The following is a 57,671-nucleotide window of genomic DNA, read 5'->3' as shown; positions in this document are numbered from 1 at the left end:
TTGGTTACGCTGTTCACTAAATTCAGTTTCTGCGATCGCGATATTAGATTTTGCCTGAGCAGCTCTGGATTTAGCAGCTCCACCATCGTACAAATTCAAAGTAGCCCTGACTCCCACAGAATAGCCATCAGTCACACTCACACCATCATCGAACTGATCTAGCAGGTTGTAGCTGGCAATCAAGCTAACTTGAGGTCCCAGGGCTGCAAGTGCTTCTCGCCTCTGCTGTTCATTGATGTTACGCTGTGCCAATTGCTGTTGCAGTTCTGGACGATTTTGAAACGCTAAAACAATGCTAGTTTCTAGGTCTTGGTTCCATAAACCAGCTAATTGCACAGGGTCAGCTGCACTAATATTGATCGATTGTGGCACACTTAACCGAGTTGCGAGGCGGCGACGGGCGATTTGCTGTTGAGAGCGAGAATTCGTGAGTTCTTGTTGAGAATTAGCCAAATTCACTTGAGACTGTAACACATCAAATCGCGTACCAACCCCAGCCCTTTCTAAAGCTTGTGCATCTCGTAAACTAGCCTGGGCATTCTCCACAGCCGACTGAGCAATGCGTACTCGCTCATCAGCTTGTTGTAGGTCGTAGTATTCCGTAGACACATCCAGGCGAATTTGTTCAGCTTGGCGCTCTATAGCCAACTCACTAAACCTGACCCGTTCTTCAGCCTGACTGATGTTAGCTAGCCGTCTACCAGACGTATAAAGGTCATAAGTCAGTTGAGCTTCTCCTCTAAAAGCCGTACTAGCTTCTACTCCCGGTACTGGTAGAGGTGACTGTCTAGCTTGTATTTCTGACTGTAGCTGTTCTGCCGCAGAGCGACTGCGAGTAACATCAGCACTCAGACCAACATTAGGCAACAAAGCAGCTTGCGCCTCACGTAGTGCAGCTTGGGCGCGTTCTAGCTCCAAAAAAGACACCTGTAAGTCTCGATTATTCCGCTTTGCCAGTTCTAGAGATTGTGCCAAAGTAATTGGCTGATTGCCGTCAAGTGTCACTTCTTCTGGTTTGGTAGGAAATAGCAGCGGATTGGCACTAGGAATGAGGTTATCAGGAACTTGCACGGCACGACTAGGCGCAAATTCCACAGTTTCTGCTTGCACAGGAATTTGTCCAGTACTAGCAGGTGCGACATATTCAGTTTCTGGTTGAGAAGGAGTTAGATTCCAACCAGTATTTGCCAAAACTGAGGTGTTTTTGCGAGAAGACGAATAATTCTGATCTCTCAAATTCCCAGTCAGATTTTGCGGTTGGCAGTTACTGGTAGCTGATAACGCAGAAATCAATGTACTGTTTGTCTTCTTGGCTTCTGAACAACTTTGCGCCGCCAGGAACTTTGCCACTCCTCTACCCCTGACCGCAGTTGGTGGAACTGTCGATAACTGAGTTTCTGGTTTTTTGGCAGACGCTGCTGGTGGCTTTAAAGCAGACAGGGAAAAACTAGCTGGTGGGGCAGAAGTTGATTGGGAGGTGACAGTAGAAACAACTGTTTTCTCTAACTCCTGCTCAGAAGTAGCGACTTGACTCGCTGTTTGATTGCTTTTTAAATTATCCGGCTGGGATTTTTGGGCAGCATTTAACAAATTTGTGAGATTGGAAAACTTCCCTTTATCTTTTTGATACAGATCATTTTTTATGGGTATACCAGTATTTCCTATCAAAATAACTGGGCTACTCTTAATACTTGAAGACTGCAAATCAAGTCTGGTTAACTCAGATTCGGGTACTATATCTGGAAAAAGCTGTTTCTTAGTATGAGGCAGTTGGGTATTAATATTGTCTGCCACCAAGGTTCGACTATCAGTAGAAGTCAAAACACTGGGAGAAGACGCAATTTGTATGCCACTTACTGTCCCTGCCAAAGCAGGCTGGGTTGTCAATACTGCTGCTGTGACACCAGGTAAGAAACTATAGAATAAGTATTGTCCTTTCACCGCATCCCCTCACACAAAAATCAATACTAGCGGCAGAAAACCCTTCTTTCCCAAAAAATATAGCATGATCCTAAATTTAGATATGAATATACCATGACACTAAATTTAAGCATCGGAACTCGGTTTTTTTTCAAAACGTTGAACTATGCGAGATAGTTCTGCCTTTTCATCAATACTAACGCGGGTAGGCGCACCACTAATAATTCGTTCGTAGTTACGGAAAGAATCTTTAATTTCAGGCCCATCAGCAGTTATGTTGTACTCACGGATACCTTTGTCGTGCCACGAACCTCGCATTTTAAATACATTAATTGCCCGTGACATTTCGCCTCGAATTTCCACGTACTGCAACATTAAAATTGTGTCCGTAATTGTGGAAATATGGGAGTCAGTAATGGAATGTAACCCCAGAAATTGGTCAGTTGTATTGGTAAAAAAACCAGTTATTTCTTCTTGCTTGGCATAACCAGTCACACCGATAACAAACTGACGAAAAGCATTATTACTAACTCCTCTAGCTAGTGCTGAAAGCGAGTCAATGGCAATGCGAGATGGCTTGAAGTGGGCAATTTCTGATTTAATAATTTGCAAGTGGTCTTCTAAACCAGTTGACTCAGGATAGGTACAAATTATTTTGAGTAACCCTTGACGTTCTAATTCTTCAAAATCAATTCCCCAAGAGTAAGCATTGCGAGACAATTGGGCGCGTGATTCTTCATAAGCAAATAATATTGCTTGTTCACCCTTCATGCAGCCCTCTTGCAAAAATTTACTGACCAATAAAGTTTTACCAGTACCAGTAGCTCCTGTTGTCAAAATAATAGAATCTTTAAAGAAACCACCCCCGCACATTTCATCTAGGGTTTTAACTCCTGATGATACCCTCACATTAGAAGAACGTTGGGTTAAGCGCATTGCTCCCAAGGGAAAAATGTTGACTCCTGCATTGGTAATTGTAAAAGGATACTCACCTTTCATGTGAGTCGTACCACGCAATTTGAGAATTTCAATCGTGCGACGGCGACGTTCTCCTTCTAAAACATTACGCACAATTACGACATTATCCGAAACAAATTCTTCTACTCCAAAGGAAGCTACAGAACCGTATTCTTCGCTACGTTCGGTGGTAATGATAGTTGTGACGTGCAGTTGCTTGAGGCGGGCTACAAGGCGAAATATCTCCCGCCGGACGACTCCCATTGCTTCATACTGCTGAAAGACGGCTGTGATTGAGTCGATAGATACTCTTTGGGCTTTATATTTGCGAATTGCATATTGCAAACGCTCAATCAGTGCCGATAGATCAAAGTTACCAACAATATCTTGACCTTCCGGATCAGGTGAAGCATCAAGGATAAATAACTTACCTTCGTCAATTAGGCGTTGTAAATTCCACCCAAAAATTTGGGCATTTTTAATAATATCACTAGGCGATTCTTCAAAGGTAACAAAAACACCCGCTTCATCAAAGCGGGTAATGCCGTTGTAGAGAAATTGCAGTGATAATAAAGTTTTGCCTGTGCCAGATGTCCCACTAACTAAGGTAGTTCTACCAATAGGTAAACCTCCGTGGCTAATATCGTCAAAGCCTTCGATCATCGTGCGAATTTTTTCTACACCAGCAATTTGGGTGTTGTTTGGCGCTGCTTGCTCTTTTTCGCTCATTGCTTAATAAGAAATAGGTATTAAACCCGGTTTTTATATTACTAAATTAGACTTGGTAATTTGTTAGACAATTTGGATGATTAAACTCTTTTTCTACTCTTGCCAATATTCTTCATTCAGTTCTTCATAAAGTAAGTCTAATCCAATCAGCACTCTTTCTCTGTCTGATAGATCACCAATTATTTTGCGAACGGGTGGAGGCAAAATTTTAGATAATGTTGGTGTCGCTAATATTTTGTCTTCTTCAGCTAGTTGCGGGTTTTTTAGCACATCAATTACTTTTAAAGCATAGACTCCTTGAAATTCTTGTTCTAAAATGTTTTTAAGTATTTTTAAGGCTCTAACTGAGTTGGGCGTGTTCCCTGCTACATAAAGTTTGAGAACATAAGTCTTTCTGGCTTTATTCATGGTCAATTATTTCATCTGAGAAATCGAACACCTATAGAGTTCACATAAGTGAGCTAGGATATCTATGAGTGCTAATCGATAATCAAGTAATGCTTCATCGCTCCTGCCTTCTAACCTGAGTTGTATGGAAAAGTCTTCAATTAGTTCCATGTGAAATTCGATAATTTGTGGCACAGGAATATTAGCACAATATACTGCATTGATAAATTCATCAATTTCTTCTTTCAGAGTTTTGTCTGTAGTAAAGTAATTTATAAGAATACGGCGATAATCTGATTTGAGTTGTTGTAACAGTACTTGCCGATCAACTTGAGTCATCTGCTGAAAGAACTGATGTGGTTTTCGCTTCTGGCATTAATACACATAAAATAGTTATTAATGAAATTTTTATTAAGATATTGTGGACACCACTTCAGTAGGGAGTAAATTTTAGCAGTGGTAGTAGCGATGATAGGCAGAAGCACAATTAGTCGGTGGTGGGCTGTCACCAAGTTTTGCCTCTGCCTTAAAAACTGAGTTTGGTGGCTAATTTAGCCGATTTATCTCAATTTTTGGAAGGGGGGAATCAATCAGAGTAATCACATCTGTATAGTTATATATCTTAATTAATCACCTTGACCAATATTGGTGGAGTATCTAGATGAGATGTAGGTAGCACTTCTCAAGTGATGTTTAGTTGTGTATTAAAGTTGCAAGTTCCCTCTAAGAGAACGCTTCATGTCAACATATAGTTTATATCTGGTGATTGAATAAGCAGATGTGGTTTAACCGGTGCTAGTACAGTACGGCGTTCGTCAAAAGTGAGCCAGTGCAGTCTTAGGGGTTCCGCCATCCATCAAAAACTGCCGAATCCCAGGGGGTCAAAAGTTAAAGAGCTTTTCTTTAGGGATTTGGAAATTTTGGAAATGGTATTCCTATTTATGCCGGGCTGTACTAGGACTTAGTAGGTTGTTGATGAAGCGTCTGTTGTCAATGAAGATACCTTACTTAATGGATAATTCACTTATGCATATTTCTCCAGACATAGATTTATTGATTTCAGTGCTTGATAAGATACTTAAACTAATTTGAAGTATCGTCTCATTCTAAATCATTATAATTCCTCAAGGTTCTAAAGCGAATCTTTGACCCCATAATTGTTTTAGTTGTCACTATCGCAGAGAAGTTTCAACACCAGTAGGAGACTGACAAGGATATTTCCCTTAAATTCCCAGTGGCAAAGACAACGAGTAAATCCCATGATTCGTGTCTCTTAAGAATCTAGCCGTGAGTTTAGTCGAACGGCAAACTCATTGTTTTAATGGCGTTGAAACTGTAACAAGAATCGCTTAAATGAGTCTTCTGCAAGAATATTGCTTTGCTGCTTGAACACTATTTGCAAAAAAATGCTGATGGTGAAGCGGCAAGCTTACACAAAGAAGAATGACCCCAAGGTTCCTTATGTCAATGCTACAGTACCCGCTTTATGACTTTCTAGCAACCGTACCCAACTGCGTAGAAACAAGTACTCTAGCTATCGTGCTAGAGATTTTTCAGCAAGAGCAGTGCGATCGCTTGGTAGTAGTAAATCAGCAACAATGCCCCTGCGGATTGGTGCAATCTACCCATTTAACCCAAAAATTATTGGCAAGATCCGGCCAAAATCAGGTTTTGGACTTGCAGCAGCAGTTGTCCCACTGGGATCAAACCATCATTGAGCCACTCCCGACATTACCAGCGAATTATTCTGTAGAGCAATTTCAATTACTTTTGCGTGATCAACTTGAATTGAGCGTAGCCGCAAATCAGACCCCACACAACGCGGAAATCAGACGGGATTGGGCGCTGATTGATGGAGATGGCAAATTTCTAGGGTTGCTGAATAGCGCACGTCTGTTAATGGCATTGGCTCAGGAAAAATTGGCAATCAATACCACAGCAACCCCATACTCACCTGCTGCCAAAAGAACCGCTAACAAGTCCGACAAAACAGCAAAAACTCACTGGCGCAGTGATAAATCAGGGCTGTCGCGATCTGGACAGGCCTCGCGTCCGGCACTGCGAGAAGGGCAATCACGCCGCATCAATCAACGTCCATCAGCACAGAAATCACTGGTGCAGCTATTAGAACTACTGCCTTGGCCTTTAATGCTGCAAACTGGAACAGGTGAAGTTTTAGCCAAAAATCCAGCTTGGTGGCAGCAATTGGGAGCATTGAAAGACCCAGAAGGCATTAGACAACAAGTTGAAGCAATACTAGCCCCAGCCAAGACAAAAACGGCTACAGAATACGCCAGCCAACCAGCCACGAGATTTCAGCCTCATAGTAGAGAGAATGATCATGTCGGTGAGGGACATACCTTTGGATCACCGCAGGTCGTCCCGCCTCTAGCGTCATTTTCCCCACTACCGTTAGATAGTCTGCATGAGCAGTCAACAACTACATCCAATCGCTGCTTTTTAGATAGCCAGATGGGTACTTGTACCTGTGTTGTGGAAGTGCAGAATGGCCCGGAGCGAATTTGGCAGTTTGCCAAAATCCTCTTAGAGAGTCCTAAATCAGAACTTCTGTTTCAGGGAATATTTCCCGGACAATTTACCGATGAGGAAACGGCGGCGACTCTCAATGCTGAACGAGGTCATGACCTATGGTTAATATTAGCTACTGATGTCACCGAACAGCAGCAGCTATGTAAAGAACTAGCAGCCAAAAATGCTGACCTAATTCAGTTAAATCGCTTAAAAGATGAGTTTTTAGCTTGTATTAGTCATGAACTGAAAACCCCCCTGACTGCTGTTTTGGGACTATCACGGTTGCTTGTAGATCAGCAGTTGGGTGAACTAAACGAGCGCCAAGCTCGTTATGCCGGACTGATTCATCAAAGCGGACGGCATTTAATGAGTGTAGTGAATGACATTTTAGATTTGACCCGCATGGAAACGGGACAGATGGATTTAGCCCTCGTACCCGTGCAAATTCGGGCAGTTTGCGATCGCGCCCTCACAGAAGCAAAAGCGATCCACACACAAACTACCAAAGCTACCGCCACCCCAACCGCAAATTCCAGTTCAGAATTTGCCATCTCCATTGAACCAGGCTTAGACCAAATAATTGCCGATGAATTGCGCTTACGTCAGATGTTGGTACACCTACTTTCCAACGCCTTTAAGTTCACAGAAAACTCTGGCGAAATTGGCCTGCGGGTCAATCGTTGGGAAGGCTGGGTTGCTTTTACCGTCTGGGATACAGGCATTGGTATTCCCGAACATCAGCAACATTTAATCTTTCAAAAATTCCAACAACTGGAAAATCCCCTCACCCGCCAATTTGAAGGAACTGGTCTGGGGTTGGTTTTAACTAGGGCTTTAGCTCGTCTCCACGGAGGTGATGTCAGCTTCTTATCTCGTGAAGGCAAAGGTAGCCAATTTACATTATTGCTGCCACCAAATCCGCCGACAACAGGCTTTACAGGGGCAGAAATGGGAGTCCGAGAAGATGGCAAAATCCAGATTCCGGAAATCCGAGAAGTCACAACGCCTCGAATAGGCGATCGCCGCACCTCCTCAGCTCGTCAGCACGCTGCTACAAATACCCCACATCCACCTACTAGCTCACAACGGTTAGTGCTGGTAGTGGAAGCAGTAGCCCGATATATCGAAGATTTGACCGATCAGCTCAAAGCTTTAGGTTATCGTGTCGTCATCGCTCGTTCCGGCACAGAAGCCGTCGAAAAAGCCCGCCGTTTGCAACCGAAAGCTATCTTCTTAAACCCCTTACTGCCCTTACTTTCAGGTTGGGATGTGCTAACTTTATTAAAATCTGATCCGGCGACTAGACACATCCCCGTGATGGTGACAGCGACGGGCGCGGAAAAAGAGCAAGCTTATGCTAATCGTGCTGATGGTTTTCTGAATTTGCCAGTCCAGCATCAAGCATTAGTACCACTGTTAGAAAACTTAGTTGCTCAACCAGCAATTGGGCAGTCAGGGTTAGATGATCGCAAAATCATCTCAACTACAACTCCATTAAGAATTCTGAGGTTAGTAGAACAGAATTTACAATCAATTAACCCCCATCCTTCATTGCGAGAACATCGGGTGATTGAGGTAGATGACCTAGATCAGGCAGAACTCTTGGCACGGGTTTGGGAGTTCGATGTTATTTTACTCGATGCCGAAGCTGCTCTGGCACAAACCTACCTCCACCAGTTAGCTCAACATCCCATATTAGCTGATATTCCACTGGTGACTTGCGATGTTGCAACTACCTTAGCTGCTTCCCAGATCCCTAATTTGTCAGTGTTTCCTTACTTGGCATCATTCTGTAGAGATCACGATCATCGTAGCGATTCCACAGATCCATTATTGTCTGTGCTGCAAATTGCATCTGGTATCTGCTGCCCACCTAGCATTCTGGTGGTAGATTTGACGATGCTGGTGGTCACTGAGCAAAGTCGAAGTGATGATTTACCACAGATCAAACGCCAAGAGATAAATGGTCATCAAACAGTCAAAGAATCTTCACTGAAGAACGAAAGTAATGAACGGGGATCTGAATGGTTCCAAGCTTTAATTCAGTATTTACAAACAGCAGGATTAAAAGCGGCAATGGGGCGTTGTTGGGCAGAAATTTTACAACAAATTCGCCACCAAAGCGTTGATTTACTGCTGATTTGTTTAGGAGATTCCTCTGTTCATCAAGAGATCATTCACAATCTCCAAGCCTTGGCAGATTTACCTTTAGAGTTACCACCACTTTTAGTGATCGACCAACGATTAAATCAGAATTTTACGCCGTCTTTGCCTGAAAATAGCACAGCTAAAACTAATCAACTAAGTCAGCGCAAATTGGCTGAGGAAGAAAGTGTGATGAGTGAGTTAGCACAGTTTGTCCTGAGCATTGCGTCTGCAAGAGAAGACATTGCTGCCCATATTCTGCCCCGTACCATCTCAATGGAAGATTTATTAACTCAGATCAATCAATCTTTAGGTCTCACAGAGAAAGATGATTAAACTTACCGATTTACTCAAGAAATTTTGAGTGTTTCTTTGTTACTTTTTCTCAAGGAAACTCGAACTAACTGATAAGTGTCTGTCGTTTCTAAAATATTATAACTAGCAGGTGGCAAGTCCATTTTCACAAAAGCTTTTGGTTCAGCTATAACTAGTAAAGAAGGAACCGTCTGTGCGGCCAAAGAAGTGCGGTTGTTAATATATTCGACAGCATCTTGCGTCAGTTGAATGTAATTTACGGCTTTTTCCGTGTAGAAGACTAGACTTGGTTTCTTAAAACCTACCATAAGTAATTCTTCATCTAATTGTTTTTCTGTCAGCACAACAGCAGATAAATCCCTCAAGGGTTGCTGGCGCTGCTGATCCATCAAAAACAAAGCTGGCATTAAGACAATGATCAAGAATGTGATAAATACTAGTAAATTCACACTAATAATGCTATGCCAAAGGCGACTGATGATTAAAGCGGCAATCATCAAAGCCGCAAAAAACCATAAGAATCCCCCTAGCATTGGTAAATCTGCATTTTGAATCAATTGGGGAAAGCCTGGTGCGACTGAATTGTTATTGATCAGAGAAGTAATGTGAAACACTGCGACTGCTAAAACTGTAGCAAAGATGACATTTATCCAAGCACTGACTTTAATCGCAGAGGATGCAGAGGGCATATCTTGGTGCTGTTCGGGGAAAAAGTCGCTCCATAACAGCGCCACCAAAATAGCTACGGCTGGCATTAAGGGCAATACATAGCTGGGAAGTTTAGTGACAGCAATACTAAAAAAGCCAAAGATACTAATAAACCAGATACAGGCAAATAAACCCAATTGTTGAGAGCGTGCTTGGGATTTCCAATGCGATCGCTGCCAAAATCTCAGTTTAGCCATTGCTACGGGTAAATACACAGAATATGGTGCAAAGCCCAGCAGTACTACTAAAAAATAGAAATACCAAGGTGCTGAATGACCATTAACAACTTCTGTGAACCTTTCTACATTGTGATAGCCGAAAAAAGAATTAATATAATCCCAACCGTTACGCCAAGTTACTAGGGCATACCAGGGGGCTGATAAAGCGAAAATAATCAGCATACCCATGAGGGGACGCATTTGGGTTAATATTTCGCGGATATTGCCGACATAAATGATAAATGCCGCAATAATCAAGACAGGCAAAACAATTCCTACAGGGCCTTTGCTCAAAATTGCCCCAGCAATTAGTACGTAACAAGCCAAGTACCATTTATTGGGAAATACAGATAAAGCGGATTTGGGCTGAGTTTCGGCTGTTTGTGCGTATCCTAGAAAGAAACATAATAAGGCTGAGGCCATGCACCCAGTCAGCATCATATCTGAGACCCCGGTTCTGCCCCAAACAATCATTTCTGGACTAAGTGCCAACATAGCGGCGGCGATTAAAGCTGTTAAGTTGCGCCGAATTGGGCGTGAAACCTGTTCTAATTCGTCTTTTTGAGCAAAATACCACTGTACAGTGTAGAAAGTTAAACCGATAATGCCCACAGAGGCGATCGCAGAAGGTAGACGCACTGACCACTCATTCACCCCGATAATTGCATAAGCGATCGCTTGACACCAATAAATTAAAGCTGGTTTATCAAAACGAGTTTCACCATTAAAAATGGGAGTGATCCAATCACCTGTAACAAACATTTGGCGGGAAGCTTCCGCAAACAATGGTTCTGTTTCATCAATTAAGCCGACACTGCCCAGATTCCACCCATAAGCCAGCCAACTAATCACAATGAGTATAGTCAAAGCAAAGACTGGACTTTTGGCTAGATTGTTGGACAACTCGTTCACAGTACCCGGAACACTCAGTTTTATCCTCATTATTTATGATTTAATATTCAACGCTTCAACATAACTAGTCCTTAGTCGTTGACTAGCCATGTTTTGTTCTTGCTTCAAGTTAATCCCAGACGCGATCGCTCGCGTCTCTACGTACTTTTGTCAAGGACTAAGTACTAATAGCCATTCTCGTTTTTGAGTGTTCCATTCAGGTATAGGAGTTTCTCCCACAACATAAGGCCCCCAGTAACGGCGAGAACCATCTTGTGCAAAGGCAACTATAATGTCTCCCGTTTCCAACTTGAGATTGCCATTAGGTAGGGATAAAATCAACCCCTGTTCACTACCTTCTTGGGGATCAAAATCCCAATGAGCCGGAACATTAGAGTTAGTTTTTTGATTACCATCATCTTTCACTTGGGATTGTCGAGCTAGTAAAGCCAGGCGCACAGGCTGATCTGTTTGATTACTCATGCGTAAAGTCCCTTGATTCTTGACAGTAGCAGTTGAGTCTTCACGATCTGCCAAAATATGAGTGTCGTTGAGTCCAACTTTATTAGTTTGAGTAACGTCGGGATTTAAGGTAACTTTTGGAGATGGCACACGTGTGACTGGAATTACATTCTCGTCTGATGTCTGAGGAGATACTGTTGAGGGTGTAGCAGTATCTTCTGGCTCAAAAGTTACACTTATTTCCCAGCATCCCACCATAAATGCAATCAGCCCCAATGCACAAGCCGCAATAGCAGCGTTACGATATACTGAGAATTTCATATTGATAGTGGTTAGCAATAATATTTTATTTAGGCTTGACCAAATACTAGCCTATGATCTGAAGCGGTAATTTAAAATAGTTATCTACTAAGTAGGGAAAGTGCTGAGTAAGTTGCTTCCCCCCTGCACCCTGCACCCTGCCCCCCTACCTCTTACTTGACTACGGCTATAATTCATGCAAAACACTCGTCTCACTAATTTAGTCGATTCTATTGCTAGTCGTTTGGGACAATGGTTTTTAAATCCTTGGCGACGTTTATCTTTACTATTGATTAGTTTCTTTTTCGGTTTTTTTCTAGGAACAGCTATTTCTACTATAGCTGGACAAAGAGGTGTATTGGATATTGCGATTGCCGGTTTTCTGGTGGTGCTAACAGAGATGACTAGCAGAATATTTTATAATAGTGCCTTTTTGTCCAAGCGATCGCTTTTGGTAGAATCACTAAATGTTCTCAAAGTCGGTTTTATCTATAGTATGTTTGTCGAATCCTTTAAACTGGGTTCTTGATGATGAATTTTTGGGCTAGTGATGCAGATACAACTGAGCAACAGCAAACAGCCGCAGGTTTACTTAACTCTATCTTGCCAACTTTTAACACATTCTGCCAAACTAAATTACATAAATCACCAGCAGATATGTTGGCAGTATTGCAGGATTTATGGCTACCACTGGCGATCAAACTAGCATCGCAGCGCCGAGAATTGGGACGACCGCTAATTCAAGGAATTTTAGGTGGACAAGGTACAGGTAAAACTACTATGTGCCAAGTTCTGGAATTGATTCTCCAGCATTTGGGATATCGGACTCTGTGTTTATCTTTAGATGACTTGTATAAAACTTATAGCGATCGCCTGGCTTTAACTCAGCAAGATCCCCGGTTGATTTGGCGCGGACCACCAGGAACCCATGATCTAGATTTAGGCTTAAACTTATTAGAGCAAATTCGCCAGGGTAAAAGTCCCGTCAGCGTCCCCCGCTTTGATAAATCTGCATATAATGGTGCAGGCGATCGCACTACCCCAGAAATCGTTAAAAATATTGATATTGTCTTGTTTGAAGGTTGGTTTGTCGGCGTGCGACCGATTGATCCCGATGTCTTTAATCATGCGCCGCCGCCCATTCTCACAGAGGAGGATCGGGTATTTGCTCGTGATATGAATCAGCGACTGAGTGAATATCTACCTCTTTGGCAACTATTAGACAGTTTAATTGTTTTATATCCCACTGATTACCGTTGTTCAATGGTATGGCGGCAACAAGCAGAACAACAAATGATCGCATCTGGTAAATTGGGTATGTCAGATACACAGATTGAAGAATTTGTCAACTATTTTTGGCGATCGCTACACCCGGAATTATTTATTACGCCGTTGGTGAAATCGCCCGCAGCTGTTGATTTAGTAATTTCAATTAATTCTGATCACAGCATGAGTGCAAAGTTTTGAGTCCAGTGGCTTCCGGCTACGACATAAATTGGATGCGATCGCGTCCTGCCATTTTTGCTTGATATAATGCTTTATCAGCGAGGAGAATCACTTCTTGGTAGTCAGAATTAGGTTTAGGGATGAGTGTAGCTACTCCAGCGCTGATAGTCACAACAGGACTGACTGGGGAACTACTGTGGGGAATATCCATTTTTCTGACACTAGAGCAAATAATCTCAGCTAAAATCATTGCCCCTTCCATATCAGTATTCGGTAAAATCACCGAAAACTCTTCCCCACCATAACGAGCGACTAAATCAGCCGGACGTTTAATACTATTATTAATACATTGTGCCACCTGTTGGAGACAGCGATCGCCTAGCTGATGGCCATAAGTATCGTTATATAATTTGAAATAATCAATATCGCCGAGAATCAGAGAAATAGGTACTTGTTCTCGTGCCATACGTTGCCACTCTTGGGCTAAATATTCATCAAACCGTCGGCGGTTATAGACTTGAGTTAATTGGTCAATAGTCACCAATCTCTGTAATTCTTGGTGAGCAAATTCTAGCTGTTTCTGAAGCTGAGATTGTTCAATCAAAAATTTTACTCGTTGACGCAAAACAGGCCAATGAATCGGTTTTGTCACAAAATCAACTGCTCCCACTTCAAAAGCCCGGTCAACTGACTCTTGATCATCCAGTCCTGTAATCATTAAAACCGGAGTACACTGACCAAAATTCATCGCCTGTAATCGATTGCAACACTCGAAGCCATCCATATCCGGCATAATTGCGTCCAGCAGGATAATATCGGGGTGTAATTGCTGAAACAGATTTAAAGCCTTTGTGCCATTTTCAGCTTCTGCTATTTGATAACCTTCCCGTTCCAGGGCTAGTCGCAGCTGCATACGGATAAATTGTTCATCATCCACAATCAGAATTAGAGTAGGAGCTTGGTTTTCTGCAAAAGTAGTTTTCAATGTTCTATCTTTTCCAGTTCTATTTGCAAAGCTGTGTTCACTAAGTCATATTCCTGGTAGAGTTGTGAGCAGATTTCTGCGCTGCCTGCTAAATCACTACTTCGTCCTTTTGCTTCTAGCTGTTTGCAGATTTGTGCTAAGGTTGTAGCCCCAACAGATGCACTACTGGACTTGAGAGTGTGAGCTGCCTTCCATAAAGTCTCAGCATCTTTACTGATATTTGATGCTTTAATATTATTGATAAACTTGGGAGCTTCTCCCAGATAACAATTAAGTAATTGTTTAAATGCTGCCTCATCTCCTGACATCATATCTCGTAAAGAATTGAGAATTTTAGGATCAATTATAATCTTTTCTCTCTTAAAAGTGAGAACTTGCGCTTCTCCAGAAATGTGTGAAAAAATCGGTTTTGTAGACGTGAATTCACAACTGTTCCGACCTTGGCATTTACTGAGTGCTAGGGCTAAATCTTGAATTTGGACGGGTTTACTAATGTAGTCATCCATACCAGCCGCTAAACAAATTTCGCGATCGCCCTGAATAGCATTGGCAGTCATGGCGATAATCCGAGGACGAGAACTATTTGGATATTGTTGACAAATTCTTCTGGTGGCTTCTAGCCCATCCATTTCGGGCATTTGCACATCCATCAAGATCACATCATAAGAGCCACGTTGTAGAGCTTGGAGGACTTCCACGCCATTGACAGCCACATCTGCCCGATAACCAATCTTTTGTAGCATCAAGAGGGCAACTTTTTGATTGACTGCTGTATCCTCTGCTAAGAGAATTTGCAACGGGTTTTGTTCTGCCATCCGTAAATCAGGCTCAGGAGTATGGTGTTTAAACAGCCTCGCTTTAATCGGCTGATCACTCAAAACACTCGTTAAGACATTGTATAGTTGAGACTGTTTAATCGGTTTAGTCAAAAAAGTAGCAAAGGGGAGATCACTGAATTCTTGACTATTTGATTCTTGATTCCGGGAAGTCAGAATCACCAAAGGCAGATGCTCATAACCACGTTGCTCATGGATATGATTGATTAAACTTAACCAATCCATATCAGATATCTGCATATCTAAAACGGCAATGTCAAACCGTTCGCCTTGGCTCAGTGCAGCCAAAGCTTCTCGACTGGAATTAGCAGTATAAGTTTGCATTTTCCAAGCCTCTGCTTGCAAGCTGATAATTTTGCGGTTGCTGGGATTTTCATCCACAATTAATAACCGCTTTTCCATCAGTTGGGTGAGTGAAATGCAATATTCATCTAAATTGGCATGAGCAGGTATTTGGGTAGTAATAGTGAAGTAAAACGTGGAACCTACAGAAGAGCTAGTCGATGCAATTAGCTTGCTACCTTTCCATCCCGGACGGGGCTTACCAGCTATACAGCCCTGGCTTTCCACCCACAAAGTGCCGCCCATAACTTCACTTAAGCGTTTGCTAATTACCAGCCCCAATCCTGTACCACCATATTTTCGATTCATGGAAGCATCAGCCTGAGCAAAGGGTTGAAATAAGCGTTTTAGATTCTCTGGCGCGATGCCAATACCTGTGTCTTGGATGGAAAATAGAATTTTGTAAACGTGTTGGTTTTTTTTGCTGGTCAGTTTCCTCGCCTCAACTGAGAGGATAACTTCTCCCTGTTGGGTAAACTTAATGGCATTATTCAGGAGATTCATCAAGACTTGGCGTAGACGAGTTAAATCGCCAATAATCTGCACAGGAACTTCCGATTTAATAATGTAGGCTAATTCAATATTTTTTTCACTGGCTTTCAGAGCTAAAAAGTCTATAACTTCCTCTATACAAGCTCTTAAATCTAAAGGTTGTTGTTCTAGTTCTAGCTTACCGGATTCAATTTTTGAGAAGTCTAGAATGTCATTGATAATCGTCAGTAAAGCGTCGCCGCTATTCCGAATAATCTCTGTATAGTCTCGCTGTTGGGGAGTCAAGTTGGTAGATAGCAGCAGCCCTGTCATCCCGATCACGCCGTTCATCGGGGTGCGAATTTCATGGCTCATCATCGCTAAAAACTCACTTTTTGCCCGATTTGCCGCTTCTGCTTGACGTTTTGCTTGCTCTAAAGCAAAGTTTTTCACGGTCAATTCTTGACGTTGGCTGGTTTCTTGTTCCAGCAAATAAGCCTGTGCTAATGCAATACCAAGTCTCTCGGCAACAGCTTCTAATAATTCAATTTCTTCTGGACTCCACTGGCGAAAATCGCCACACTGATGTAAACCAATGGCTCCGTTGGGTTTGCCTTGATAGGAGGTGCGGACTGTCAGTATTGACTTCAACCCAAACTCGCGACAGATATGTTCCGATGGTTTGAGTAAAGGATCAAGGTAGACATTTGGGGAGGCGATCGCCTGATCCTGGCTGATCATCTGCTCTGCATGGGAATTGCCTGTGAGAGTAATTTCCATATTCCTCATGGAGGCGTAATCGGAGACTACATACTCTGCGACTACGGGAATTTCAGGTATGGGATCGCTAGAATAGGAATGAATTAAACAACGATGAACTCCGAAAGCTTTGCCAATTTGGATCGCAGCTGTTTCAAATATGCTTTTGCTGTGGAGGCTTTCACGAATTTTCTGGGTAATTTGTCCCAGTAACAATGTCCGGTTAAATTGGCGTTGCAGTGCTTCTTGTGCTTCCACACGTTCGGTAATATCTTTAGTCGAGCCAACCATCCGCACTGGATTACCTTGTTCATCCCATAAAGCTTTGGCATGGACTAGTACCCACTTATAGCTACCATCATTACAGCGCACACGAAACTCAGTTACATAATTGGGAATTTTCCGACTCAAGTAATCTTGTTGAGTGGTCATCATCCGTTCGTAATCATCGGGATGAATCCTGCTCAACCAGTCATCATTACTACTGATGAACTGATGTTCTTTATCCTGCAACAGTTCACTCCACTTAGCAGAACGGAAAGTTTGATTTGTGATCATATTCCAATCCCAAATGGCATCTTGATTGGCTTCGATGACGAGTTGCCAGCGTTCTTCCTTTTCGCGTAGGGCTGCTGCTACTTTTTGGCGATCGCTAATATCATTTTGAATGCCCACAAAGTGAGTTAACTGTCCATTTTCATGATGGATAGGTGAAATACTCAATTCATTCCAAAAACTAGTGCCATCTTTCCGATAATTAAGGAGAATAACTTGACAACTCTCACCAGCTTGAATGGATGAGCGCAGTTGATCAAGTGTTGATTGCTCGGTATCTTCTCCTTGCAAAAATCTACAGTTCTTCCCAATTATATCGGAAGCGTCGTAACCCGTAATTTTCTCAAAAGCGGCATTGACATAAATTACTGGATGATCAGGAAGTCTGGCATCAGCAATGATAATGCCGTTACTGGTAGCAGCGAGGGCGCGTTCTCTCAATCTCAAAGTTGCTTCCACTAGCTTGAGATCAGTAATATCAAACATGAACCCCCGCAACATCCGAGGGGAACCGTCTTCGGTGGTAACGGTGACAATTCCTTTTAGCCAAACAACTCGCCCATCGGCGGCTAACATCCGATATTCAAATTCGTAGTCCTCGCATCTGGCAATTGCTTCATAGCAAAAACGCATAGCTTTGTCTCGGTCTTGAGGATGTATATGATTGATCCAAAAATCTTCCTCATACCATGCATCAAGAGGATAGTCTAATAAGGCTTGGGCTTGAGGTCCAACATAAGTAAACTTCCAAGATTGCAAGTCTAATTCCCAGGGGATAACTTTAACTGTTTCTAATAACTGCCGTAAATGATTTTCACGTTCCTCAAGTGCAATTTCTACCTGTATCTGCTGATGAATCCTCAGACTTAACTCTTGATTTATGGCTGCTATTTGATCACTTTTAAATTTTGCCACCTGGAGCAAATAGAGAGAAAATGCTAGCATCCCAGCCAGTGTGAGTCCTGCTGTTAATACGATAATTGGTAGAGGTGATCGTAAGTCTATTAATAATTCTGGAGTTGGATAAACCAGCACTCGCCAATTGATTCCATATAAGTTTATCTTTACCTCTTGCTGCCAATTTGACTGCACTAAAATCTGTGAATTATTGTGGTAAATTAGATCCTGATTTTCCCAAATTTTAATATTGTACCCCTGTGGAATTTCTAAAACTGAATCCAGCAGGGAACGAATTTGAAAAACTCCTAATATAAATCCATCAAACTGGTTTTTTTGGAACAGTGGTACAGCTACTAAAAATCCCTTACCACCCTGAACAAGATCAACTATAAGGCTCACCGTGATTTTTTGTTTGTCACGCGCTGCTTCTAGGGTGGTGCGTCCTCGTAATTTTTGGCTGATATCCAGATTTTGGGCGTTTTCATTGCCTGATTCCGGTACAATCCAACGTACCCGAAATGATGGATCTACCCATTGAATAGCCTGATATCCGCCAAAGTCTTTGACGTAGTTAGCTGCATCTGCTTCCCATTCTGAGCGAGGAATACCACCCCGGATTTGCCAGCGTTTTTCCATGCGCTCTAATGTCAAAATGCGAGTTTTGAGTTCGCTAGTCAATTCAGATTTGAGCGCGATCGCCTGTTGTTCAACAAGTTGTGCAATGTGGTTCTGCTGTCCTATTAGTAGCTTTTGCGATAATATGCACACTGCAATTGCAACGGCAACTCCCACTAATATTGGCAGCAATACTCGTTTGCTGACAAATTCCACAGATTTAAATGAATCATATCTGTGATGCCTACCCACTTTTTTTCCTCCAGTGCTTGGATCACCAACTATTAGTTGAAATTTGTTAAAATCTGAATGTTCACCAAATGATTACGGTTTTTTATAATAAACTTATATTTTAAACTATTAGTTATTTTATTTTGCAGAATAATTAATCATGATAAATTTTAAAATTTTGACCTCAAATTACAATTAGTATTATTTAAAATTATCACTCACCTCAATTTCTGACATTCCCATTTAGTTTAAAGTGATGTTAGTATCAAGCTAATTAAACTCGATCAGAATCTCCTATCGCCTTTACAGCTATTTTCAGGTAAATAGACCACGCGGTAGGGGCGCAAGGCCTTGCGCCCTTACGAGAGACAGATGTGGTCATTGCCGGAAGCAGGGAGCGGGGAGCAGGGGAGAGAAAAACTATAATTGCCTCAATAGTGCTAACTTTTTGACTGAATTTGTTTGATTAAATCATTAAATGGCTGCCAATCATTTGCTTGAGAGATAGGTTCCCAAATCGATTCAATCGTCGGTCTTAATAAGACGGTTTGGGGATTACTATTAGCAAGAGTTTTGGCAATTACATCCTGATATTTAGGATCAAGAGAATTGAGGACTTTATGATATAAGAGACACCAATTATCAAAAAGTTTTGATGTTTCTGATGTAGAGATAATATCAGCATCTTTCATCACCATTTCTGGATCGTCGCGCCACCTATTAGTAAAAGTACGCGCAATTTCATAGAAAAAGTGGTGATAACCAACTTGGCTATCTTGTAAGAATTGAATAGTTAAATTTAACAATTCGTTGAATTCTGGCAATTCTAACTGCTCAAATCCTAATTTTTTCAACATTAATGAACGATATTCAGCTTGATAATACTGATTGAATTTTGCTAATTCTGACTCCATCTCAGCTTTATCAATAATTGCCTTTAATGGTTCTTGGAGCATTTCTAAATTCAACTGACAAATACTGGGTTGATGACTATAACAGTAGCGTCTATAGTAATCGAAATAAGCAGCAGTAAAATATGGGTCATAAGTCGGAATGAACGCATAAGGTCCATAATCAAAACTTTCCCCTGTAATAGACATATTGTCAGTATTCAGGACTGCATGACAAAATCCAGCCGCCATCCATTGTGCTGTTAGTTCTGCTACCCGTTTGACTAATTCTGCATAAAATAAAACATATTGATTTTTTTCAGCAATTAAATGAGGGTAATAATACTGGATTACGTGGTCTAAGAGTTTTTGGCTTAAATCTGGCCGTTGCAAATAATGTAAGCGTTCAAAAGTGCCAAAACGGATATGTGAACTATTGACTCTGACCATTACAGATGAGCGAGTTGGTGAAGGTTCATCACCCCGCCACAGAGATAAACCGGTTTCAATCATCGTCAAACAGCGAGAGGTGCGTACCCCTAATTGGTGTAATGCTTCTGCTGCTAAAACTTCTCGCACTCCGCCTTTAAGTGTAAGCATTCCATCACCACCACGAGAGTAGGGTGTTTTACCAGAACCTTTTGTACCAAAGTCATACAATTCGCCATTGGTAGCACGGACTTGTCCGTAGAGAAAGCCTCTACCATCACCCAAGTTAGGATTATACGTGCCAAACTGATAGCCGTGATAACGTAATGCTAATAGTGGTTTGCGTCCCTGAAATTTACCAAAGGCGTTGCTAAAATCTTCGTTTGTAACTGTTTGGGGGTTTAGTCCCAAAAGAGGTAGCAGTGCATCATTGCGCCAGCGTACAATATGTTGGGGAAAATCTTCTGCACTTACTTCGTCGTAATAATCATCACCCAAAGATTCTAATGCTGGTTCGTAGTTGAGGGTGAGAAAAGGATTGTGAGAATTTTCGTTGTTGGAAGTTTCAGCCAGATTCATTAGGAGAAAAGCTAATTGATTCTATCTTTTATCCTACCCCCCGGCAGCAGGCAGTGTGAAGTGAACGACATGAATATTACTGTTATAAGTTTATGGGAAGTTCAATTGCCAACACAAACATTGATTCAGATACCTGACTTATTGCATAAATTTGGTATGTTTTTATATATAAATTATTAACATCAGTCAGCAGCCAACTTTGGTTGAAAAAAAGTAGTATAAATTCAGATACACCTTTGCGATCTACAAAATAATTTCTGCCCATGTATCCTCAACAAGTTACTGGACCGACTCGCGTTATAGGTTTAATTAGCGGCACTTCTGTAGATGGTATAGATGCTGCTTTGGTGGAAGTTTCTGGTAGTGATTTGGATTTGAAAATTGAGTTGCTAGCAGGGGAAACATATCCCTACGCTGCCGAATTAAGAGAAAAAATTTTAGCCGTTGGTGCAGGTGCTGCGATCGCAATGGCAGAATTAGCAGAACTAGATGATGCGATCGCCTCTGCTTTCGCCCAAGCGGCTCAAAATATCCAAATCGGTCACAAACCAGCAACTTTGATTGGTTCCCACGGTCAAACTGTTTACCATCGACCGCCCCAAGGGGGAAGTCAAAAATCCAACTCTCTGGGTTATAGCTTGCAATTAGGTCGTGGTGCTTTGATTGCTCATCTGACGGGAATTACGACTGTGAGTAATTTTCGATTGGCGGATATCAATATTGGTGGTCATGGTGCGCCCCTGGTGCCGAGAGTCGATGCTTTTTTGCTGAGTGATTCAGTACAAGGACGTTGCATTCAAAATATTGGTGGAATTGGCAATGTTGCTTACATTCCGCCTCGTGGTGGTGACTGGCTGTCAAAAATTCGCGGTTGGGATACTGGCCCCGGAAATAGTTTATTGGATTTGGCAGTACAGCATTTAACTGATGGTGCTAAGTCTTATGATGAAAACGGTAACTGGGCAGCCACTGGTATTCCTTGCAATTCATTAGTAGAACAATGGCTGAAGCAAGATTACTTTCATCTACACCCGCCTAAATCTACAGGTCGTGAGTTGTTCGGTGTGGCTTACCTGCATGAGTGTTTAAAAGATGCCGAACCGTACCAACTCAATCCGCCTGACCTACTGGCCACACTCACAGAACTCACGGTTGCTACAATTGCTCACAGTTATCAAACTTTTTTACCCCAAATGCCCCAGCAGGTGTTATTGTGCGGTGGCGGTAGTCGTAATCTCTATTTAAAACAAAGATTACAGTTATTGTTACCATCAATACCAGTTTTGACGACAGATGAAGTTGGCTTGAATGCGGATTTTAAAGAAGCGATCGCCTTTGCTGTGTTAGCCTACTGGCGACAAATGGGGCTTCCTGGTAATTTACCTGCGGCCACTGGCGCACCTTGTGAAGTCCTTCTGGGCGAAATTCATCCAGAGGTAGCATCATAAAAATATTGCCATAGTATTTGTATTTAAGTCATGCTGGATGGGGGAGATTTGATCAAGACAAGGAACATACAAGGTGGCTCACACTTTTTTATTGGAACCAGGACGCTGGATCATGGAAGGAAATTGGCTAGAGCGTCATGGTATGCCAATCAGCGTTAAAGGTATGACCTTGGTGGCGTGGAATCGAGGTAACTGGTTCACTATGGCCACAAAGTTGATATTTCCAGGTAGCGATCGCTCGGAAATTTCTTTGCAATATAAGGGACGGTTAGACAAGGGCGCGCGTCAGTATAGTTTTTTAATGCAACATAATCTTTTCGGCCAAATTGAAGGTGAGGGTTGGATTGGTGTAGATACTATTGTGCAGCGTTATTGGGTACTAGGCGATCGCCAACGTCGTAGTGGCTTTGAAACCATTCACCGCATTTCAGAAAATAAATATTATCTCACCAGTGGCGTTATGGCTGGTTATGTCTTAACCAATACAATGGAAGCTAGCTTAGAGCGTCAGTTAACATAAACTAACCGACTTCCCATTGATTTCTGGGAAATTATCGTCCTCTAGCTTGTATCTTGCAACAGGAGATGTTTAGTTAACCAAAATTGGGCAAGCTAATACTACTCGATCTCAAAGTACGGAATATCATTAAACATCACAACTATTAATCAAATTTATAGAATATTGGAGTCGAATTTTCTATGTCAGACCCCAACATTGGTCGTTTAGTCGGCAAACGCTACCAGCTTCAAGAGTTAATTGGTACTGGAGCTATGGGTAAAGTTTATCGTGCTAAGGATATTTTGTTGGGAGGCGTACCTGTAGCTGTGAAGTTTCTCGCCTTGTCCATACAAAATAAAAAGATGCGGTTGCAAGACCGCTTTGAGACAGAAGCGAAAACCTGTGCCTTACTAGGGCAGAAAACCATCCACATTGTCCGAGTCATGGACTACGGTGTAGACGAAAATGGTACGCCGTTCTATGTAATGGAATACTTACAGGGAAAAAGCCTCAACCAGGTGATCCGCCAACAAAGTTTAACTTTTACCCGATTTTTGAGTATGGCACGTCAAATTAGTTTGGGGTTGAAGTGCGCTCATGATGGCATCTCGGTTGATGGCACAGTCTACCCCATTATTCATCGTGATATCAAACCCAGCAATATACTGGTGATTCAAGATCCTAGTTTTGGCGAATTGGTCAAGGTGCTAGATTTTGGGATAGCTAAATTACTAGAAGCAAATAGCGATCAGACAAAATACTATTTAGGAACAATGGCTTATTCCTCTCCCGAACAAATGGAGGGGAAAAAATTAGACCATCGCGCCGATATTTATAGTCTGGGCGTGATGATGTTCGAGATGCTTACAGGCAAAATGCCCCTAGTCGCACCAACGCACTCTTTTGGGGCATGGTATAAAACGCATCAAAGTAAAGAGCCACGTTCCTTTGCTGAAGTTGCTCCCAGGTTGCAAATTCCCCAGTCTGCCCAAAATTTAGTCATGAGTTGTTTGGCTAAAGCCGCAAGCGATCGCCCTCAAAGCATTGGTGAGATCCTCCAGGTGATAGAATCACTCGAACAGGATGAACGCCAACAAGCAAATTCACCTGAGCATGATGCAGCTACCGTCCACATCATGAGGGATGAGGCGGAGCCAAAAACACAAGTCGATTTGCAGGGATCTTTATCAAACGATGAATTTGCTCTGGTTCGTGATGCTTCCTGGCCTACCAATAAACCAATTGCCGATATTGTTTTCCCCAAATCCATCCGCCAGCCCAATGGGGAGATGCTCCCAGCGCTATGGGTGATGTTACCGCAGCAAGAAATTATCAAACGCTTCATCTGTAATATTTATAATCAATTTTTGTTTATTACTGCTCCCCACCCCATGTTGCTCTGGATTACTGTGATCTACAATCGCCAACATGGTGCTAAATGTTTGCCTTATTACCTAGACATGAAAACCAGTCATGGTCAAGAAATCGCTGGCTTACTGGCACAGACAGCTTCCTATCGTCTGTTATTATTTGCACGGGAAGCACCGGAACGCTGTTCTCACGTCCTCCTAGCCAGTATTGACCCAGCCCAGCCCCAACGACTGCAACAGTGGATAGCAATGAGTCAAACCTTTGCCTCGTCAGCCCCGGCTCATCTGAGTAAAACTTTACTTAAAAACGAGTACGAAAAAATTAAGCCCAAAATTTTGGCAAAGTTGGAAACAGTTTCCACAAATTTATCCTTTAGAACTTCCAGCTAGTATCGCCGTGAGATGGGTATTCTGAGAACCTCTCCCATAGCATGAAATGTACCTTTTAGAAAATATTAACCTTTGTTAAGAAAGATATATATCTAGTTGTAAGCGTTATTAATAAAAAATATAATAAGTATCGATGAGTTTAGCGCTGTGGAATAATTAGATGAAGCAGTTTTCATCAGAGTGAAAACAGTGTTGATAGCTCAAAGCCTGAAAGCAACTAACTTGCTTTATACTCAGAACTCAGAACCTTACTCTCAGCAAAGTTTCAATTAAATTTGGTCAAGCCTGATTTCTAATTGCACCCCAAAACTACAGTAGATTTGTCAAACTATATAGAGCTTATAATCCTGCTGAGTAAAGCTTTAGGTATGTAATTATCTGTATTAAGTTGTTGATTTGAGTTGACGCCCCAGCATCCCCAGCTCTTTTCCTCCGTGGAACTAAGCAAGAGAAGGAGGTCGCCCACTGCGACACACATACTAACCTATGCCATAGTGGAACCGGAATCTAAGCCCCACTGGTGCTTGAGCAACTCTTGATAGGTAGCTTCGCGTACCATCATCTGCTCATAAAGCTTCACTAAAAAGTCTTTAGCTTGGTCGTTACTCATGTGCTGTACTTGAGTAGCAAAGGAGCGAATGCTAAATTGCTGTTCCAAAGATAGTTCGATGGGTTGACTCATAATAAACTCCGAGAAAAACAACGCGTAACATTGATGTTGATTACAGAAGGGCAAAAAGTATAATAAGTGGGTCAGTACATATTATATATTTGTACCTCTGTATTAAGAAAGATAACAATTGTTTGACGAATTGCCCACATCCTTATGGGTAAGATTCCCGTATTGATGTTTTGCAGATCAATCAACTGATGTATAACCTAGGTTTACTAAAGCAAATCAGGGGCAGAAATCACTTATTGTCTACCATCGGTAAGTTATGGCTAAAGTGCTAAGTGCTGAGTAGAAACCCATTTGTTTCCAGAACCTCAAGCAATTAACCATGTCCTAACCTCCTTGGCGGTTACTGTAGATTGGAATACCCTAATTTACGTGCCACTCATTTCAACGTCTCTTGTGAGGATCTGTTGGTCGAGGGGTAGTAAGAGGTATTAAGCGTAAATTATATGCGACATACATGATTATGTGCAAAAAGTCAATTAACGATATTGTGCAGTATTAGTCTCCAAATAGGTAAATTTGGAGCTTAAAGTATTTGTATCAAGTTGTAAATATGAAAAATGCTCAGGCTGAACAAATAGCTGAGTATATCTACTAAAAAATTGAATTATTGGCAATTTGGGATTTTAATTTCCCCGTTTGTAGTCGCCACCCATCGAAAATTATTAAAATATTCTTACAGGCAGCACTCCTGTACGGGCGGATTTACTAAGGATGTTGACAAACCACAGACTGACTGCTTCAACCCGCCCCTACCCACTCAGCACGCTGCTCAACGCCCCGCTAGCGCTTTAAGCGCAGCCATGCCCGCAGGGCTTTACAGCAGTCAGCACTCCTGTACGGGCGGGTTTACTAAGAATGTTGACGAACTACAGACTGACTGACTGCTTAAACCCGCCCCTACCCACTCAGCACTCTCCCCACTCAGCACTCAGCACTTTCTTCTCGTGAAACCATCACAATTGTGATGTTATCGTGTCCACCTTGCGCTTTGGCGGCTTCAATTAGAGCGAGAGAAGCTTCCTTCAATATGGGAGAGTTGCGGAGGTGGTCAGCAATATTCTGATTGTTCAGTTCTTCGGTCAGACCATCACTGCATAGCAACAGGCGATCGCCTAATTGAAAATCTAGCTTCTGCACATCAACTTGATGCAAGTCTTCCCTACCCAAACACCGGGATAATATATGGCGGTAGGGGTGATTTCGAGCTTCTTCTTCAGTAATATCACCTAGTTTGATCGCCCTAGCCACCCACGTGTGGTCTTCCGTAACCTGTTGTAGTTTCGAGTCCCGAAACCGATATAACCTGGAATCACCAACGTGAGCGCACCAAGGCGCATCTGTAGAGCGAAAAATCACGGCGACGATGGTCGTACCCATATCGGCACGTTCGGGATGCTGTTTCTGATCCTGGATAATGGCTTGATTTGCTTGCCATAGGGCTTTTTCGAGCAATTTGGGAGTAGTTTCAGCACTATCCCAGTGGGACACCAAAAAAGCTTGAATTTCCTGCGTGGCGATGCGACTTGCTTGTTCACCCCCTGCATGACCACCCATACCATCAGCAACAATAAAAAATCGTCCTTCAGGATCGATATAGTAAGCATCCTGGTTGCTAGAACGAATAAGTCCCGGATCGCTAGAACCCGTGAAGTTAAGTTTCATAATTTTTGAGAACAATTAATACGTGCGGTCATAACGGTCGAGGCGTGATAGCAAGCGAATTAGGATGATTGATAATGCTGCGGCAATTAAACCAGCTAGCACGGCCAGCCATACATAACGATTAACTAATAAAATTGTAGCGGAAAGAGTAAATCCACTGATAATTAAAGCATAAGTTGTGCCTAATTGAATGTTACTCTGCCTTCGTAGCAGACGCTCCGTTTCTATTGAACGGACACGCACACGCATATCACCGCGTTCTAATTTCTCTAATGTATCCTCTAATCTCCGAGGCAAACCGAATGCAGTTGTACTGACTTGAACGGCTTGGCGACTTAACTCATTGATAAAGCTATTATTATCAGGACCATTCATATTTGTTATTAGTTGCATTGCATAAGGTTGGGCAACTTCCATAAAGTTAAATTCTGGATCTAAGCCTTTGCCTACCCCCTCAAGAGTAGAAAAAGCTCGCATCACAAAAGTGAAGGTTGCGGGAAATCTAAATGGCTGATTATAAGCTAATTCATACAAATCATCACTGATTGCGGCCACAGACTGATTTTCAAAGGGCTGATCCATGAAATTGTCCAGCATATACTGAACAGAACGCCGCACAGGGCCCATATCATCTGTCGGGGCGATCGCACCTAAATCGATCAGAGACTGGACAACGCGATCGCCATCTTTTTGAGCAATGCCAAACAGCGTTTCCATCAACCCTTCACGCACATTAGACTGAATTTGCCCCATCATGCCGAAGTCGTAGAAAATTAAGTCACCATTAGGACTCACAGCAATATTGCCTGGGTGAGGATCGGCATGGAAAAAGCCGTTATTCAGCAACTGCAACAAATAAGCTTGCGCGCCTTGACGTGCTAACACCTTCCGATCTAAACCTGCAGCTTCTAAAGCTTCATATTGGCTAATTTTAATTCCGGGGAGGTATTCTAAAGTCAATATTTTGGGTGAAGCATAACGCCAGTAAACTCTAGGGACTTTTACCCATTCATAGCCGCGAAAATTCCGACGAAAAGTATCAGCATTGCGACCTTCATTGAGATAATCAATTTCTTCCCAAAGAATGCGACAACATTCGTCGTAAATTCCTAGCCAATCGCGCCCCCGTCCCCATTTCGGGTGATTTTGAAAATAGCGGGTGATCCCCTTGAGAATCTGTAAATCGATTTCAAATAACTGCTTCAGTCCAGGACGTTGTATTTTCACAACAACTGATTCCCCGGTGTGTAACACAGCTTTGTGTACTTGCCCTAAACTAGCAGCCGCCAGGGGAATAGGTTCAAAATTCTGGAATAATTCCGGAATTTTCTTGCCTAATTCCTCCTCAATACTGGTTTCTACTTGCTCATAGCTAAAAGCTGGCACTTTATCCTGTAATTTTGCCAATTCTTCGACATATTCTCCAGGAAATATATCAGCACGGGTAGAAAATAACTGCCCGACTTTAATAAAAGTTGGACCTAAGTCCAACAGGGTATTACGAATCCAGACCGCTTGGGCTTTGCGTCTGGCAACTTGTTTAGCCTCAGTGACACCGCCAGCATAACTCCAAGATTTGTTGTAACGCCAAAGCTTGAACATTAAGGTTAAGACAAAAGACCAAATGTCCACAAAGCGCCGTCTGCTAGAGTAGTTTTCCCGATTCCAACGGTATGCCTTCTCTGAATAACCTGTTTCCATATTTTTTGTTTACCGTTGGTTGTTAACCAAATCCCTTGGATGAAAATACACTCTGATTTTTGAACTATTTACCAGCAAATGTCATGTAATCATGACTAATAAGCAATGATTAATGATCAATGGCCAAATTTATACAGAACTGCTGCGATAACGTTGCAATTCATTGCGTAAGAGTGCGATTTCGGCTCTGAGTTCATCAATTGTTGCTTGTAAATCCACAGGCTCAGAACTAGAATAGCCACCGCCGGGGGTGCTTTGACCAGCATTAGCAGCCTCTGCTGCCCGATTTGCCCGTTCTAGTACCTCTTCTGTGAACTGGCGCATTTGTTCTCTAGCTTCGGCATCAAATTTGCCCAAATCGCTCAAAGCGTCGGTTACAGCGACTTCTAGACGCTCATTAATTACTTCGGCTACTGCTCTGCCTACGAAAAAGGCTTGTACAAGGGGGTTACTCATAAATTTTTGTTACGTTGCTCCGCAAGAGAATTATAACTTGCCTGCCTGCTTTGCGGCTTCTGCTGGGGAGCGATAAATTTAAACCAATCAGGAATTACTCAATTACCGCAGGCGAAGAGGTTATCAAGTAGCATATCTGTACACAGCTTACAGGCGTTCACGTAGTGTACCGCAGGTAATCGCATAGCATAAAAATGCTAAATTCGACTGAATAATTACTTGATGCCATACTTATTCTATGACCATTGCTCAAGAATTAGCTCCCCAAGCAGGCATCTCTAAAGATGTTATATTTCCCCCTGGTGATTTATATAGTGATGAACCTCCCTTGGAAACCGAACTGCATCTACGGCAAATAATTCTACTTTTCAAATGTCTAGAATGGTTGTGGCGAGACAGAAATGATTTTTATATTCTGATGTCTCTTCTAGTTGTAAATATTCTTCTGGAGTGTACTGGCGTTTTTGTGTTTGGATTTGCATAAAACTTATCTCTGTGCAAGACACTTTATTGAGGATAATGCTGGGCTAAAAATTCTTCAGCTTCTTGTCTATTTTTAATCACTCCATCTAAAGTAGCGACGAGTAAATCATCTAATATTTGGCGATATTGTTTCCCTGGTTTGTAGCCTAATTGCTTCAAATCATTACCATTGAGTATCGGCTCCACATTTGCCAACACTGTTAAATAATGCCATATCTGCCGTCTGAGGATGCGCGGACTGGGCAAAGCAATTAAAATCAGCATGGGTAAATCATACTGTCGTAGCACCTGCACTATGGCACTAGGACGCTGACAAGTTGGTAATAATTCCTGTACCTGAATTTGGGCTTTAGTCAAATTTTCCAAGCGTTTAATACCATCCTCTGGTAAATGCAGATTTTTGGCTACTTTCTCCCGATACGGCGGTTCTAAGTGGGCAATTAATGCTTCTAGGCGCATTTCCCAATTAGTGAGGGTTTGTTCAGAATCAAAACGTCGTAAACAGCGTTCTAATAATCGCAATTGCTGCAAAAGCGATTCATCTAGCTTCAGGGTGGGATGAATACACTGCAACGCGCCTAATTTATTCAGTAGTTCTAACGCTGATTTCCAATAGGGGGCTTGAAGAATATATTTTAATTCGGCTTTGAGTCGAGTTTGTAAGGCTGGGGTTTTAATATTTGTTTGGGCAGTGCGATCGTAAACGCCACTATTAATGGCATAGTGGATAAACTCTTCGGTTTGCGATTCCAACTCAAAGCCAAAGCGCACAGCAAAGCGCACACCTCGATAAATGCGAGTCGGGTCTTCAATAAAACTATTGGGGTGTAAAACCCGAATTTGCTTGGCTTGTAAATCTAGTAAACCGCCGAAGAAATCGAGTAATTCCCCAGGACGAGGGGAGGTAAGGCGCAAGGCGAGGGCGTTAACGCTGAAATCACGACGATATAAGTCTTGTCGAATGGAACTAGCTTCAACTTCCGGGTTTGCGGCTGGATAAGGATAAAATTCTGTTCTAGCGGTAGCAATATCCATCCATAAAGAATCTAATTCTGGGTCTTTGTGCCACAATAAAGCCGCAGTTTGAAAAGCCCCATGAATTTCTAACCGCGCCCCTGCATAAATTTCTTGCAGTGCTTTTGCTAGTTCTACCCCAGCACCCACATCTGCTGCTTGGTGAAAGCCATCAACTACAAGGTCAATATCTGTAATCATTAATGTCCCGGCGGCTGATTCAGCTAACAGCAAATCTCGCACCGCACCCCCGACTAAGTAAAGATGCCAACCCCGTTTTTCCGCTTCTTGGGATGCTACGGTGAGTAATTGCCATAGTTGCGGCGCAAGGCGATTTTGTAACTCTGTATTCAGGGTAATTTTGACTTTTTGCTCTCCATCATCCCATCTTCCCATATCTTCATCGGCTTGATGTAATTGCCGCAAGACATCAGTGCGAGTAACAATTCCCATTAATTGCCCGTTTTCTAATACTGGTAAGCGTCCAATATCATAAGTTACCATCAGGGATTCAATTTGTGGCAGGATGGTATCTGGTGTAATTGTTTTGACTTTATTAGCCATGTAGCCTTTGACTGGCGCATGACTAAATCCGTGGTGTAGGGCAATATCTATATCTCGTCTGGAAATAATTCCTACTAGTTTTCCTTCGGTATCGACTACAGATAAACCAGAGTGTCCATAGCGTAATAAGATGTTTTGGGCTTGGGAAATTGTGGTTTCGGGGCGAATGGTGCGGACTGGGGAGGACATCAAGTCTCTGGCTGTGGGCGGATGAGGAATTGAGGCTTTGATGCCGTCTAGGAGTTGTTGTAATATTTCCTGTGGATTGACTTGGCGTAAACTCAATGATGCGGCTTGAGAATGTCCACCACCACCGAATATTTGAAATAAGAGGTTGAGATTGACACCGGGAATTTGGCTTCTGCCAATGATGGTTAAACGCGATTCATTTTCTTTGTGGTTATATTCGTTTGCCAATAGTAAAGCATCAATTTCGGTTAATTCCACCAGTTGCGAAGCTAAACTTGATAACCCTGGCACAAATTCTTCTGTTTTTAGTGTTACCCAACCAATAGTATATCCACGTAAAGAAAAATATTCTAAGTTTTCTAAGGCTTCAGTTAATAGCTGCTGTAATTGCGGCGATAAACCAGGGTCAAGATAAGTGGAAATTACTGATGAACTCACTCCTTGTTGCATTAACCAAGCTAAAGCTAAAGCATCTCTGGGTGTGGCACTGTCAAAGGTTAAGGAGCCTGTATCCACATGAATACCCAAAGCCATAACTGTGGCTTGAGATAAAGTCAGGGGAATTTGCTGTTGTTGCAATTGTTCCACCATTAAAGTTGTACAGGCTCCCACTGGTTCAATATGGGATGCTGTGGCGGGAATATTTAGCTGTTGACTGATATGGTGGTCATAAACTATGATTTCTATGTTCGGTAAATCTAACCATTCAGCAGCTTTGCCCAGGCGATCGCGCTGTTGCGTATCCACAACTCTCAAAGAACGAATATTGTCGGGAATTACTGCACGTCTTTCAATCAGGGGATACTCATCGCGATGTAGTGCCAAAAAATCTTTTACAGGTGGATGTGCGCCTCCACTCAGGACAATCTTACTCCCTGGCAATAAACACGTCAGCCCAACTGCGGCTCCTAATGCGTCAAAATCTGCGGTTGTATGGCAAAGAATTAAGTCCATAGCTTTTAGTAGTGCTGAGTGCTGGGTGCTGAGTGGGGAAAGTTCTGAGTGCTGAGTGCTGAGTGGGGAAAGTTCTGAGTAGAGAGAAGAATTCAGAAAACTTAAGTTGAAAGAAAGTATTCAGCACTTGTTTGGTCAATAGTCAATGGTCATCTGTACAGACAACTGGATCTATTTAGAACTAACTGATAACTATAGTGACGCAATTTCTGCTAGGTTAACAAATAAGGCAAAACCTTTCGTGTCGCCCTTTACGATATTCTAGATTTAGTATTTGGCTAGTTTGAGAGAAGGAAAAATGACCATAATATTTCAATTCGCTTTGATATCTTTAGTTCTCACATCTTTTGTTTTGGTAGTTGGCGTTCCTGTTGCCTATGCTACCCCGCAAAATTGGGTGGAATCGAAAAAACTCCTTTGGCTTGGTTCTGGAGTCTGGATTGCTTTGGTGCTTTTAGTGGGTGTATTAAACTTTTTCGTGGTTTAAGCGATCGCTAATCTCTATTTGCCAAAAATAGCATAGCAACTACAGGAGCAGAAGAGCTAAGAACAGGATGTTTCGATTTTCTGGTTCTATTAATTGTACTCTTCTGCTCTTCTGCATTTAAAGAAGAAATGTATATTGGTCAGAGTATAGTTGATTAAGAGGCAGTTATGGCAGTTTTTGAGGGAACTTTTGCTCAAACGGAACCGTTGCATTTAGCAGTGGTTGTGGGTCGATTCAACGACCTCGTTACCGGGAAGCTGCTAGAGGGTTGTCAAGATTGCTTGAAACGCCACGGTGTAGATCCAGACCCCCACGGTAGTCAGGTGGACTATGTTTGGGTTCCGGGAAGTTTTGAAGTACCTCTGGTCGCCCGCCAACTTGCACTTTCCCATCGTTATGATGCGGTAATTTGTTTGGGTGCAGTGATTCGGGGACAAACGCCTCATTTTGATTATGTCTCGGCTGAAGTATCTAAGGGTATCGCCGCCGCTAGCTTTCAAACGGGTGTGCCGGTAATTTTTGGCATTTTGACCGTGGATACCATGCAGCAAGCCTTAGAACGAGCCGGGATTAAAGGTAATCATGGCTGGGATTATGCCATGAACGCCCTAGAAATGGCTAGTCTGATGCGGCAATTGCGGTCTAATCTCACAGACTCATATCCCCGAAATGGTCAGTCTTTACCAGCATCTTTTTCTGAGAAGAACATCGGCAATTTAGCCGCAGAGTCAGAAGAAGTCGGCTGAGTCTGGTGCAAGATGTGCTGAGGAATGGGGATTTAATCAAATGCACCAACCTCACCCCTAACCCCTGTTATTACCAAGTCTACGGTGTACACACAAGTCGAAAAATCTTGCCCACATTGGCTTGTCAATCCAGTAGGGTGCGTTATGGACGCTAGTCCTAACGCACCGAAAATTGAAGATGGTGCGTTGCGCTACACGACAACACACCCTACAAACAAGGATTAGAAATCATTTAATCATTTGTGTGTACACGGTAGCTTACCAAGTAGAGGGGAGAAATCAAAAAAGAGTCAGAAATTTAAATTTAGGGGTTGACAAATCAAAAGATATCTGAGACTATAGAATTTACATGGGAACTGCGGGTATAGCTCAGTGGTAGAGCGTCACCTTGCCAAGGTGAATGTCGCGCGTTCGAATCGCGTTACCCGCTTTTAAAAATTTTATGTCTAGATTAACATCTCTCTTGGGAGTGTTTAAACTGACTACAATTTTTTGGGGTGTAGCTAACCTGCGTTATGTGGGTGTACTAGACTGGATTAAGTCTGGCTGTATGATCAGGGAAAGCACGATTTAGCATAATTTTGCTATTCGTCGTGGGAAACCAAACCCCAAGATATTGTGGAACGGTATTCTCGTAAAACATGAAAAACACGCTCAAGTTCTTAGAACGCTTGTGCCATCTCAAAAACCCGAAAAAATTACTTTTAGTACGGAATATCCCTGTCCCTGCCGTCGCAAAGGACAATTAATTCCGATTACACTCACAGAAGCATTTGGTTGCGATCGCTGTCAACAAATCTTTGTAATAGAAGATAATGGTCATGTCCTAGAACAGCTTTCAACTACCTATCCCTACAAACGAGCTTGGCATTGGATGGGAAAAAGTTGGCGAATTGTGCCGACTCGGTTAGGAGAAAGTTATCTACCTATAGCGCTAGGCATTATATTCGTGCTAGTGATTATATGGTTGCCGTTAGCACTGCGATTGGCAAATGGTTCTAGCATTATTGCCTGGGCAATAGTGGCGGTGCTGTTGGCTATTCTGCCAGCACTGATGGTCTGGCTTACTTACAGACGTTAATTCAATGACCGTTGAAGTTTTGGATGATTTCCCCGAACCAATTAATAGTGCTAAACGCGCTTATCAAGCCTCCCTTAATTTGGGGTTTACCAAGGGAGTAGACCGCAGTAGGGCTGTGTTGGCAATGGCGCAAGCGCTGGAAAATTCCTTTGATGACATTTTAGAAGCCAATACTTTGGATTTAGAAGCCAGCAAAGAAATGGCTGTGCCAGAGTTAATTTTGGATTGGCTGAAGCTAACCCCCACGAGGCTAGAAGCAGCAGTAGAAGTGCTTCAGAGGTTGGGGGAAATCTCTGACCCTTTAAGGCGAGTCAGGAACGCTGACTATCAATTAGAAGATTCTCAGAGTTACACCCAGTTAATGCCTTTGGGAGTAATTGCATTTGTGTATGAGGCTTTTCCAGATTTAGGTGCGATCGCAGCTGGTTTATGTATTAAGACTGGCAATAGTATTATACTTAAGGGTAGTACAGAAGCGAGTCATTCCAATGAGGCGATCGCCAATGTGCTGCAAAACGCCCTGGAAGAAGTTGGTTTACCGCCAGGCTGTTTAGAACTAATTAAAGCCGAACACGGTGCTTCCATCCGGGATTTAGTCACCCAAGACAAATATGTGAATTTAGTACTGCCTTATGGACGTTCTAGCTTAGTCCAGCAGGTAATGAGACAATCAACTTGCCCAGTGTTAAAATCAGCAATGGGTAACTGCTATCTTTACTGGTCACTCAATAGCAGTTTAGACATGATTCGCTGGATGATTATGGATAGCCATGAGAGCGAACCAGACCAAGTAAACGCCATTGAAAAAGTATTAATTCACCGTCAAGCCTTACCATCATCTTTAGCCGTTCTGTGGAACAGCTTGACAGAAAAAGGTTTTGAAATCAAAGCAGATGAAGAACTAGTAGAAGCTTTTCCGCATTTGCAGCTAGTGAAGTCAGAAGAATGGGGAAATTCTTATTTAACCAAGACAGTAGCCTTTAAACTGGTAGATAGTTTAGAAGATGCGATCTCGTGGATTAATCAATACAGTAGCGGTCATGCTGACTGTATAGTTACAGAATCCTATCAAGAAAGTCGCCAGTTTGCTTTAGGAGTAAATAGCGCCTCTACCTACATCAACACTTCCCCCCGGTTTTCTCGCAACCCTTCCAGGGGAGATTCAGTATTTCTCGGTATGTCTAATCAAAAAGGACACCGCCGAGGATTTATTAGTTTAGAAACCTTAACCACTGCGAAGCACATTGTCCAAGGGAATGGACGGTTCTAGAAGTTATAGCAAAGTGCTGAGTGCTGAGTAGAAACCAAGCCAGTAGGGTGGGTTAGAGGATGTTTTAAAAGTCTTATTGTCGGTAGCAAAACATTTTAGATCCCCCTAAATCCCCCTTAAAAAGGGGGACTTTGATTCTAATTCCCCCCTTTTCAAGCAGGGCTAGGGGGGATCATTAAGTGCCTAAAATCACAGCCGGACACTTTTCAAACACCCTCTAAGGACGGTAGTCTGTAACCCACCCTACTGGACTGACACGCTTAAAATAGTGCATTAGATGTAGGTTGGGTTAAGCGCAGCGCAACCCAACGCGAACAATGATGTTGGGTTTCCTTACGTCAACCCAACCTACAATTTTTTGCAACATTTTAAGCTGACCACGCCACTACAAATTATGTTTTTATTTGCAAATCTCTGACTCTGGATTGGGTGCGCTTCCCATGAGTTTTAGCCAACGATAATTAGAAGCTAAGGCTTCAGGAAAAGTTTCACAAACATTGTATTTGACTTCAAAATCTTCGCAGACATCAGCTAATATTTTAGCTATTTGGGGATAATGAATGTGACAAATATTTGGGAATAAATGATGCACAACTTGATAATTAAGACCACCCAGATACCAATTTAAAAACTGATTTTTGGGAGCAAAATCTACAGTTGTTTTGATTTGAAATATTGCCCATTCATCATTAATTTGCTGTAAATCTGAATTGGGTTCAATAAACTCTGCTGCTTCCAAAACATGAGCCAGCATGAAAATTACACAAATCATTAAGCCATAGGTCATGTAAGTAATCACGAATCCTACAACCGCTTGAATAGGCGAATATCCGACAGCAATTGGTATTCCTAAGAACAGTCCCAGCCAAATCAATTTTCCACTTAAGAAAACCAGCAAATCTAGTGGTTTAAGTGTAGGAATATCGTAAGTATGATATTTACGCTTAAACATAACTAAATAAACATCAGCAAAAGACCAATACAGGGGGATGATTGGATATATGAACCAAATGAATAAATGTTGAAATGTATGATACCATTTATGCTCCATATAAGGAGTCATCCGCACTAAACCATCACCATGTATTTCTACATCATGCCCTAATATATTGGTGTATTTGTGGTGCAGGAAATTATGTCTAAATTTCCACAAAAAACTAGATAAACCAATGATATCAAAGGTGTAACCAAAGATATTATTGACCATTTTGTGGCGAGAATAACCACCATGATTTGCATCATGTCCCACACTAAAACCAATACCAGCAATACCGAATCCTAAAGCAATACAGCCAATTACTTTGAGCCATATTTCAGGCGGACCAAAGAGCGTAAAAGTCCAAGTAGCGACGACCCATGACAAAATAACTGTTGTCTTCATGTACATCGCCGCATTATCTCTGGTAGAGATATTCTGCGACTCAAAATAAGCATCAACTCGCTTATTTAGTTCCTTTCTAAAACCGTAGTTTTTGGTAAAAGTTAGTTTTGGTTGTGTTTGTGTCATCTATTTGATTGCACTGGATACATTTGTGGGATAAAATCAGACTTTTGTCGCATATCTCTCGTGTCAGCTTTGACGAACCAGACAGATTCTAGTAATAAAAACCACAGTAGATAAAAACTACCAGAATCAATTTTTACAGAATAATAGACATTAATCAAAACCTTAATATTCAATTAATAAACTTGTCTTAATTCTCCTCACCTCTCTTCTTTGCGCCTGGTGCGCCTTTGCGTGTTAGCGTAAGCGAGGCGTAGCCAGATAAAAAAAGTCCGCGCCGGCGGACTTTGTGTATATAGCGAAGAATCATCCTCGCCTAGCTTTTATGATTAGATGTGTAGTAAACCTTACTACCTGTATCTGGGACAAAATGACAGCTAAGAGCAGAACGCCATACAGACTTCCAAATAGGTTCCTCAGACTTGTGGAAATATTCACCCATAATCGGTTTAATCGCCTCAGTCGCCTTCAGCAAATTGTAGTGAGGCATATTCAGGAAGATATGATGAGCAACATGAGTACCGATATCATGATGGATATGATTGATAAAACCGTAGTCCCGATCAATACTAGAAATAGCACCTTTCAAGAAAGTCCAATCTTCTCCACGATACCAAGGAATATCCGGCTCTGTATGATGCAAAAATGTCACCAAATCTAACCAAATTACAAACACAATGTAAGGCATCGCGTAGTATTTTAGTAACCACATCCAACCCCACTGAAAGGTAAATAAGCCTAGTAAAGCCACCATACCAATCCAAAGTGTAGTGCTAGTGATAATATCCCATTTTTCGGAAGGCTTAAAAAGTGGGCTACTGGGTGAAAAGTGAGAACCTTCTTTCCCTGGAGAACGCTTGAATAAATACACCGGATAAGCCAAAAGAAAGACATAATATCGTCCTAACTTTTGGACTAATTCCATTTCCTTATATTGCGATTCTGAGACAGGATACCAGCTTTCATCATTATCGATATTGCCAGTATTTTTGTGGTGAGTTCTGTGGCTAATTCTCCAACCGTGATAAGGAACCAATATCGGTGTGTGAGATAAATGTCCAATCAAATCATTCAGCCATTTATGCTTGGAAAAAGATTGGTGTCCACAGTCATGTCCAACTACAAACAAAGCCCAAAACATTGTTCCTTGCATGACCCAGAAAACCGGCCAAAAATACCAAGAATCTAGGTAATTAGCCACTGCATAAAGCAGTCCAATAATCAAGATGTCACGAAAGAAATAAAATAGGGATTTTGTCACATTTGGCTGAAAGCATTCAGCAGGTATTGCTGCTTTCAAATCCTGAAGAGTAAAGGGAAGTTTACTTATTTCTTCAGACGGTTCACAGTCATCAGGATTATTAAAAGCGATGGTATTTGATTGCACTTGATTCTTTGGTGAAATATAAATCGGGTTTTATTGACATATCTCTAGTATCAGCTTTGGCTAATACTCAAGCAGATAATCTCTGGTAATTCACCTAAGAATTTAAGTAGATCAAGAATTACCAGAATCTATTCAATTTACAGGATACTAAAAACTATTGCAACAACAATAATACAAGTTGGTTGCTATTTATTTTCCTGCGTAATATTCGTCAAAAGTCTCATAGCCAATATCAGTTTTGTACAGTTGACATTGGTCTGTAATTTGCTTCATTAAAGACCAAGAGAACTCACATTCATCATGTAGATAAGGCTGCCAATTTTCCTTGATGCTGCTGTAAGCTAACCGCAAATTATAGGAAGGAATAGCAGTAGAAAGGTGGTGAGGAACGTGAACATTGATATCGTGGCAGAGAATTTCTACCCAACGGGGATAATCACAATGAATAGTACCTGATAGCTGTGCTAAAGCCTCATTCCACTTACTGGCTGTGTTAAAAGGAACATCTGCGGCAGTGTGGTGAACGATGGTGAAGGTACTCATCCAAAAATGGTAAACCATCCAGGGTAATAACCAAAACTTGACAAATCCCCAAATACCTGTTGTAGCAATTAGGATAGGGAAGGCGATCGCAGCAAAGATCACGACTACAGCCACAGAAAGCTTTACACTCGATTGGTCTTTGGTTTTGAAGTTCCGGGCATCAAAGTGTACTAATGCCCAGTGTCCAATGGAACCTACCCACCACAGACGCTTACGCATGAAGCCTTCAAAAGCTGACTGCCTAAAAGGTGTCCAATTGGCAAACACGTGGGTTCTGATGGGATGCCAAGCATTATCCTCATCCAACTTATTGGTATGAGCGTGGTGATAATTATGCTTAATCCGCCAACTGTGGAAGGGATAAATTAAGGGAGCCATGAAGATGTGTCCCACTAAATCATTTACCCAACGACGTTTGGCAAAAGACCTGTGACCACAATCATGGCCAATAACAAAAAAACCTGTTAAAGCAGTACCTGTAAAAAACCAAGCTACAGGTAAGAGAAACCACGGACTGATAGCCAGAAAACAGTAACCCAAGCCGACCATCAAGACACTGAGCATGGCTTGTGTCCAAGCTTTGCGACTGTTTTTTTCAAAACATTCTCGTGGCAAAGTTTTGATAATATCTTTGAGCTTTAAGTTGGGTTCGCCAAGGTCTTCACCTAGTTTCTGGCTGTTGATTATTGATGTAGTCATGAACACCTGGAAAACAGTATGCTGTACCGCCTAGTCACCAAAAAAGTGGCTAGGCGCAAAGTTTCTTAACATTAGCGTCTCAGATTATAACAACCTCAGCTACACAAGCGCACTATTAAATAGCTGGGGTCAGTAATTTTCCGAGATAGTGAATGGTTATTAGTTGCTCGTAGAAATTACTTTTTAGCCAATAGTGAATAAATTCTGTAATTTATCCACTATTAACCAATAACCTGGAAATTACTGCTTTTTCTCTGCCAACTTGACATTAGTCGCCAGACCAAGTAATTGCAGCAATTGAACTGTCATCCAAGTTAAATCGATTTCCCACCATTCCAGCCCGTGACGAGCTGAGTATTGAAAAGCATGGTGATTATTATGCCAGCCTTCGCCGAATACTAGCACGGCTACCCACCAGCAGTTTGTAGAGCGATCGCCTGAATCATAGGTGCGATAACCAAATTTGTGGGTAGCGCTGTTCACCAGCCAGGTGCAATGGTAAACCCACACAATCCGAACAAATATTCCCCAAACCACGAAAGACCAGCCACCCAGATACATGAGTAATAAACCCAGTGCTACCTGAACCAAAATGAAATATTTTTGTAAAAACTGATAAACTGGGTCTTCGGCAAGATCCTTGGTAAAACGAGGAACATCAGCATGAGAGGGAGAGTGATAAATTAACCAACCCATATGACTCCACCAGAAGCCTTTATTGGAATCGTGGGGATCTGGGTCAGTATCAGAATGTACGTGATGAATGCGATGTGTCCCGATCCACTCAATTGGTCCACCTTGACAGGCCAAAGTCCCGCAAAAGACCAAGAAATATTCCAGCCATTTGGGCGTTTGAAAACTGCGGTGAGTTACCAGACGGTGAAATCCCAGGGTAATCCCTAATCCACCGCTGATCCAGTAAAGCAATAAAGCCACACCAACGGCATTCCAGCTAAAATTACCGGGAAGAAAAGCGAACAAAGCGCCGATGTGCAGGGCTAGGAAAAACAGGGTATTTACCCAGTTAATTTGAAGTTTTGAGGAAGTAGCAATTGTCATGCAATAACCCGATGTGAAATTGTCTAACCTAATCTGCGGGGTTTGAAAATCCGCATATCTATAATTTTTTCTAAAAGAGGAACTAATGAACAGCTTAGAACATCTGCGGCAAGCAGAACAGGCACTAATAGAGATTTTTTCTGGAATTGATGCTCAGGTCAAGCATAATCTCAAACGTGTCCTCAATGCCTTTCGTAATCACCGTGTAGGCGCACACCATTTTGCTGGTGTTAGTGGTTATGGTCATGATGATCTAGGACGCAAAACTTTAGATAAAGTTTTCGCCGAAGTTATGGGCGCGGAAGCTGCGGCCGTGCGGGTGCAGTTCGTTTCTGGAACTCATGCGATCGCTTGCGGCTTATTTGGTGTTCTCCGTCCTGGAGATGAAATGTTAGCAGTGGTCGGTTCTCCCTACGATACGCTCGAAGAAGTCATTGGTTTACGGGGTAAAGGCCAAGGCTCCCTTATTGAGTTTGGCATAAATTACCGCCAATTGGAGCTAACCGCCCAAGGAACTATAGATTGGGAAACTTTAAGTCATAGCGTGGCTGATCATACACGTTTAGTATTAATTCAACGCTCTTGTGGTTATTCCTGGCGGCCGAGTTTATCAATAGCGGATATAGAAAAAATCGTTCATTTAGTTAAACAGCAAAACCCCAACACCGTCTGTTTTGTCGATAACTGTTACGGCGAATTCATTGAAACCAGAGAACCTACAGATGTGGGTGTGGATTTAATGGCGGGGTCATTAATTAAAAATCCTGGGGGAACGATTGTCACCGCAGGCGGTTATGTTGCTGGTCGGGCTGACTTAGTAGAAGCCGCCGCTTGTCGTTTAACTGCGCCTGGGATTGGTAGTTATGGTGGGGCGACCTTTGACCAAAATCGTCTACTCTTCCAAGGCTTATTTTTAGCTCCCCAGATGGTAGGGGAGGCGATGAAGGGGACTCATTTAACTGGTTATGTATTCGATAAATTGGGTTATCCCGTAAATCCCGCACCCCTTGCGCCTCGTGGGGATGTAATTCAGGCGATTAAATTAGGTTCTGCTGCCAAGTTAATTGCTTTCTGTAAGGCGATACAGCAACATTCACCAGTGGGTTCTTATCTGGAACCTATTCCCGATGAGATACCGGGGTATGAGAGTCAGGTGGTGATGGCTGGGGGGACGTTTATTGAAGGGAGTACTTTGGAGTTTTCGGCGGATGGACCTTTAAGAGAGCCTTATGTGGTTTATTGTCAGGGGGGGACTCATTGGACTCATATTGCGATCGCATTAGAAGCGGCAATGGATGCTGTGGGGATGGGATAAGAAGGTTTCACGCAAAGGCGCAAAGGCGCAAAGAAAGAGTGCAAAGGGGTTCTTTGCGTCTTTGACGTGCAATTTTTATAACTTATTCACGACGCGGGAAATTCCATCTTTAATCAGGAAGGCTCCGAAGTTGATGAGTAGACCAAGACGTTTGTCAGCAAGGGTAAGATATGTCAGTAGTTGTTTTTTGTGTACTGGATGAACTGATTCTACTGATTTGAGTTCGATAATCACCTTATCTTCAATAATGAGGTCTGCACGAAAACCTAACTCTAAATGTACACCTTCATAAACAACAGGAATAGCCTGCTGCCTTGTTACTTTCAACCCCCGCTTTTCTAACTCATAAGCAAGAACTCCCTCATAAGCAGATTCCAACAACCCAGGACCCAAACTCACATGAATCTTGTAAGCAGCATCCACAATCACCTTTGCAATCTCATTCTCATTCATCTTTCTTTCTTAGCGCCTTTGCGCCTTTGCGTGAGCCATCAATCCGGTAACTTATACCCCCCCACAATCCTCTTAGCAAACTCCGGCACATGAGCCGCCAACTTCTCCGGATAATTACGCTTCACATACAAATAATTCCTCGTAAAATGCGAATCAATAGAAAACCGCGCATACTCCAAACCCTTCGGACCAATCTTTTCAATCACCACACCCATGAGTTTCGCCGCCCACATCGGCAGAGTCACGCCTTTATCGTAAGCAGGAATACTCTGTTGTACAGCCTCTTTCCTGTTCCCCTGAGACATCACCGGCTGAGTGTCTAATTGGTCTTGCACCAAGTCCAACATTTCTTTCCCTGTATCATTTCTAACTACAATCCACTGCCAGCCGAAGGGTGCGCCCATATAACCTACAACTAAATCAGCTAGGGAATTAACATAATCAAAGCAAGTCATACAGGACGGTGCAAAAACATCTTTGAGTTTGTTCGTCTTCAAACCAAAGAATGGTACGGTTTCGCTAGAACCATCCTCATGTTTGAAGTGAACTCGGAAATCTTGCATAAATTCATAATGCACCACTGTGTCAGGTGAGCGACTGGTGGTTTCTAAGAATTTTTGCAGTCCGGCGCGGGTAACGTTATCTACACAAGGCGTACCCAACACATACAATTTTTCTAAGCCTAGTTCTTTTTCTACGGCTCTCAGGGCTTGAATTTGGCAACCAACACCAATTACTAATAACCGTTTCATTCCCGATTTTTCTATTTGTTCTAAAACAGAAAGGTTGGGCGATAATGTTGGTTTATTTACTTTAGCTGCCAGTATTTCTTCTGGAGTACGGGCGATTACAGGCATGGGTTGAAAGCGGTCTTCTTTGGTGTTCTGCACACAGACAACACCTTCAACTAAGCCGCGATTCAGCATTTCAATGGCTATGCTACTGACAATACCCGTCCATTGTGCGCCTTCGATGGGCTGCTGTTTGCGGGCGGCGATCATGTCTTGATGAACACCAAAGTAGAGTTCATTTTCATTATCTAGGTCACGCGATCGCCTGTGGGTTTCTTCTTCCAGTCCCCCTATCTGTTGATTAATAAAAGCGCAGGCTTCCTTGACATAATGAACATAGTATGTATCGCATAGCCCGCATTCGCTACAGAGTTCTTTCGCTGGGCGGCGACTAGTAGATTTGAGGGCTTTGGCTTTTTTGTGAGGAGAAACTGAAGTCATATAAATTTTTTGTTTTATCCAGGAATCGCTTTTATTACAATACCTTGACAGGCTATAAATTCGTGTTACTACTTAGCTTATAATAAAACAAATCTTAAGAATAGAACAAATGCTAACTTATACAGTCAACATTCCTTATCTAAGGGAATTTTCAAGTTTAGAGTTTTGTGATAATGTTAAGAATGTTACTAAAATATTTATATGTCACAGCCATCTACTCGTGATGTAGATTTATCACTTCATATCTCTGCTAAAAAAATTATACAACGTTTAATTATTATAATTTCATTTTTAACCCTAACTGGCGCTATTAGTGCTTATTTCTGGGTTTTGGAGTTCCCATTTCCCAGCTCAAAATGGTTTTATGAAATCTTTAGCCTTGATGAGGAGTTAAATATCCCTGCTTGGTATTCATCGTTCATGTTATTATCTTGTTCGGGATTGTTAGCAGTAATTACGACAATTAAAAAGACAGATAAGTATTTTATTTATTGGAAAAATCTATCTTTAATATTTCTTTTTCTCAGCCTAGATGAAGCCTTCAGCTTCCACGAAATTTTGATTATTCCAGCCCTAAGAGAAGCATTTAATTTGCTCCCAATATTTTTTCACACCTGGGTTATATTTGGGATTCCTGCGGTTATATTTTTTATATTTAAATATTTCAGATTTTTCTTAGATTTACCTAAGAAAATTCAAAAATTATTCCTGCTTGCTGCAACTTTATATGTAAGCGGCGCACTGGGTATGGAAATGGTAAGTGGGCTTTTCAGAGTATATTTTGGTCGGCTTGACATAATGACAACAATTGCCATATTGATTGAAGAATTGCTAGAAATGACAGGAATTGTAATTTTTATCTATGCGCTGCTAACTTACCTTAGAAGTTTGAAAGAAATCATTAATCTAAAAATTTATATATCTGAAAAGTAAGGTCAAGCCTAAGCTGTGTTCCTTTGCTGCCTTAATGATAAGTCAGAAACCTGAGACAATATAAATACTCAAAGATTTAGCAATAACTCTGCGGTTAACTAATCGAGGGGTTCTCTTGATGAATAAAATATAAATCTAAAAGTATTTATCCTCTTCTTTCGCCCCCTTGATTCCTCTTGGTTCTATTACCACGCAACGCTTACCGCGAATCTATGCCAAAGGCTTTACAAGTTTACCCTATGGGAACCTTTACGAGAAGCGAAAGTTCATTTAAGACTGGCAACTATAGGGTACAAGTTTGATATTTTACTTCAGGATGAAATTATGAACAAACAAGTGATGGCAAAATTTGGGCTTTTTATGACCTTGGCTTTCGTCTCAATTCTGACTGGTTGTGAGACAAACCCACAGACGGAAAAATCACCACCTAACTCAGATACTCCCACGGAACAAGCGAAGCCTGTTTCAGAAATTCCGGCTGAACAACCAAAGCCTATCTCAGATCCTCCAGCTTGTGAAGATGGTTGTCAAAAACTTTCCACAGACACCAACTTGAGTCAATCATCAATTCAGCCAGAAGTCTTTGCTAACCTGCCAAAATGGAACAACATCTGTGAAGCAACTAACCAAGATACTTATTGTTCTATCTTGAAACCTTATCAATTTGCTGATGGCATAGTTTATCTAAAAGTCTCTGGTACAGAATCTTTTATCACTGATATTCAGTTTACATCTAGTATTAATCAAGATAAAGCCATGAACATTGCTAAAGCTGCCCTCAACAGTCAACAGCCTTTTGAAAAAACAGAAAAAATCCAAGATCAAATAAAGTTGTATAGCAATCCTTTAGAACGAGGAAATGATACTGATTATTTAGAAGTAACTCATTTAAACTTAAATTCTCAAAACCAAGTTACTCAAATTACCTCCTATTCTACAACTCCTTAAATCACAATGAATCCAACTTCCCAAACAGGTGCAGCATTTATCGCCGGCGGAAGTATAGCTGGTGCGGGTATCTCCTCCACAGTTGGCGGAATCGGAATTGTCGGCGGTTTTGGTGGTGTAGGAATTGGGTTAGCTCCCGTAGTTGCGGCTGGCGCTGTGGCTGGTGCGGCTGTTTATGGTGCTTTTCAAGCCATCACAGAGGGGGATACAGCCGCTTTTGGTGTCATGGGAATTGGTGCAGTTGGTGGTGCTGGGGTTGCTAGCGTTGTCGGTGGGATGGGATTTGTTGCACCAAAAATCGGTTTAGCATTTGGTATTGGTGCAGTTCCAATGGCGGGAATTGGAGCAGTGGTAGGACTCGCGGCTTATGGTATTGCTAAAATATTAGACGAATCTCAAGTTAAGGAAACTCCCTTTGAGGTTTTTGGACGGATGGAAGAAAAAGTCTTACAAATGGACTACTATTCCGCCGCACTGATTGAGTTAGATTTATTTTTATCTGGTGATGATCTTAATCAAAAATTTGCAGTTTGGGAAATTGAGGATGAGTTAAAAGCACTCAAAGCGAAGGTAAAAAAGCAAGTTGTTACTCCTCAATCTCAACCTCCTAAAATTGAACCCAAAATAGTCCCGCAAACAACCCAAACGCGGGAGAATTGGAGATGTGTACAAACTCTTAAAGGTCACTCAGCCGCAGTGAATGCTTTAGCTATCTCTCCTGATGGTAAAACTTTTATTAGTGGGAGTAATGATAGAACAGTCTATTTGTGGAATTTAAGCAATGGCGAATGTTTATATACTTTTTATGGACAAGCAGAAGCAGTTTTATCTGTGGCTATCAGCCCTAATTGTCAGCAAGTTATTAGTGGTAGTGTAGACCGGAAAATTAGCAGTTGGCAATTAGATACAAAACAATATCATCGGGTATTTTCTTATTTAAATTCTCCCTATAGTCATAATGGCTTTGTTAACTCACTTACTTATAGTGGTGATGGCAGAATAATTGCTAGTGCTAGTACAGATAAAACTATTAGAATTTGGGGAGGTTATACAGGGAATCTCAAATATACTTTGAATGGACATACGGATACAGTTTATGCTGTAGCTATTAGTCGAGATTCTCAGATTTTGGTTAGTAGCAGTAAAGATAAAACTATTAGAATTTGGGATTTGGAAACAGGGAAAGAACGCTGTATTTTAACTCAAGATTCAGCAGCGAAGACAGTTATTATTAGTCCTGACGGTCAAACTCTCATTAGTGGAAGCGAAGACAGCACTATTAAGCTGTGGAATTTCCAAACTGGGGAATTACGCTGTACTTTGACTGGACACACAACGGCTGTTATCTCTCTAGCTATTAATCCTGACGGAAAAACCCTCGTAAGTAGCAGTAGTGACGGTGTAATCAAACTTTGGAATTTACAAACTGATGAAATAATACAAACTTTGACTGGGTTTAGTCCCGTTGCTTTTAGTCCAGATGGTAAAACTTTATTAAGTGGAGGGAAAAATGGTGTAATTAAAATTTGGCGACAAATGCAAAGTGATGAAAAACAACCTGATTTCTTGTCTGGGGAATGGTGGGAAGTTTTAGGTGTCCATGAAGATGCTCATTCTAAAAATGTGAAGTTTGCTTTTCACCAATTAGCCAGATTGTATCATCCTGATATGAACAATTCTGCCAGTGCCAAAGCCTCAATGCAAGCAATTAATCGCGCATATCAGCAATATAAAATACAGAACCTCACCCCCAAACCCTCTCTGTAGTGCTTTTTTATGACTCTCTTCGTCTAAAAATCATCCACCCTGATTTTGAAGCTAGGGAGATTATACAGGTGAAAACTTCAACGCTGGGGGGTGGGAATTGGAGATGCTGGTTGATTAGCAGTCTTTAATTCTTCTTTTAACATTTTCTCATAAATATTCGGCAAAGAGCTACTAATTGAATTAGTTTCGATACCATATCCTAAACTCGTCCAAGTGGGAGACAGTCGCCGCAAAACATCGTTAATTTTTCCCTTTTGCAAGAGTTGAGAAATATCAGTTCCCCAAACCTTGTTATCATTCAACCAACGATAAACCACCAAATCTTGATACTCTGCTTCAAAACTATAAGCAGACCAAAACATCATTTGATTGGGAGGGTTAGGATGATAGCGAGGGGCGATTTCAAACCAAGTATTATTGATAATTTGATATCTCCCAGCCGCAGTGGAACAATTGTCTTTATTTGGGCCTGTGACAATCCTGACGCATATCTCTGGATGACGACTGAGGTTATTTACCTGCTGTCCACCATACAAAAGAGAATAAGGACGAGGACCATTGGCCTCACTGGCGGAGATGGTTCGCATCAAAGCGCGGATATGAGGATCGCCCCCTTGCATAACTAAAGGCGGCTGTTGGACTCTAAATATGGGATCGGTAGGCGATCGCAATGTACCATATATGTACCACTGCAACAAATAGACCAAGCCAAGCAGTGCGGCGATGGGGCCAATTAGAGGCTCAATGCCTTTGAGTTTAAAGTCTTTCAGTGTTAGACTCCTTTAACTTCACTCTTCACTAACAAAAATAATTGACGCACTTATTTCGGCAAAGTTCACAAAAAAAGTGTTTACTTCCTGAATTAGCCCTCCTTGATGAATCTTAAAAATCAAAAAATTGTAGGTTGGGTTAAGGCTTTGCGAAACCCAACAGAACTAATTAAGCAACATTAGCAAATAATTCTCCCAAGTTTTTTGAGGTAGCCTCTGGTTTAGCCACAACCTCAACAATTTTATTATGTGAAGCTGGCTCAAATAGAGACTCAACAGCAACCTGGGCGACTTTCTGTCGAGGAATACTACCATCAAATAATGTATCAGCACTCTGCATCACAATTGCATCAGAGTTATCTTCATTTTTCAAACCACCAGGGCGGACAATGGTATAAGTCAAACCGCTTTTTTGAATGTATTCCTCTGCTTGTTTTTTCCACACCAAAATCAACCAAAATAAGTTTAATGGATGGAATAGCTGAGAAACACACAAAGACGAGACAAAAACAAAATGCTCAATTCCCTTAGCCTTAGCAGCATCAACTAAATTTTTAGTCCCTTCAAAATCAACTTTATAGGGGCCAGTTGGGTCAAAGCTGGGTTTTGCACCAGTGGCGCACAGTAAAACTGTACTATCTCCTAAAGCAGCATTCAGGCTTTGTGCTTCTAAGACATCGCCCACAACTAACTCAACATCAGGAGGTAAAATAGCCCTAGCTTTCTCTACATCTCTTACTAAAGCCCGCACAGGAATATTTCGGGCTATGAGTTCTTCGACAATACGGCGACCTGTTTCACCTGTTGCTCCGGCGACAAATGCTTTCATCAGTGTTTTTGGGGTTGAATATTTAACTTTAATGCTAACTGCTGGCGCATTTCTTGGAAAGGTTGATTCCACACTGGTCTAGTATCCCAATTCCATACTTCCACAGGGATAAGTTTTTCTGTGGCTAGAGAACCTAGTAACAGGCGTTCATCTTCGGGTTCACGGGAAAAGTCGAAGGGATTACGGTATCCTGTATTACCAAGGTTATAAGACATCTCTTGACCATAATTAATATGTTTGATCAGTTTTTCACCCTTCATCAGCAAATCATCTAAAAAAATCAAACTAAAAGGCTCGGAATGTGAGCGAGTTTGTGGTTCTTTTTGTACCCATCTTGCCCAATCAAACCCATAGATAAAATCGTGAACATAGCGGAAGCGAATTTCGTTTTTGATGCCAAATAATTCTATCAGCAAGACCATTTTATTACCAAAGGTTTCTAAAAAAGCAATCGCACCTTCATCTGCTAATAAAGCTTGTCTAAGCATACTATTTACCATAAAATCAAAGTCCCAAAAAATATTTTCGGGGAAGTTTTGCACCTGGGCATAAATTATTTTTTCTAAAGTATCCCGCAAGGTGATAATAATTTCCTGGTCTGTGGTGATGGCAGTAATTAAATTTTCCAGTTCTACAAAACTGGTGATTAAAGTTTTATGGGGGTTGAGTGTTAATGGATTAACGGAATGTTGGGCTAAAATTTCGTCAAGGCTTTGAAAAAGCTGATTTGGCTTCAGGTCATGCTTCATAATATATTCCAATAGCCTGAACGTTATCAATATATAAGTTTATCTCGCCCAACTTTTAATTATTAATTAAATTCAAATCCACTTAATATTTGATTTTACAAATTGATACATTAACAGCATCAGAGGAAGTCTGATCCCAATTATTTGTGAGGCTGGATATTATTTTGACCCCAAGCCCTACCCCAACCCTGGAGGTAAACCCGGATTTCTCCCAGTTTACACCGGAGGGTTAGGGTAGGGTGATTTTTATAGTCATCAGTCATTGGTCATGAGCAAAAAACTTCGCCCCAGCACCCAGTCCCTAATCAGAAATGTGGATAACTAATTCTCTGGTATGACTACGCTGACGATGTTCCCAAATATAAATCCCTTGCCAAGTTCCCAGGACTAAATGACCACGATTTATGGGAATATGTTCTGAGGTATGCGTAAGTGCTGTGCGTATATGTGCTGGCATATCGTCTGCACCTTCGGCATCGTGGATATATTTGGCCGATTCTGGCACTAATTTTGCCATAAAGTTGGCTAGATCCACCAGTACATCTGGGTCAGCATTTTCTTGTATGACTAAACTGGCGGAGGTGTGGCGTAAAAACAAGGTACAAAGTCCAGTTTCTACTCCAGACTCTGCAACTGCGGCGGCAATTTTTGCAGTGATATTCTGAAAATTTTTGCCTGTAGTAGAAATTTTTAGGAGTTTTTGGTAGTGAGCCATCTTGACTGTAATTGACTATTTATTCTATTTTATGGATGATTTATAACTTTGATGTCGGTCTGGTTCATCCAAGAAGGTCTATTTTTTCAAGCCAATATCTCCCAGATGACATCAAGTTATTCAAACTTGGGGTGGATGTAAGTGATACGCTCTTTCTATAGTCTCTTAAGTAATGTTGATCACAATAGGATAATATACTCATGAATTTATTGATGCAAACAGCTGCTGGAGCAGTAGATAAAGGTTCCCATTTTCCTTTAGCTTTTACCTTGGTATATGTAGTTGGCTTTATTGCTGCTGTCACCATTGGTTCTATCGCTTGGTACAACTCCAAACGACCTGCTGGTTGGGAAAGCAAAGATCGTCCTGATTTTGTCCCTAAAGTTGAAAAAGAAGAAACTCCGGGAGTGGGTGAACCGAAGTCTTAAATCAGTTAAAAGTTAACAGTTAACAGTTATCAAGGCATAAGGTGGGGGATTTATAACCGCCATCAACGCCTACCAATAATCGGCTTTGGGTTATGAGTTTTCAATTATCAGTTAACGCCGATATAGTGAGTAACTTAAACCCAGTTATGTCTCTTGAGTGATAACTGATAACTGATAACTGATAACTCTGGTGTTAGTTTTGGACATCAACCCAGCGACGATAAAGCTTTTGAATTTGCTTCAGCAACCCTGTATAAGCTGGTTGAGTAGATTCATTCAGCTTTGCTAAATTCTGTAGTTTGGTCAGGAGTCGTGCTTCTTCTACAGCTACTTCGCCATCACTGTAAATTAATCCACTAATAGCCTCAATCAGATTTTCGCAATCTTCGAGGCTAGGGCGATCGCCTAAATATTCTTCGACCCAAGCATAACATTCTTGTGGTCGCACAGGAACCAATTCGTATAGCCAAGGCTTAATCTCTGGGTCAGTGGCCAAACCCTTTGCTTGAGCTATCTCCCGCAAATATTGCCGTTCTTCAGGCTGGATTTTACCATCAATCCAAGCCGCACCTATCAAAATTTTAACTAAGTTTTTCACATGGGAATCAGTAACCATTGCTGCCTCTTCCGGTAGATTCGGGGCTTCAACAAAATAGTACAATCACAAACAGTATTCATTCGGAATCGTTGGCTTTTCTTAAGCGCACCATAAAAAAGCCATCCATGTTCTGTCGATGAGGCCAGACTTTAAGCCAGCCTTGGGGTGTGGAATAGGCATAATTCGAGGAATCTACGTCTGGGGGCTGAATTTGCCATTGGGGATGATTAATTAAAAATGTCGAAATCACACCTTCATTTTCGGCTGGATGTAGGGTACAGGTGGCATAAACAAGTATACCTCCAGGCTTGACAAAATCAGATGTATGTGATAATAGTTCTGTTTGCAAAATGGAGAGTTCCTGGACAGATTCTGGTGTTTGTCGCCAACGTGCATCGGCGTGGCGGTGTAGGGTTCCCAATCCAGAGCATGGGGCATCGAGTAAGAGGCGATCGCCTTTATGATTAAATTGCGGTAAATTGCGGCTATCACCTGTGCAAATTTGAATAGATTGTAAATGCAGCCGTTGAGCATTTTCTTTGAGTTTACGCAATCGGGAAGCAGTGCGATCGCAAGCCCAAATTTCCCCCTCATCCCCCATTAATTCAGCAATATGGGTAGTTTTACCCCCCGGTGCAGCACAAGCATCAATCACCACCTCACCGGCTTGGGGATTGAGTAAATAACCCACCAGTTGAGCGCTAGCATCTTGTACAGACCACCAACCCTCGTTAAATCCGGGTAGATTTTGAATTGCGCCGGTACTCCCAATTAATCTTAAAGCTTGGGGGCAATGGTTAACCCGCCTTGTTAAAATTCCCGCCGACTCTAAAGCCGTCTCAACTTCCTCAATAGAAGTCCGCAGGGGATTAATTCGTAAATCAATTGTCGGTGTTTGGTTCATCCAATCACACAGTTGTTCTGTTTCCACCAAATCCAATTGGTCTAACCAAACCTGAATAATCCAATCGGGAAAACTGTGTAAAATTCCCAAACGTTCCACTGGATTCTCAGGTAACTTTAAAGGCTCTGGTAATTTCTCCGCTAACCGGATGTATTGCCGCAATAGACCATTGACAAAACCCGTCAGACCAGAAAAGCCATTTTCCTTAGCTAGTTGGACAGTGGTGTTCACAGCTGCCGAAGCGGGAATACGCTCTTGATAACGCAGTTGGTATAAACCTAGATGTAAGATGCTGCGGAGGTCTTTGGGTTGTTGGTGAGATTTCTTGGTCGCGAGTTGGTCTATAAGTGCGTCGAGGGTACGTTGTCTTCTGACACTGCCATATACTAATTCTGTCAGTAAACGGCGATCATGATTCGGTAAGGTAACTTTTTGCAACGTTCTATTTAAGGCAACATCAGCATAAGCTCCTTTGTGAACGTCTCGCAAGGCATTAAAAGCTATTTGACGGGGGTTAGTCATAAAATATAGTAGATGATTTGAACCGCAGAGGTGAGAGAAAATAAAATTAGAAAAAATTTGCCCTATTTATAACTGCATAAATAATTAGAGGTAGACCTATTGAGTTAGTGAAGGGAGATAAAAAACTTATTTTATCCACACTAACTAAAAGAAGTAAAATACCATGAAACTTTCTATAAAATCCATTGCTCTTGCTACTATGATGACAGTTTCTACAATTTCTGTCTCCACGGGTTTAGCACTTTCCGGTAGCATTTCCGCCGCTTCTGCACAGACAAACTCCCGCCAAATGAACCAGCCGCTTCAATTCCAGCGTCAGATATGTAGTAAAGCATCAATTGTTGGTAACTGGAAAGGTATTATAGTTGCAAATGGTGATGATGCTACAACTTCTTTAGAAATCAGTATTCCTTCGGGAAAAGCCACTCCACAGGGAACTTGGAAATTTCTTGGCGCATCTGGAAACTTGAATCAGGGAAAAGCAATTGCTTCGGTTCAAGGAAATACTGTAACTCTGGAATTATGGGAGTCAAAATTACAGAACAATTTGAAAACCCAGAAAAAGGTAGCGACACTGCAAGGAAATTTCCAAAACTGTGGAAGCAAAATATCCGGTAATTTACTGGATACACAAACAAATTTTGTGTTTAATTTAGCTAAGTTTTGATAGAGATGAACGAATGCGATCGCCTAAAGTGCGTGCAGTGCGATCGCTTACTCAATCAATTCCATTCATCTTGTCTCAATACTCAAATTATTGATTTTTTATAAATTTATTATTCATAATATAGCATTGGCTAATCATATAAATTATCTTATTAACCCCTCCTCGCTTGTATCAAAGGGCTTTGATAGTAGGGTATTTATATCAAAATAACTGTATAACTTATAATTTATAATATACTAGAATTTACTCATTGACAGGAAAACCCAAATACTAAGTGATGTATGGATTTCAGGCATTAAACCTTGATTTTCCCAACTTTTTAGGTAATACTTGCGGTGGGCTGTATCTAAGCTATTAATCAAATAATGATTGATGAAAGCCTAAGAAGACGTATTTTCGTTGATGCACACGATAAAAAATTTGTCCGGTGCTTAATTCCTATTAATATGTGTCTTTTTCCACTTGTCGAACTCATGTTTAACTAGGTTGCAAATGCTGCATTTATGGAAAAACAGCAAACCTTATCCCTCAAGCGAATTTCTGCCGAGGATTGGGAAAATACGCCAGGAAATGTGAAGTGTCTGGTAGAGTCACTACTAGCAAATACGGCTTTATCAGAAAGCCAAAGCAGTCTAATTCAATTTCTAGATGCTACCCCCATAGCGATCGCGGTCTACGACTCCACAGGGAAACTTGTTTATATAAATGATCTCGGACAGGCATTACTAGGTGATCAAAGCCCATTAGAACTGATTCCAGAACAACTCTCAGAAGTCTTCCAAATTAAGCGTGAGGGCAATGATGGACTCTATCCCTGGGAAGAATTACCCAGTGTTCGGTGTTTGGCTGGGGAAAAGGTTTGGGCGGACGATTTAGAAATTCATTATAGCGATCGGGTGATTCCTCTGGAGCTTTGGGCAACTCCGATTTTTGATGATCAGGGAAAAGTGAGGTATGCGATTGTGGCGTTTCAAGATATTAGCGATCGCAAACGCCAGGAATTAGAACAGCAGATCATCCAAAATTCCTTACTCAAAAGTGAAAGCCGCTACCGCCAGGTGATTCAGGTGCAAACAGATTTGATTATGCGATCGCTGCCAGATACAACCATCACCTTTGCTAACGATGCTCTGTGCCTGGCTCTAAATCAATCTTTAGAGAGTGTGATTGGACGGCGATGGAGTAGCTTTGTACCTCCAGAGGATTTAGAAGAGGTCGAGCGCAAAATTGCCGCCCTCAGCCCAGCAAACCCCATCTTTGAAAACATCAATCAAGATTACCGCGCCAACAACCAAATTGGTTGGACACAGTGGATTAACTTAGGGATTTTTGATGAAAATGGGCATTTGACTGAAATTCAATCCGTCGGGCGAGATATCACCGCATTGCAAGAGCGAATTCAACGTGAAAAAGCCCTGAATCGAGTTTTCCAGTCCATCCGCAACTCCCTGGATTTAGACACAATTTTTGCCACCGCTACAGCCGAAACCGCCCAACTTTTGAAAACCCTAGACTGCTTTGTAGTGCAGTATCTACCAGCACAGGGTATTTGGAAACATATCGCTGAATTTCGTCACAATCCAGACACTAAAACCACCATTGGCTTTGAGATTACCGATGTGGGTAATCCCTTCGCGGTTCAACTTAAGCAGTTACAAGTTGTGCGGGTGGAAGATACAACTAACTTAGAGAATGAAATTAACCGCGAAGCAGCCCAAGTCTTACCCGGAGCCTGGTTACTCATTCCCTTAGTGATTGACGACACTCTTTGGGGTAGTTTCACAATTACAGCCTCCCAGCAACCGTTCACCTGGAACGATGACCAGGTTGAACTAGCCCAGTCCGTCGCCGACCAACTGGAGATTGCCATTCAGCAGGCCAATCTTTACCAACAGTTACAACAGGAACTAAACGAACGCCGCCGAGTGGAAACGGCTCTGAGAGAGAGCGAAGCCCGATTTCAAAATATGGCGGCCAATGTACCAGGCGCGATTTTTCGTTACTTGCTCTGCCCTGATGGTTCTGATAGTGTTATGTACATGAGTCCGGGTTGTTACCGTCTTTGGGAAGTGCAACCCCAGGAAGTTGTAGCGGATGCCAGCATCCTCTGGCAAATGATCCGTCCGGAAGACTTGCCTGGAGTGCAAACTTCGGTGATGGAGTCGGCACAAACATTGTCACCCTGGTTTTACGCATGGCGAATTATCACACCATCAGGGCAGGATAAATGGCTAGAAGCTGCTGGTAGACCCACTCTGCAAGCCAATGGGGACATTATTTGGGATACATTGATTGTGGATGTGACAGATCGCAAACAAGCGGAAGCAGCGCTGCGAGAAAGTGAAGTCCGCTATCGATTGTTAGCCGAAAATACCAACGATCTTGTTTGCCTTCACGATTTGAATGGTCAATATCTGTACGTCAGCCCGTCTTGTGAATTTCTCCTGGGCTATAGCCATGACGAAATGCTCAAACAAGACATCTATAGCTTCATTCATCCCGATGATCGCGATCGCATTTACCAGGAAATTCACACCACAGTGGTCGGCGAAAAACCTACACCTATCACCTATCGGACGCTTCAGAAGCAGGGGAACTATATCTGGTTTGAAACCTTAACTAAGCCCATAGTGGATAATACGGGTCAAATTGTGCAACTGCAAACCACCTCCCGCGATGTAACTGAACGCATCCAGGTGCAAAATCAGTTAAAACATGATGCCCTCCACGATAGGCTGACGGGTTTGCCCAATCGCCATCTGTTCATAGAACGGTTGGAATTAGCTATTCAACGAGCCAACCGTCTCGAAAATTACCATTTTGCTGTTTTATTTCTCGACCTGGATCGATTCAAAGTCATCAACGATAGCCTGGGACATTTAGCCGGAGATCAATTACTCATTGCCATTGCTCAAAAACTCCAAGGCATTCTCAGGACAATTGATCTCGCAGCTCGCCTGGGTGGTGATGAGTTTGTGATTCTAATAGAAGAGATTAAGGACATTCAGCAAGTACTGCGGATTACAGAACGAATTTTGGCAGAGTTGCAAACACCCCTATTTATTGAAGGACGTGAAGTATATACGACAGTTAGCGTTGGTATCGTATTGGGTACACAAGACTACGTTCAAGCCTCCCATTTATTGCGAGATGCTGATATTGCCATGTATCGGGCAAAAAACCAGGGTAAAGCCAGGTATGAGATTTTTGATACTCAAATGCACATTGAAGCGTTGAATCGACTGCATTTAGAAAACGATCTGCGCCGAGCCATTAAGTGTGAGGAATTTATACTTCACTATCAACCAATTGTAGCTCTAGACACTGGAAATCTTGTGGGCTTTGAAGCCTTGATTCGCTGGCGACACCCCACCCACGGCTTGAAATTTCCGGGAGAATTTATTACTGTAGCTGAGGAAATAGGATTAATCACGCTCCTAGACTATTGGGCAGTTCGGACAGCCTGTGAGCAACTAGCAGCCTGGCAAACTACTTTCCCTGACCTTGCTGCCATCAAGATGAGTGTCAATCTCTCAGCCCAAGATTTACGCCAGCCTGACCTGTTACAAGAAATGGATCGCATTCTGACTGAAACCCAATTAAATGCTTGTTGCTTAACGTTAGAAATTACCGAAAGTATGTTAATTGACGATATTGATTCTACGATTAGTCTTCTGGGTCAGTTGAAAGAGCGTGGGATTCAAATTAGCATTGACGATTTTGGCACGGGATATTCATCCTTAAGCTATCTTCACCGTTTACCTGTGGATTATCTTAAGGTTGATCGTTCCTTTGTGCATCAAATTCAATCAGGTAAAAAAAATCATCAGATTGTAGAAACTATTATGGCACTGAGTGACCATCTAGAATTGAATGCGATCGCGGAAGGCATAGAAACTCAACAACAATTAGAACGGTTGCAACACCTTGGCTACAAATTCGGTCAAGGATTTCTATTCTCAAAACCTCTGAGCCAAAAAAAAGCAGAAGAATTACTAATTCGTAATTCGTAATTCGTAATTCGTAATTCGTAATTCGTAATTCGTAATTC

The 57,671-nt window shown here is 41.9% G+C and carries 43 protein-coding genes, 1 tRNA gene and 1 pseudogene (1 of these 45 running past the window's edge); 19 read left to right on the top strand and 26 right to left on the bottom strand.

Going from position 1 to position 57,671, the window contains the following annotated elements:
* The 4 genes from ACM0OW_RS12250 to ACM0OW_RS12235 all read right to left on the bottom strand — a co-directional run.
* Positions 1 to 1,941: the 5' portion of a TolC family protein gene (locus ACM0OW_RS12250; RefSeq protein WP_414550374.1), read on the bottom strand. 270 nt of this gene lie to the left of the window's left edge; only the first 1,941 of its 2,211 coding nucleotides appear in the window; the start codon lies at positions 1,939 to 1,941; the stop codon falls past the left edge of the window.
* A 105-nt stretch (positions 1,942 to 2,046) separates the two neighbouring features.
* Entirely contained in the window at positions 2,047 to 3,606 is a 1,560-nt protein-coding gene (gene kaiC / locus ACM0OW_RS12245) for a circadian clock protein KaiC (protein WP_414550373.1), read from the bottom strand.
* A 93-nt stretch (positions 3,607 to 3,699) separates the two neighbouring features.
* Positions 3,700 to 4,014, bottom strand: coding sequence for a circadian clock protein KaiB (gene kaiB / locus ACM0OW_RS12240; protein ID WP_414550372.1), 315 nt, complete (start codon positions 4,012 to 4,014; stop codon positions 3,700 to 3,702).
* A gap of 6 nt (positions 4,015 to 4,020) precedes the next feature.
* Positions 4,021 to 4,332, bottom strand: coding sequence for a circadian clock protein KaiA (locus ACM0OW_RS12235; RefSeq protein ID WP_414550371.1), 312 nt, complete (start codon positions 4,330 to 4,332; stop codon positions 4,021 to 4,023).
* Between the two features lie 1,122 nt (positions 4,333 to 5,454).
* Between ACM0OW_RS12235 and ACM0OW_RS12230 the strand changes: the two genes are divergently transcribed.
* The gene (locus tag ACM0OW_RS12230; RefSeq protein WP_414550370.1) at positions 5,455 to 9,006 is read left to right on the top strand and encodes an ATP-binding protein; all 3,552 of its coding nucleotides are present in this window, start codon (positions 5,455 to 5,457) and stop codon (positions 9,004 to 9,006) included.
* 14 nt (positions 9,007 to 9,020) lie between these two features.
* Here ACM0OW_RS12230 and ACM0OW_RS12225 read toward each other — a convergent pair whose 3' ends face one another.
* Together ACM0OW_RS12225 and ACM0OW_RS12220 are read right to left on the bottom strand one after the other, a co-directional pair.
* Positions 9,021 to 10,853 carry an ArnT family glycosyltransferase gene (locus ACM0OW_RS12225; RefSeq protein ID WP_414550369.1) on the bottom strand — a complete coding sequence of 611 codons (1,833 nt, stop codon included), beginning with the start codon at positions 10,851 to 10,853 and terminating at the stop codon, positions 9,021 to 9,023.
* A gap of 120 nt (positions 10,854 to 10,973) precedes the next feature.
* Positions 10,974 to 11,585, bottom strand: a complete 612-nt coding sequence (locus ACM0OW_RS12220; RefSeq protein ID WP_414550368.1) for a hypothetical protein — start codon at positions 11,583 to 11,585, stop codon at positions 10,974 to 10,976.
* Between the two features lie 175 nt (positions 11,586 to 11,760).
* Between ACM0OW_RS12220 and ACM0OW_RS12215 the strand changes: the two genes are divergently transcribed.
* A complete protein-coding gene (locus tag ACM0OW_RS12215; protein WP_414550367.1) occupies positions 11,761 to 12,093 on the top strand; it encodes a DUF565 domain-containing protein in 333 nt (110 codons plus the stop codon).
* Between the two features lie 2 nt (positions 12,094 to 12,095).
* Positions 12,096 to 13,031 (top strand): glycerate kinase, encoded by a 936-nt coding sequence (locus tag ACM0OW_RS12210; RefSeq protein WP_414550493.1) that lies wholly within the window; start codon positions 12,096 to 12,098, stop codon positions 13,029 to 13,031.
* A gap of 16 nt (positions 13,032 to 13,047) precedes the next feature.
* On the opposite strand, the gene ACM0OW_RS12205 is transcribed toward ACM0OW_RS12210, so the two are convergent.
* The 3 genes from ACM0OW_RS12205 to ACM0OW_RS12195 all read right to left on the bottom strand — a co-directional run bounded on the left by ACM0OW_RS12205 (position 13,048) and on the right by ACM0OW_RS12195 (position 20,602).
* Positions 13,048 to 13,995 carry a diguanylate cyclase domain-containing protein gene (locus tag ACM0OW_RS12205; protein WP_414550366.1) on the bottom strand — a complete coding sequence of 316 codons (948 nt, stop codon included), beginning with the start codon at positions 13,993 to 13,995 and terminating at the stop codon, positions 13,048 to 13,050.
* The gene (locus tag ACM0OW_RS12200) at positions 13,992 to 18,725 is read right to left on the bottom strand and encodes a PAS domain S-box protein (protein ID WP_414550365.1); all 4,734 of its coding nucleotides are present in this window, start codon (positions 18,723 to 18,725) and stop codon (positions 13,992 to 13,994) included. The genes ACM0OW_RS12205 and ACM0OW_RS12200 overlap by 4 nt, the downstream gene beginning before the upstream one ends.
* Positions 18,726 to 19,144: 419 nt before the next feature.
* Positions 19,145 to 20,602: a protein adenylyltransferase SelO gene (locus ACM0OW_RS12195; protein WP_414550364.1), complete on the bottom strand. Its 1,458-nt coding sequence runs from the start codon at positions 20,600 to 20,602 to the stop codon at positions 19,145 to 19,147.
* Between the two features lie 263 nt (positions 20,603 to 20,865).
* Between ACM0OW_RS12195 and ACM0OW_RS12190 the strand changes: the two genes are divergently transcribed.
* The 3 genes from ACM0OW_RS12190 (at position 20,866) to ACM0OW_RS12180 (ending at position 24,309) form a co-directional block, all read left to right on the top strand.
* Complete coding sequence (locus ACM0OW_RS12190; RefSeq protein ID WP_414550363.1) at positions 20,866 to 22,050, top strand: anhydro-N-acetylmuramic acid kinase; 1,185 nt, start codon at positions 20,866 to 20,868, stop codon at positions 22,048 to 22,050.
* A gap of 73 nt (positions 22,051 to 22,123) precedes the next feature.
* Entirely contained in the window at positions 22,124 to 22,570 is a 447-nt protein-coding gene (locus ACM0OW_RS12185; RefSeq protein WP_414550362.1) for a hypothetical protein, read from the top strand.
* Between the two features lie 179 nt (positions 22,571 to 22,749).
* Positions 22,750 to 24,309, top strand: a complete 1,560-nt coding sequence (locus ACM0OW_RS12180; RefSeq protein ID WP_414550361.1) for a serine/threonine-protein kinase — start codon at positions 22,750 to 22,752, stop codon at positions 24,307 to 24,309.
* 484 nt (positions 24,310 to 24,793) lie between these two features.
* On the opposite strand, the gene ACM0OW_RS12175 is transcribed toward ACM0OW_RS12180, so the two are convergent.
* The 4 genes from ACM0OW_RS12175 to ACM0OW_RS12160 form a co-directional block, all read right to left on the bottom strand.
* Positions 24,794 to 24,991: an NblA/ycf18 family protein gene (locus ACM0OW_RS12175; RefSeq protein ID WP_006198360.1), complete on the bottom strand. Its 198-nt coding sequence runs from the start codon at positions 24,989 to 24,991 to the stop codon at positions 24,794 to 24,796.
* 921 nt (positions 24,992 to 25,912) lie between these two features.
* Positions 25,913 to 26,653, bottom strand: a complete 741-nt coding sequence (locus ACM0OW_RS12170) for a Stp1/IreP family PP2C-type Ser/Thr phosphatase (protein ID WP_414550360.1) — start codon at positions 26,651 to 26,653, stop codon at positions 25,913 to 25,915.
* Positions 26,654 to 26,668: 15 nt separating this feature from the next.
* Positions 26,669 to 28,354 (bottom strand): ABC1 kinase family protein, encoded by a 1,686-nt coding sequence (locus ACM0OW_RS12165; RefSeq protein WP_414550359.1) that lies wholly within the window; start codon positions 28,352 to 28,354, stop codon positions 26,669 to 26,671.
* 129 nt (positions 28,355 to 28,483) lie between these two features.
* Positions 28,484 to 28,810 carry a DUF6825 family protein gene (locus ACM0OW_RS12160; RefSeq protein WP_414550358.1) on the bottom strand — a complete coding sequence of 109 codons (327 nt, stop codon included), beginning with the start codon at positions 28,808 to 28,810 and terminating at the stop codon, positions 28,484 to 28,486.
* Between the two features lie 238 nt (positions 28,811 to 29,048).
* Here ACM0OW_RS12160 and ACM0OW_RS12155 point away from each other — a divergent pair.
* Positions 29,049 to 29,243: pseudogene (locus ACM0OW_RS12155) on the top strand (Uma2 family endonuclease); the annotation flags it as partial.
* A gap of 74 nt (positions 29,244 to 29,317) precedes the next feature.
* Here ACM0OW_RS12155 and ACM0OW_RS12150 read toward each other — a convergent pair.
* A complete protein-coding gene (locus ACM0OW_RS12150; RefSeq protein ID WP_414550357.1) occupies positions 29,318 to 32,014 on the bottom strand; it encodes a CBS domain-containing protein in 2,697 nt (898 codons plus the stop codon).
* A 298-nt stretch (positions 32,015 to 32,312) separates the two neighbouring features.
* Here ACM0OW_RS12150 and psbZ point away from each other — a divergent pair, with 298 nt between their 5' ends.
* The 5 genes from psbZ (at position 32,313) to ACM0OW_RS12125 (ending at position 35,598) form a co-directional block, all read left to right on the top strand.
* Positions 32,313 to 32,501, top strand: a complete 189-nt coding sequence (psbZ, locus tag ACM0OW_RS12145; RefSeq protein WP_194001934.1) for a photosystem II reaction center protein PsbZ — start codon at positions 32,313 to 32,315, stop codon at positions 32,499 to 32,501.
* Positions 32,502 to 32,668: 167 nt separating this feature from the next.
* Positions 32,669 to 33,247 carry a 6,7-dimethyl-8-ribityllumazine synthase gene (gene ribH / locus ACM0OW_RS12140; RefSeq protein WP_414550356.1) on the top strand — a complete coding sequence of 193 codons (579 nt, stop codon included), beginning with the start codon at positions 32,669 to 32,671 and terminating at the stop codon, positions 33,245 to 33,247.
* Positions 33,248 to 33,605: 358 nt separating this feature from the next.
* A tRNA-Gly gene (locus ACM0OW_RS12135) sits at positions 33,606 to 33,677 on the top strand.
* 243 nt (positions 33,678 to 33,920) lie between these two features.
* On the top strand, positions 33,921 to 34,328 hold the full coding sequence (locus ACM0OW_RS12130) for a hypothetical protein (protein ID WP_414550355.1): 408 nt from the start codon (positions 33,921 to 33,923) through the stop codon (positions 34,326 to 34,328).
* Between the two features lie 4 nt (positions 34,329 to 34,332).
* On the top strand, positions 34,333 to 35,598 hold the full coding sequence (locus ACM0OW_RS12125) for a glutamate-5-semialdehyde dehydrogenase (protein ID WP_414550354.1): 1,266 nt from the start codon (positions 34,333 to 34,335) through the stop codon (positions 35,596 to 35,598).
* Between the two features lie 400 nt (positions 35,599 to 35,998).
* Here the strand turns inward: ACM0OW_RS12125 and ACM0OW_RS12120 are convergent, their stop codons facing one another.
* From ACM0OW_RS12120 to ACM0OW_RS12105, 4 genes are all read right to left on the bottom strand, one after another.
* A complete protein-coding gene (locus tag ACM0OW_RS12120) occupies positions 35,999 to 37,105 on the bottom strand; it encodes a fatty acid desaturase family protein (RefSeq protein WP_414550353.1) in 1,107 nt (368 codons plus the stop codon).
* Positions 37,106 to 37,418: 313 nt separating this feature from the next.
* Positions 37,419 to 38,489 carry a fatty acid desaturase gene (locus tag ACM0OW_RS12115; protein WP_414550352.1) on the bottom strand — a complete coding sequence of 357 codons (1,071 nt, stop codon included), beginning with the start codon at positions 38,487 to 38,489 and terminating at the stop codon, positions 37,419 to 37,421.
* Between the two features lie 189 nt (positions 38,490 to 38,678).
* Complete coding sequence (locus ACM0OW_RS12110; protein ID WP_414550351.1) at positions 38,679 to 39,731, bottom strand: fatty acid desaturase; 1,053 nt, start codon at positions 39,729 to 39,731, stop codon at positions 38,679 to 38,681.
* 240 nt (positions 39,732 to 39,971) lie between these two features.
* The gene (locus ACM0OW_RS12105; protein WP_414550350.1) at positions 39,972 to 40,790 is read right to left on the bottom strand and encodes an acyl-CoA desaturase; all 819 of its coding nucleotides are present in this window, start codon (positions 40,788 to 40,790) and stop codon (positions 39,972 to 39,974) included.
* Between the two features lie 85 nt (positions 40,791 to 40,875).
* Here ACM0OW_RS12105 and ACM0OW_RS12100 point away from each other — a divergent pair, with 85 nt between their 5' ends.
* On the top strand, positions 40,876 to 42,105 hold the full coding sequence (locus tag ACM0OW_RS12100; protein ID WP_414550349.1) for an aminotransferase class I/II-fold pyridoxal phosphate-dependent enzyme: 1,230 nt from the start codon (positions 40,876 to 40,878) through the stop codon (positions 42,103 to 42,105).
* 75 nt (positions 42,106 to 42,180) lie between these two features.
* On the opposite strand, the gene ACM0OW_RS12095 is transcribed toward ACM0OW_RS12100, so the two are convergent.
* Together ACM0OW_RS12095 and ACM0OW_RS12090 are read right to left on the bottom strand one after the other, a co-directional pair.
* Positions 42,181 to 42,558, bottom strand: a complete 378-nt coding sequence (locus ACM0OW_RS12095) for a GxxExxY protein (RefSeq protein WP_414550348.1) — start codon at positions 42,556 to 42,558, stop codon at positions 42,181 to 42,183.
* 38 nt (positions 42,559 to 42,596) lie between these two features.
* Positions 42,597 to 43,790: a Coenzyme F420 hydrogenase/dehydrogenase, beta subunit C-terminal domain gene (locus ACM0OW_RS12090; protein WP_414550347.1), complete on the bottom strand. Its 1,194-nt coding sequence runs from the start codon at positions 43,788 to 43,790 to the stop codon at positions 42,597 to 42,599.
* Positions 43,791 to 43,991: 201 nt separating this feature from the next.
* On the opposite strand from ACM0OW_RS12090, the gene ACM0OW_RS12085 reads away from it, so the two are divergent.
* The 3 genes from ACM0OW_RS12085 (at position 43,992) to ACM0OW_RS12075 (ending at position 47,438) form a co-directional block, all read left to right on the top strand.
* Positions 43,992 to 44,723 (top strand): hypothetical protein, encoded by a 732-nt coding sequence (locus ACM0OW_RS12085; protein ID WP_414550346.1) that lies wholly within the window; start codon positions 43,992 to 43,994, stop codon positions 44,721 to 44,723.
* 324 nt (positions 44,724 to 45,047) lie between these two features.
* A complete protein-coding gene (locus ACM0OW_RS12080; protein ID WP_414550345.1) occupies positions 45,048 to 45,671 on the top strand; it encodes a hypothetical protein in 624 nt (207 codons plus the stop codon).
* Positions 45,672 to 45,677: 6 nt separating this feature from the next.
* On the top strand, positions 45,678 to 47,438 hold the full coding sequence (locus tag ACM0OW_RS12075; RefSeq protein ID WP_414550344.1) for a DnaJ domain-containing protein: 1,761 nt from the start codon (positions 45,678 to 45,680) through the stop codon (positions 47,436 to 47,438).
* Positions 47,439 to 47,515: 77 nt separating this feature from the next.
* On the opposite strand, the gene ACM0OW_RS12070 is transcribed toward ACM0OW_RS12075, so the two are convergent.
* The 4 genes from ACM0OW_RS12070 to ACM0OW_RS12055 form a co-directional block, all read right to left on the bottom strand.
* Positions 47,516 to 48,172, bottom strand: a complete 657-nt coding sequence (locus ACM0OW_RS12070; RefSeq protein WP_414550492.1) for a glycoside hydrolase — start codon at positions 48,170 to 48,172, stop codon at positions 47,516 to 47,518.
* A 205-nt stretch (positions 48,173 to 48,377) separates the two neighbouring features.
* Complete coding sequence (locus tag ACM0OW_RS12065; RefSeq protein ID WP_414550343.1) at positions 48,378 to 49,037, bottom strand: NAD(P)H-binding protein; 660 nt, start codon at positions 49,035 to 49,037, stop codon at positions 48,378 to 48,380.
* Positions 49,037 to 49,786: a hypothetical protein gene (locus tag ACM0OW_RS12060; protein WP_414550342.1), complete on the bottom strand. Its 750-nt coding sequence runs from the start codon at positions 49,784 to 49,786 to the stop codon at positions 49,037 to 49,039. Before ACM0OW_RS12060 ends, ACM0OW_RS12065 begins: the two co-directional genes overlap by 1 nt.
* A 301-nt stretch (positions 49,787 to 50,087) precedes the next feature.
* Positions 50,088 to 50,501: a secondary thiamine-phosphate synthase enzyme YjbQ gene (locus tag ACM0OW_RS12055; protein WP_414550341.1), complete on the bottom strand. Its 414-nt coding sequence runs from the start codon at positions 50,499 to 50,501 to the stop codon at positions 50,088 to 50,090.
* A gap of 200 nt (positions 50,502 to 50,701) precedes the next feature.
* Here ACM0OW_RS12055 and psb35 point away from each other — a divergent pair, with 200 nt between their 5' ends.
* Positions 50,702 to 50,929, top strand: coding sequence for a photosystem II assembly protein Psb35 (gene psb35 / locus ACM0OW_RS12050; protein WP_414550340.1), 228 nt, complete (start codon positions 50,702 to 50,704; stop codon positions 50,927 to 50,929).
* A gap of 193 nt (positions 50,930 to 51,122) precedes the next feature.
* Here the strand turns inward: psb35 and ACM0OW_RS12045 are convergent, their stop codons facing one another.
* Complete coding sequence (locus tag ACM0OW_RS12045; RefSeq protein ID WP_239727021.1) at positions 51,123 to 51,545, bottom strand: TerB family tellurite resistance protein; 423 nt, start codon at positions 51,543 to 51,545, stop codon at positions 51,123 to 51,125.
* A gap of 58 nt (positions 51,546 to 51,603) precedes the next feature.
* On the bottom strand, positions 51,604 to 52,953 hold the full coding sequence (locus tag ACM0OW_RS12040) for a 16S rRNA (cytosine(967)-C(5))-methyltransferase (RefSeq protein WP_414550339.1): 1,350 nt from the start codon (positions 52,951 to 52,953) through the stop codon (positions 51,604 to 51,606).
* A gap of 163 nt (positions 52,954 to 53,116) precedes the next feature.
* Between ACM0OW_RS12040 and ACM0OW_RS12035 the strand changes: the two genes are divergently transcribed.
* Together ACM0OW_RS12035 and ACM0OW_RS12030 are read left to right on the top strand one after the other, a co-directional pair.
* Complete coding sequence (locus ACM0OW_RS12035; protein WP_414550338.1) at positions 53,117 to 53,620, top strand: hypothetical protein; 504 nt, start codon at positions 53,117 to 53,119, stop codon at positions 53,618 to 53,620.
* 503 nt (positions 53,621 to 54,123) lie between these two features.
* A complete protein-coding gene (locus ACM0OW_RS12030) occupies positions 54,124 to 57,633 on the top strand; it encodes an EAL domain-containing protein (protein ID WP_414550336.1) in 3,510 nt (1,169 codons plus the stop codon).
* Positions 57,634 to 57,671: the final 38 nt, after the last annotated feature.

This window comes from Anabaena sp. CCY 0017, assembly GCF_963920885.1.
Lineage (GTDB): Bacteria > Cyanobacteriota > Cyanobacteriia > Cyanobacteriales > Nostocaceae > Nodularia.
Note: the sequence above shows the minus strand (reverse complement) of the source record. Positions and strands in the feature narration are given on the sequence as shown.

Coding starts and splice junctions, on each gene's coding strand:
- ACM0OW_RS12160 (WP_414550358.1), bottom strand. CDS start 28,810: ATGAGTAACCCCCTTGTACAAGCCTTTTTCGTAGGCAGAGCAGTAGCC.
- ACM0OW_RS12225 (WP_414550369.1), bottom strand. CDS start 10,853: ATGAGGATAAAACTGAGTGTTCCGGGTACTGTGAACGAGTTGTCCAAC.
- ACM0OW_RS12055 (WP_414550341.1), bottom strand. CDS start 50,501: ATGGCTCACTACCAAAAACTCCTAAAAATTTCTACTACAGGCAAAAAT.
- ACM0OW_RS12125 (WP_414550354.1), top strand. CDS start 34,333: ATGACCGTTGAAGTTTTGGATGATTTCCCCGAACCAATTAATAGTGCT.
- ACM0OW_RS12075 (WP_414550344.1), top strand. CDS start 45,678: ATGAATCCAACTTCCCAAACAGGTGCAGCATTTATCGCCGGCGGAAGT.
- ACM0OW_RS12165 (WP_414550359.1), bottom strand. CDS start 28,354: ATGGAAACAGGTTATTCAGAGAAGGCATACCGTTGGAATCGGGAAAAC.
- ACM0OW_RS12105 (WP_414550350.1), bottom strand. CDS start 40,790: ATGACAATTGCTACTTCCTCAAAACTTCAAATTAACTGGGTAAATACC.
- ACM0OW_RS12110 (WP_414550351.1), bottom strand. CDS start 39,731: ATGACTACATCAATAATCAACAGCCAGAAACTAGGTGAAGACCTTGGC.
- ACM0OW_RS12175 (WP_006198360.1), bottom strand. CDS start 24,991: ATGAGTCAACCCATCGAACTATCTTTGGAACAGCAATTTAGCATTCGC.
- ACM0OW_RS12065 (WP_414550343.1), bottom strand. CDS start 49,037: ATGAAAGCATTTGTCGCCGGAGCAACAGGTGAAACAGGTCGCCGTATT.
- ACM0OW_RS12060 (WP_414550342.1), bottom strand. CDS start 49,786: ATGAAGCATGACCTGAAGCCAAATCAGCTTTTTCAAAGCCTTGACGAA.
- ACM0OW_RS12230 (WP_414550370.1), top strand. CDS start 5,455: ATGTCAATGCTACAGTACCCGCTTTATGACTTTCTAGCAACCGTACCC.
- psbZ (WP_194001934.1), top strand. CDS start 32,313: ATGACCATAATATTTCAATTCGCTTTGATATCTTTAGTTCTCACATCT.
- ACM0OW_RS12215 (WP_414550367.1), top strand. CDS start 11,761: ATGCAAAACACTCGTCTCACTAATTTAGTCGATTCTATTGCTAGTCGT.
- ACM0OW_RS12210 (WP_414550493.1), top strand. CDS start 12,096: ATGAATTTTTGGGCTAGTGATGCAGATACAACTGAGCAACAGCAAACA.
- ACM0OW_RS12170 (WP_414550360.1), bottom strand. CDS start 26,653: ATGAAACTTAACTTCACGGGTTCTAGCGATCCGGGACTTATTCGTTCT.
- psb35 (WP_414550340.1), top strand. CDS start 50,702: ATGAATTTATTGATGCAAACAGCTGCTGGAGCAGTAGATAAAGGTTCC.
- ACM0OW_RS12085 (WP_414550346.1), top strand. CDS start 43,992: ATGTCACAGCCATCTACTCGTGATGTAGATTTATCACTTCATATCTCT.
- ACM0OW_RS12040 (WP_414550339.1), bottom strand. CDS start 52,953: ATGACTAACCCCCGTCAAATAGCTTTTAATGCCTTGCGAGACGTTCAC.
- ACM0OW_RS12235 (WP_414550371.1), bottom strand. CDS start 4,332: ATGACTCAAGTTGATCGGCAAGTACTGTTACAACAACTCAAATCAGAT.
- ACM0OW_RS12220 (WP_414550368.1), bottom strand. CDS start 11,585: ATGAAATTCTCAGTATATCGTAACGCTGCTATTGCGGCTTGTGCATTG.
- ACM0OW_RS12035 (WP_414550338.1), top strand. CDS start 53,117: ATGAAACTTTCTATAAAATCCATTGCTCTTGCTACTATGATGACAGTT.
- ACM0OW_RS12190 (WP_414550363.1), top strand. CDS start 20,866: ATGTATCCTCAACAAGTTACTGGACCGACTCGCGTTATAGGTTTAATT.
- ACM0OW_RS12150 (WP_414550357.1), bottom strand. CDS start 32,014: ATGGACTTAATTCTTTGCCATACAACCGCAGATTTTGACGCATTAGGA.
- ACM0OW_RS12030 (WP_414550336.1), top strand. CDS start 54,124: ATGGAAAAACAGCAAACCTTATCCCTCAAGCGAATTTCTGCCGAGGAT.
- ribH (WP_414550356.1), top strand. CDS start 32,669: ATGGCAGTTTTTGAGGGAACTTTTGCTCAAACGGAACCGTTGCATTTA.
- ACM0OW_RS12095 (WP_414550348.1), bottom strand. CDS start 42,558: ATGAATGAGAATGAGATTGCAAAGGTGATTGTGGATGCTGCTTACAAG.
- ACM0OW_RS12120 (WP_414550353.1), bottom strand. CDS start 37,105: ATGACACAAACACAACCAAAACTAACTTTTACCAAAAACTACGGTTTT.
- ACM0OW_RS12080 (WP_414550345.1), top strand. CDS start 45,048: ATGAACAAACAAGTGATGGCAAAATTTGGGCTTTTTATGACCTTGGCT.
- kaiB (WP_414550372.1), bottom strand. CDS start 4,014: ATGAATAAAGCCAGAAAGACTTATGTTCTCAAACTTTATGTAGCAGGG.
- kaiC (WP_414550373.1), bottom strand. CDS start 3,606: ATGAGCGAAAAAGAGCAAGCAGCGCCAAACAACACCCAAATTGCTGGT.
- ACM0OW_RS12195 (WP_414550364.1), bottom strand. CDS start 20,602: ATGAATCTGGCTGAAACTTCCAACAACGAAAATTCTCACAATCCTTTT.
- ACM0OW_RS12090 (WP_414550347.1), bottom strand. CDS start 43,790: ATGACTTCAGTTTCTCCTCACAAAAAAGCCAAAGCCCTCAAATCTACT.
- ACM0OW_RS12045 (WP_239727021.1), bottom strand. CDS start 51,545: ATGGTTACTGATTCCCATGTGAAAAACTTAGTTAAAATTTTGATAGGT.
- ACM0OW_RS12100 (WP_414550349.1), top strand. CDS start 40,876: ATGAACAGCTTAGAACATCTGCGGCAAGCAGAACAGGCACTAATAGAG.
- ACM0OW_RS12180 (WP_414550361.1), top strand. CDS start 22,750: ATGTCAGACCCCAACATTGGTCGTTTAGTCGGCAAACGCTACCAGCTT.